The organism is Xanthobacter autotrophicus (genome assembly GCF_005871085.1).
GTDB classification, from domain to species: domain Bacteria; phylum Pseudomonadota; class Alphaproteobacteria; order Rhizobiales; family Xanthobacteraceae; genus Xanthobacter; species Xanthobacter autotrophicus.
Genome location: NZ_VAUP01000015.1, coordinates 620095 through 674643, shown reverse-complemented (window position 1 = coordinate 674643; position 54549 = coordinate 620095). Strand labels below are relative to the sequence as shown.

Sequence of the window (54549 nt, the reverse complement as noted above, 5' to 3'; positions counted from 1 at the left end):
CATCTGACGATGCCGTCTACATCCTCGAGGATCTCGACGAGGAGGAGATGGCCGCGGTGCTGGAGCACCTGCCGGCACCCGAGCGGGTGGCCCTGCGGCGCTCCCTCGACTATCCCGAGGACAGCGCCGGCCGGCGCATGCAGACCGATTTCATAGCGGTGCCGCCGTTCTGGACGGTCGGTCGCACCATCGACTACATGCGTGAGACGCCGGACCTGCCGGAAACCTTCTACGAGGTGTTCGTGGTGGATCCAGCCTACCGGCTGGTGGGCTCGGTGTCCCTCGACCGGCTGCTGCGCACCCGGCGCACCATGCTGGTAACCCAGGTGAAGACCGAACACTTGAAAGGGGTGAAGGCCACCGACGACCAGGAGGACGTGGCGCGTCTGTTCGAGCGCTACAATCTTGTCTCCGCCCCCGTGGTGGACGATGCCGGCCGGCTCGTGGGCGTCATGACCATCGACGACGTGGTGGACGTGATCCAGGAGGAGGCGGACGAGGACCTGCGCGCCCTCGCCGGCGTGGGCTCGGACGAAGAGCTTTCCGACAGCGTCGCCTACACCGCCAGGAGCCGGCTGCCCTGGCTGGTGGTCAATCTCGGCACCGCGTTCATCTCCGCTTCCATCATCGGCCTGTTCGAGGCCACCATCGAGAAGATGGTGGCGCTGGCGGTGCTGATGCCCATCGTCGCCTCCATGGGGGGCAATGCCGGCACCCAGACCATGACGGTCGCCGTGCGCGCTCTCGCCACCAAGGAATTGTCCAGCCACAACGCCCGCCGCATCGTCTCGCGCGAGGTGCTGGTGGGGCTGTTCAACGGGCTGGCGCTGGCCTGCCTGCTCGGCCTCATCGCCGGTGCGTGGTTCGCCAATGCCCAGCTTGGGGCCGTCATCGCCAGCGCGCTGGTGATGAACATGATGGCGGCGGGCCTGTTCGGCATTCTCATCCCGCTTGCCATCTCTTGGCTGAAGCTCGACCCGGCGGTGGCGTCGGGCGTGTTCGTCACCACGGTGACGGACACGGTAGGGTTCTTCGCCTTCCTCGGCCTCGCCACCTGGTGGTTCGGCGCGTGATCCTTCCAAAGGCTCCATGCCGGATCCGCCGCCAGGCTCAACCTGGGCGGGGCGATATCTGCTTTAAGTTGCATGGCTTTGGCGCTGTGCAGGGCATGGGCCGGCGATGACGTGCCCTTGCGCGACCGGGGAATCTATCGGACAAATCTGCGGTCCGCCGCGCCTCGCGCGGGCGATGTGCCATGGTCCGCGATCCGACTGATCCGCAGCCCATGAAGGAGGCTCGCCATTCCCCGCCGCCAGGGTAGCCCCGGTTATCGTTCGCTCCTCGCGGGACTGGTGGCGCTCGCGCTTCTGGTGGTGGGGCTCGTCACGGTCTTTGTGGTGGCCGGGCTGCGGCAGGACGACAAGGCGCGCACCCGTGAGCGCGCCGCGCTGCTGACCTCCCTGCGCGCCCGTGAAACGGTGATGGAGCAGGCGCTGGTCGCTACCAACGACGAGCGGGAAGCCCTGCGCCAACTGGCGCTTGGGGACATGACCTCCCTGCATCGCCGCTTCGGCGTGAAGCTCAATGACGGCTTCGGCTTCGAGTTCGTCTACATCTCCGATGCCAAGGGCCGCATCATTTATTCCTCCGAGCGGGGCGAGCAGAACCAGCTGCGAGCCTACAGCTGGATCCGCCCCGCCATAGAGCGGGCCCTGGCCGACGGGCAGAAGGCGGCGCTCTCGGGCGTCGTCGCCACCGAGGATGCGGCGGGCCTGATGGTGGCCCGACCGTTCGAGGAGAAGGTCGAGGGGCTCGACGTGGCCCAGCCGCTGGTGGCCATAACCGTGGATGTCATTGACCCCGAATTCCTGAGGATGGTGGGCGCCCCGGCCAGCCTGGAAGAGGTGGAGCTGATCCATCGGCCGCAGCATGGCGGGCGGCATGTGGGCGTCTTCATCCCGAATCTCTACGACGGCTCGGAAGCGGAGCTGGTGTGGCGGGGGGCACATCCCGGCAGCAGAATGCTGTGGGGGCTGATGCCGGCCGCGGTGGTGCTCGCCAGCCTTCTGGCCGTGCTGTTTCTGGTGCTCATGGTCCGGGCGCGGCGCTTGGCCTCCGATCTCGTCGCCAGCGAGGCCAAGGCGCGGGAACTGGCCGCGCGCGACTATCTGACAGGCCTGCTCAACCGCGGCGCTTTCATCGAGGCGCTGGACGCCGCCATTGCCCGGCGCCGCGACGGCGAGACACTGGCTCTGCTGTTCGTCGATCTCGACGACTTCAAGGCGATCAATGACGGCGCCGGCCATGTCGCCGGCGACGACCTGCTGCGGGCTTTCGCACGGCGGACCGAGGAGGCGCTGGGGGAGGGGAGCGTCGTTGCCAGGTTCGGTGGAGACGAGTTCGTGGCCGTGGTCCACTGCCGGGACGAGGGCGACCTCGATCGCACTGTCGAGCGGCTGTTCGCGGCACTCGCGCCGCCTGTCCAGCTGGAGCGGGGTGGTGAATTGAGTCTGAGCGCCTGCGTGGGTGCGGCGCGCCTGCCCCAGGACGCGGCCACCGGCGCGGAACTGATGCGCCTCGCCGATGTCGCCCTCTACCAGGCCAAAGCCGACGGCACCGGCCTCTACCGCCTGTTCGAGCCCGGGTTCGACGCGGCGCGGGTCGAGCGCCGGCGTATCGAGCTGGAACTGGCGGCCGCGCTGGACAAGGGCGAGATCACGCTGGTCTACCAGCCCCAGGTGGATGTGGAGAGTGAGCGCATCGTCGGTTTCGAGGCGCTGGCGCGCTGGGATCATCCCACCCAGGGACGGCTCCTGCCCGGCGCATTCCTGGCAGTGGCCGAGGCCTCCCGCCTCATGGGCCGGTTCGACGCCTATGTGCTGCGCATGGCCCTGCTGGAGGCGCGGGCGCTTCCCGGCGTGACGCTGTCGGTGAACATGTCGGCGCTCAACCTGCGCCAGGGCGCCATCTACAACATGGTGGCCGCCGCCCTTGCCGAAACCGGGTTTGATCCGGCGCTGTTGGAAATCGAAATCACCGAAAGCGCCATCCTCGACGCCCAGAGCGAGGGCCAGGAGGCGCTTCAGAAGCTGCGGGACATGGGGGTGAGGCTGGCCCTAGATGATTTTGGCACTGGCCATGCCTCGCTGGTGCATGTGCGGCGCTTTCCCATCACCAAGATCAAGATCGACAAGTCCTTCATCTTCAATATGGGCGTTGACCGGGATGCCTCGGCCATCGTGGAATATGTGGTCCGGCTCGGCCGCTCCCTCGGCATCACTCTCACCGCCGAGGGGGTGGAGACCCGCGAGCAGTTGCGCTTCCTGAGGGCCTTCGGCGCCCAGCAGGCGCAGGGCTATCTGTTCGCGCCGCCGCTGCCCCTCGTGGCCGCTGTCGCCATGCTGGAGCGGCAGAACGCGGCGGATGCCGGCGCCACCCCGGACGGAGCTAGCGCCTCCAGGTAGCCGGCTGCATCCCTCGGCCGGGGGATGGCCCTGAGGTGGCCGCCTCCCGTGAGGATGATAATTTTCTTTTCAAGAAAATAATTGTCTCTATAAGGGTGATGCTCCGGCTTGGGGTCCCTGCGACATGGCGCGACGGTACCGGCGCTGCGGCGATGAGGCGCCGTTCCGGCCTTGCCTTTTGCGCGACGCGGTGAACACAAGGTCGGTGAACATCAGGCCCACGAGCGCCGCCTTCCCCTTAGCGAGGCGCGTTCTGCCGAAGGGGCCGAGGCTTATGGGGGATGTGGTGATCGAGACCAAGCCCATCGACGGAAAGGCGTTCGCAGCCGGGCTCCGGGCCCGCATTGCCGAGGAGGTGGCCCGCCTCGGCGTGGCCCACGGCTTGAAGCCCGGCCTTGCCGTGGTCCTCGTGGGCGAGGATCCGGCCAGCCAGGTCTATGTGCGCAACAAGGCGGCCCAGACGCTGGAGGCCGGTATGACCTCCTTCGAGCACAAGCTCGCGGTGGACACGCCCGAGGCCGAGCTTTTGGCGCTGATCGCCCGACTCAACGCCGATCCGGCAGTGAACGGCATTCTGGTTCAGCTGCCGCTGCCGGCGCAGATCGATGCCATGAAGGTGCTCTCGACCATCGATCCCGCCAAGGACGTGGACGGTTTCCATGTGGTGAATGCCGGCCGCCTCGCGGTGGGCCTCGACGCGCTGGTGCCGTGCACACCGCTCGGCTGCGTGATGCTGCTGAAGCACCATCTGGGCAACCTGTCGGGGCTCAAGGCCGTGGTGGTGGGGCGCTCTAACATCGTCGGCAAACCGGCGGCGCAGCTGCTGCTGAAAGAAGACTGCACCGTCACCATCGCCCATTCGCGCACCCGCGACTTGCCGGGCGAGTGCCGCACCGCCGACATCCTCGTGGCCGCCGTGGGCCGGCCGGAAATGGTGCGCGGCGACTGGATCAAGCCCGGCGCGACGGTGATCGACGTGGGCATCAACCGCATTCCCAAGCCGGACGGCAAGACGCGGCTCGTGGGCGACGTGGCCTATCAGGAAGCACAGGGCATCGCCGGCCTGATTACCCCGGTTCCGGGCGGGGTCGGCCCCATGACCATCGCCTGCCTGCTCCAGAACACCCTCACCGCGGCCAAGCGGCAGGCCGGTCTGGAATAGCCGCCTGGTCGCCGCGGAAGGGGGATCTGAAACAACCAAGGGCTGGTGGGCATGGCCCACCAGCCCTTGGTTCAGACGGAACAGCCTGAAAAGGCATAGCCTGGACGACTGCTGCCTCAGAGGACCACCAGCGCGCCCACCACCAGGGCCAGCGGCGGTAGCCAGACCATGGCCAAGGCGAGGTCGCGCCGACCGCGGCGCCACATGATTAGGCCGAGAGCGGGCGCCAGTATGCTGATCGCGAGAGTGGAGCCCCAGCCGGCCACGGCCGATGCTTCGCCGTTGGCGCCTTCCGGGCCGCCGAAGACGAACCCGGAAATGGCGATGAGCAGAATCGCGAGGCCGGCATTCGCCAGCAGCCCCAAGCCAATCGCAAGCTTGAGGGCGAGCGGCGCGGCGGGAGCCGGTTGAGGCGTCGTCACGCCGCTCGAAGACTCAGCCAATGGCGCGATCGCGGATCGCGACGCCCTTTTCCTCAAGGAAGGGGACCAGCTCGCCGGCCTGGAACATCTCGCGCACGATGTCGCAGCCGCCCACGAACTCGCCCTTGATGTAGAGCTGCGGGATGGTCGGCCAGCTGGCGTAATCCTTGATGCCCTGCCGGACGGCGTCGTTTTCGAGCACGTTCACGCCCTTGAAGGGGACGCCGACGTGATCGAGGATCTGCACCACCTGCCCGGAAAAGCCGCACTGCGGAAACTGGGGCGTGCCCTTCATGAACAGGACCACGTCACCAGACTTCACGATGGCGTCGATGTCTTCACGAATACCCATGGTCTCAAATCCATTCTGATCGGCCGAATGAGGGCCAGTAAACTTAAAGATCGGCCCTTGCCGGGCAAAGCGCAAGAGGGGCTCGGCTATGGGTACGACGGGCGTTGGTCGCGGCTATCGTGCACTGCCCGCGTGAGCACAGAGGCCGGCTCGGTCGCCGGCTCTAGTCCGGGGCGGCGGTCTGGAGGGCGAGGGCGTGGAGCACGCCCCCCATGTTCCCCTTCAGCGCGGCATAGACCATCTGGTGCTGCTGCACTCGGCTCTTGCCGCGGAATGCCGCCGATACGATGCGGGCGGCATAGTGGTCGCCGTCTCCGGCCAGATCCTCGATTACCACCGTCGCGTCGGGCAGCGCATCCTTGATGAGCTGCTCGATCTCGCGGGCATTCATGGGCATGGTCGCATGGTCCTCAAAACGGCGGACAGGTTCAGGACGAGGCGCCCATATAGATGGGTAGCCACGTCTCGTGCCGGTCGCGCAGCGATTCCACGACTATCGAGCGGTCGTCGGGCAGGATCAAGCGGTCGCCGCCGGTCTTGCCGATCTTGACCATGGGCACGCCGGCCATTTCCGCCTTGTGGATCACCTCGGCCCCCTGGCCGGCAGGCACAGTCACCACGTAGCGGGCCTGGTCCTCGCCGAACCACCAGGCGTAAGGGTCCATGCCGGCCGGCGGGGCTTCCAGCGAGGCACCCACCCGCCCGGCCATGGCCATCTCGGCGATGGCGATGAGCAGGCCGCCGTCGGAGATATCATGCACGGCGGTGGCGAGGCCGTCGCGGATCAGGCCGCGCACGAAGTCGCCATTGCGCTTCTCGGCGATGAGGTCCACCGGGGGCGGTGCCCCATCCTCGCGCTCGCAGACGGTCGCGAGGAAGGCCGAAGCACCAAGCCAGCCCTGGGTCTTGCCCACCAGCAGCACCGGCTCGCCGGCGGCCTTGAAGGCGAGGGTCATGGACTTGTGCAGGTCCTCGATCAGGCCGACGCCGCCGATGGCGGGGGTGGGCAGGATGCCCTTGCCGTTGGTCTCGTTGTAGAGGCTGACGTTGCCGGACACGACCGGGAAGTCGAGCGCCTCGCAGGCGGCCCCGATGCCTTTCACGCAGGCCACGAACTGGCCCATGATCTCCGGCTTCTCGGGATTGCCGAAATTGAGATTGTCGGTGACGGCGATGGGGGTCGCCCCCACGGCGGTCAGGTTGCGCCAGGCTTCTGCTACCGCCTGCTTGCCGCCCTCGAACGGATCGGCCTCGCAATAGCGCGGCGTCACGTCGGTGGTCAGGGCCAGAGCCTTGGGGCCGTCCTCGATGCGCACCACGGCGGCATCGCCGCCGGGCCGCTGCACGGTATTGCCGCCGATGAGGTGGTCGTACTGCTCCCACACCCAGCGCTTGGAGCACAGGTCCGGCGAGGCGATGAGCCGCTCCAGAGCATCAGCCACCGAGGCATTGGTGCGCACGTCCTCCGGGGCCACCACCGGACGCGGCAGCGGCTCCTCATAGGGGCGCCGGTATTCAGGGGCCTGGTCGCCCAGTTCCTTGATGGGCAGGTCGGCTTCCACCACGCCGTTGTGCTTCACCACGAAGCGCAGGGTATCGGTGGTGCGACCGACGATGGCGAAGTCCAGCCCCCACTTGCGGAAAATGGCCTCGGCCACTTCTTCCTTGCCGTCGGCGATGACCATGAGCATGCGCTCCTGGCTCTCGGACAGCATCATCTCGTAGGCGGTCATGCCGGTTTCGCGGCAGGGCACGGCGTCGAGGTTCAGTTCCACGCCGAGGCCGCCCTTGGCGCCCATCTCCACCGCCGAGCTGGTGAGGCCGGCGGCGCCCATGTCCTGGATCGCCACCACGCAGCCCGCCTTCATGATTTCCAGGCAGGCTTCCAGCAGCAGCTTCTCGGCGAAGGGGTCGCCCACCTGCACGGTGGGGCGCTTTTCCTCGGCGTCGGCGCCGAACTCGGCCGAGGCCATGGTGGCGCCGTGGATGCCGTCGCGCCCGGTCTTGGAGCCGAGATAGACGATGGCGCGGCCCACCCCGGTGGCGGCCGCGTAGAAGATCTCGTCCGCCCGGGCGAGGCCCACCGCCATGGCGTTGACCAGGATGTTGCCGTTGTAGCGCTTGTGGAAGCCCACCGAGCCGCCCACCGTGGGCACGCCGAAGGAATTGCCATAGCCGCCGATGCCGGCCACCACGCCCGCCAGCAGCCGGCGGGTCTTCACATTGTGGCAGTCGCCGAAGCGCAGGAAGTTGAGCGCCGCGATGGGCCGCGCGCCCATGGTGAACACGTCGCGCAGGATGCCGCCCACGCCCGTTCCCGCGCCCTGGTAGGGCTCGATGAAGGAGGGGTGGTTGTGGCTTTCCATCTTGAAGACGACCGCGAGGCCGTTGCCGATGTCGACCACGCCTGCATTCTCGCCCGGCCCCTGGATCACGCGCTTGCCCTTGGTGGGCAGGGTGCGTAGCCAGACCTTGGACGACTTGTAGGAGCAGTGCTCGTTCCACATGGCCGAGACGATGCCAAGCTCCGTGATCGATGGCTCGCGGCCGATCAGCTTCACGAAGTGCTCGTACTCCTCGGGCTTCAGGCCGTGCTCGGCCACCAGCTCCGGGGTGATGCGGGACGTGTTGGGAATGGAATTCACAGCGGTTCGATCCGAATTGAGGGGCGCTGTCACGCCGCCTTCAGGGCTCCGGCGAGGCTTTCGAACAGGCCGCGGCCGTCGGTGGGGCCGATTTCCGGCTCGATGTAGTTTTCGGGATGCGGCATCATGCCGAGTACGTTGAACTTCTCGGAATAGATGCCGGCGATACCGTTGATGGCACCGTTGGGGCCGTCGGTCTCGTCGATCTGGCCATCGCGGCGGGCGTAGCGGAAGGCGATGCGCCCGTCATGCTCCAGCCGGGCGATGGTGCTCTCGTCCGCCGTGTAATTGCCCTCGCCATGGGCGACGGGAATGCGGATGAGGTCGCTCTTGCGATAGGCCTTGGTGAAGGCGGTGTCGGCCCGCTCCACCCGCAGCAGAACCTCGCGGCAGACGAAGCGCAGGCGGGCGTTGCGGACCAGCACGCCGGGCAGCAAGCCAGCCTCGCACAGGATCTGGAAGCCGTTGCAGATGCCGAGCACCAAGCCACCCTTGGCCGCATGGGCGCGCACGGCATCCATGATGTTGGCCCGGGCGGCGATGGCGCCGCACCTCAGATAATCGCCGTAGGAGAACCCGCCGGGCAGCACGACGAGGTCGGTGCCGGGGGGCAGCTCATGCTCGGCGTGCCAGACCACCTGCGGCTTCGCGCCCGCGACGAGGCGCAGCGCGCGCACGGCGTCCTGCTCACGGTTGGAGCCGGGGAAGAGGATGACGGCTGGTTTCATGATCTCTCAATGGGCGCGGGCCAGTGGCACGGGCCAATGGCAGGCAAGGTCGAGCCGGCGTTCGATAGGGCGATGCGGCATTACAAATGCTAGCACATCGCCCATGGCGCATCACTCCGCGAACTCGACCTTGTAGGTCTCGATCACGGTATTGGCGAGGAGCTTGTCGCAGGCATCCTTCAGGGCGCCCTCGGCGGAGGCCCGGTCGTTGCCGGCCAACTCCACGTCGAAGACCTTGCCCTGCCGCACGCTCTGCACGCCAGCGACGCCGAGCGAGCGCAGCGCGCCTTCGATGGCCTTGCCCTGCGGGTCCAGCACCGCCGACTTCAGGGTGACAATGACACGTGCCTTCATGACACCTTCTGCTCTTTTGGTCCGCCCCGGGTGAGCGGTGCGGCATGCTGCAACGCAAACGGGGGCCGTTGCGGCCCCCGCCTAGCATTTTTTGGCGACAAGGCTCAACGCCTCACTTCACCAGGCTCACTTGACCAGCACCGGGCCTTTGCCCTGGGTGGGGTCGTTCTCCATGAGGATTCCGAGCCGGCGCGCCACTTCGCTGTAGGCCTCCACGAGGCCGCCCATGTCGCGGCGGAAGCGGTCCTTATCCATCTTGTCGTTGGACTTCATGTCCCACAGGCGGCACGAATCGGGGCTGATCTCGTCGGCGACGACGATCCGCATCATATCGTTTTCCCACAGGCGGCCACATTCCATCTTGAAGTCCACAAGACGGATGCCAGCGCCGAGGAAAAGGCCGGACAGGAAGTCGTTGACGCGGATCGCAAGCGCGATGATATCGTCGATTTCCTGGGTCGTGGCCCAGCCGAAGGCTGTGATGTGCTCTTCCGACACCATCGGGTCGTTGAGCGCGTCGTTCTTGTAATAGAACTCGATGATGGAGCGCGGCAGCGGCGTGCCTTCCTCGATCCCGAGACGGGTCGAGATGGAGCCGGCGGCGACGTTGCGCACCACGATCTCGAGCGGAATGATCTCCACTTCGCGGATGAGCTGCTCGCGCATGTTCAGCCGGCGGATGAAGTGAGTCGGCACGCCGATGTCGTTCAGCCGCGAGAAGATGTACTCGGAGATCCGGTTGTTCAGCACACCTTTGCCGTCGATGACATCGTGCTTCTTCGCATTGAAGGCGGTGGCATCGTCTTTGAAGTGCTGGATGAGTGTGCCGGGCTCGGGTCCTTCATAGAGGACTTTCGCCTTGCCTTCGTAGATTCGGCGGCGGCGGCTCATGGGAATATACCGCTGATTGAGGAAATCCATGGGTTTGCCAAGGCTCCGTTCTGGTGACGCTCCTCGGCGGGACCGGGGGTGAATGTTGCCAGTTCACACCAAGCCCGTTCGGACACTAGCCGATCAGGCGCCGCGACACAACGCGCGTCCACGTTCACCTGTGCATGCCTGCTCTCTGATTCCTGCGCGCCGCCCGTGTTTCCGACAGCCTGAGTGCTGCCGGCAGGAGCCGTTTTTTGCCGCCTGCGGCGGGACGCGGCATGGCGGAGCGCTTCACTGCCGTTGATCTGGGGTGACGTGAGAGATATTCAAGGCGCGCGTGCGGTCGTGGGACCGCCAATCCGATCCAGGCCGGCCGTCGGTCGCCCAAGCGTCAGGAAGAGGGATGCCATGACCACGTTCGACAAGCGCGAAGAGGGATTCGAGAAGCGCTTCGCCCTCGACGAGGAAGCCCGCTTCAAGGCGGTCGCCCGCCGCAACAAGAAGCTCGGCCTGTGGGCCGCCCAGATCCTCGGCCTTAGCGGCGAGGCTGCTGAAGCCTATGCCAAGGAAGTCGTGGTCGCCGACCTCCAGGAGGCTGGTGACGAAGATGTGTTCCGCAAGCTGCGCGGTGATTTCGACGCCAAGGGCGTGGAGGTTTCCGACCACCAGATTCGCCGCAACATGGACGAGTTCCTCGCCCTGGCCGCGGCGGAGGTGAAGGCGGGCTGAAATCCCGCTCCCGGCATGGGGCCGTCCGCATCGCGGCCGACTCCGGTGCCTTGATTTGCGAAAACGATCCCGAAAGCAAAAAGGCCGCCCGAGAGGGCGGCCTTTCGTTTGGCGGGGCGCCGATCAGATCAGCGCGAATAGAACTCGACCACGAGGTTCGGTTCCATCTGAACCGGGTAGGGCACCTCGTTCAGCTCCGGAATGCGGGCGAAACGGGCGGCCAGCTTGTTGGTGTCGAGCTCGATGTAATCGGGCACGTCACGCTCGCCGAGCTGCTGGGCTTCCAGCACCAGGGTCATCTGGCGGGAGGCTTCCTTCACCTCAACCACGTCGCCGACCTTCACCAGGTAGGACGGGATGTTCACGCGCTGGCCGTTCACCTTCACGTGACCGTGGGAGACGAACTGGCGGGCGGCGAAGATGGTCGGCACGAACTTGGCGCGGTACACCACCGCGTCGAGCCGGCGCTCCAGCAGGCCGATCAGGTTGGCACCGGTGTCGCCCTTGAGGCGCGAGGCCTCGACATACACCTTGTGGAACTGCTTCTCGCCGATCGAGCCGTAATAGCCCTTCAGCTTCTGCTTGGCGCGCAGCTGCACGCCGAAGTCGGACAGCTTGCCCTTGCGGCGCTGACCGTGCTGGCCGGGACCGTACTCACGACGATTCACCGGGCTCTTGGAGCGGCCCCAGATGTTCTCGCCCATACGGCGATCGATCTTGTGCTTGGCCGCAATGCGCTTGCTCATGTAACGCGGATCCTTGATGGTCTTGGTTGAATTGGGATCGCGCCCCTCCTCTGCGGACCGGATCCAGGCGCAGTGCCGGAACCCCTTCCACCGACAGGCTCATCCAGCGCGCTGCCGAACGATGCCACGGGTGCGTGAAACGCCGAACGGGCCGCTGACGGCCCGAAAGGTGGCGGGTTCTTAATCGCGAACCGTGTCGGAGTCAATGTTTGCCGGCACGAGGTGGCCTTGAGACCCCTCACGCGCTCAGGTGCTCGATGAGGATGGCGAGGCCCAGGCCGCACAGGGCCACGCCCGCTGCTACCTCGGCGACGCGGCCGAAGCTCTGGCCCACCATGCGCCCCACCAGCATGCCGCCGGACGACATGAGGAAGGTCATGGCGCCGATGGCCAGCGCCACCACCACGATATTGACGTTCAGGAAGGCGAGCGACACCCCCACCGCCATGGCGTCGATGCTGGTGCCCAGCGCGGTGGCGAGAAGCACCCAGATGGAGCGCCCGCGCGGCGTGTCGTCTGCCTCTTCATCCCGCCGGGAGAAGGCGGCAATCAGCATGTGCAGCCCGACGCCCGCGAGCAGGCAGAAGGCGATCCAGTGGTCGATGGCCTCCATATAGCTGCTGGCGGCCATGCCGGCGGCCCAGCCGATGAGCGGAGTGGTGGTTTCCACCGCGCCGAAGACGGCGCCGGTGCGCAGGGCCTCGGAGAGGCGGGGACGGCCCATGGCAGCGCCGCGGCCGACGCTCACGGCAAAGGCATCGACGGACATGCTCATGGCGAGCACGAGAATCGTGGCAGGGGACATCTGATGTTCCGGGCGGACACAGGGAGACCGGCTTCACCCGTCCGTCCGCGCGGGACGGGTGGCGCACGGTCTCGCCGGGCCGATGATTCGGCTGGCCGTGCCATGCGCGCCTTGCGCAAGCCTGTTGGCACGGCCCCGCCCGCAGGCGGTGGCTACTCCCCGATGGGAAGGGGAGTAGCGGGCCGGGGTGGGCGGGTCAAACCCTGCATCACACTTTATAATGATACCGGTTCGCGGCAGCCGCGTCCCGGTGACGCCCTTGCCGCGCTGGCGGACGGTGCGCCAGTATGGCCGGCGCCCGCTCCGCCCGCTCCGGGAGAATCCCTTGAAAGTCCTCGTTTTCCAGCACGTGGCCGCCGAGCACCCCGGCAGCTTCCGCGACTTCATGCGTGCCGAAGGCGTGATCTGGGACGCCGTGGAACTGGACGAGGGCGAGGCCATTCCCGCCCTTGAGGGCTATGACGCCCTCATGGTGTTCGGCGGCCCCATGGATGTGTGGCAGGAGGAGGAGCACCCCTGGCTTGTGGCCGAGAAGGCCGCGATCCGGGCGTGGGTGGCCACCGGCAAGCCCTATCTCGGTGTCTGCCTCGGCCACCAGCTGCTGGCCGACGCGCTGGGCGGCAAGGTGGGCCTCATGCCGCGCCCCGAGGCGGGGGTGACCGATGTGTCGCTGACGCAGGCGGGGCAGGACTCCGTGTTCTTCACCGGCCTGCCGCCCACCTTCCCGACCCTGCAGTGGCACGGCGCCGCCGTGCTGAAGCAGCCGGAAGGAGCGAAGGTGCTGGCCCACAACGACCATTGCGCCATCCAGGCGCTGCAGGTGGGGGAGCGGGCCTTCGGCATCCAGTATCATGTGGAGCTGACCGACGACACGGTGCCCGAATGGGGCGAGATCACCGAATATCGGTGCGCGCTGGAGGCCATCACCGGCCCCGGCGGCGGCGCCCTGCTGGTGAAGGCGGTGGAAGAGAAGATGCCGGTGTTCCGTAAGGCGGCGGAGCAGCTCTATCGGAACTTCCGGGCGACGTGGTGAAGCCTTTGGCTGCGGGCAACGCTTAAGCTGCCACCCGTCCCTTTAGTTCCTCCCGCACCCGCGCGAGCCGCGCCGGATCAAGGGCGCTGGTGCGCCCGGTGGCGCACAGGGCGCCGCGGAAGCCGAGATAGTGGGGCTTGAGCGCTGCCAAAGGCGCGATGTCCTGAAGCTTCAGGGAGCCCGCAAGGCCGGTGAGCAGGCCCGCCGCCCTGGCCTCTGCAACGAAGCCGGCGAGGCGCTCCACCCCCAGATGGGCGAGGAGGCCGCCGGCCGCCTTGTCCGCCGTATCCAGCATCACCCCATGGAAGCCGGCTTCGGCGAATTGGGCGATGGTGGAGAGGTCCGGGTCCTGGTCGGCGAACAGCACGGCGATGAGCCGGGTCTCCCGCGCCAGCGACCGGAGGGCATCGAGGACCGGGGCCAGCGCCGCCCCGGCGCCTGGCAAAGGGAGGGGAAAGCCGATCTTCACCAGCGGCATGCCGGTTGCGGCGGTGCGCCGGGCAGCGGCAAGGATGGTCGCGGCGTCCAGGGGCTGGTCCCCCACGGTGGCGCTGAGGCCGGTGACGCAGCCGGCCGCGCGCCAGCGGGCGACGGCGGCCTTGAGCGGCGCCTCCGCCCAGGCGCCCAGCGCCCCCTCGGCGGGGTTCTTCAGATCCACGATGTCGGCGCCGGCGCTGAGCGCCACCTCCATCTCGGCGAGCGTGGCCACGGAGGCGAGCAGGCCCGGGCGCGCCGTAGGGGAAAGGGTCACATGCAAGGTCATGATGCCGCCCGCGCCCGGTGGTCGGCGATGGTCTCGCACAGCCAGTCCCACGCCTCGCGCTCGGCGGGGCCGGCGGTCTTCTCGATGGCGATGGAGAGATAGTTCATCTCCCGGTCCACCCGCTCGGGGTCCATCATGTGCAGGCGCGACACCAGCACGGCGCCTTCCAGCACCGCCGCCACCGCCCGGTTGAGGCCGAGGAAGGGCGCATGTTGCTCGCGATGGACGATGCGGCAGAAGAAGCGCGGGCGGGTGGGATCATCCTCCATCCGTGTCACTTCCACCTCGTCATGGGCAAGGCACAGGTCGAGCCGCACCGCGCCGTCGAGCCGTGTGGCGGGCACGGTGGGCCAGGAGCGGTGGCGGCCGGTGATGCAGCCGGCGAACACGCGGGCATCGTCGGTGAAATTCACCACCGCCACCCCGTGGGCCGCCATGTTGTCCAGCGTCCGCGACGGCCGGAACGGCTGGAGCAGATAGCCGCCCTCCACGAGGGTCGCGCCCATGGGCGCCACATGGGGCTCTCCCGCGGCCGATTGGGTGCTGACGATGGTCTCCCGGATCACGTGGCGTCGCCTTTCTTCTTTGCGGAAAGGGTTGAGCCCGCTTCCTTGAAAGTCAACCGGTGGGCGTCTTCGGCGCTGCTTCCGGTCTCGCCTGCCACGCCCCATTTCAGGGGCTCGTCCTGGGCGTAGCGCTTGCCGAGCTTCAGGGCGATCTCCGCCCGCGCCGTCTCCACGCCGAGATAGAAGGCGTGGGCGCCGTCGTCCTCCACCTTGAGGTGGGGGAAAAGGTCGAACGGGTCGCGCGCCACATGGTGGCCGTCGCGGTTGTAGGCGTGGATGCCCTTTTCCGTCACCTCGATGCGGAAGTTGCGGTCGGCCACCGTGCCGGCGAGGCGGTCCACCTCCTCGGGCGTGGTGGTGAAGGGCCGCCGGTCGCGCAGGGCCATCAGGCCGCCGCCGAAGCCCTGGGGCAGGGCGCCCGCCTCCCGCGCGGCGAAGAATTCCCGGCGCGCCCGGTCGAACTCGCGGATGGCGGTGCGGCAATGGGGGCTCACCTGCACCGCCAGCACGGCATTGAGCTTCAATTCGGAGATGATGCCCATGAGCAGGGCGTTCATGCCGGTGGTGTCTGCGTCGGTCAGCTCGGTGACATTGCCGATGCCCATGAGGATGGGAATGTCCGGCTTCAGCCGCCGCAGCTCGGCGTAGCGCACCAGCGAGGCGGTGAAGCCCAGGTGGATGGGATCGAGGATGGGATCGGCGAGGAACGGCCGGCCTTTGGCCTCGCACATCTCGATCGCCCGGACGAGGGATGAAAGGTCGCCCGCCTGCGCCGGCACGAGCACCGGAATGGCGGGGCCTTCCTCGGCGATGGTGAGGGTGTGCTCGTTGAGGCTGAGGAGATAATCGGCCCCGGCGCGGGTGCCGCGCGCCAGTTCCTGTGGGTCGAAGCTGTCCACGCTCACCCTGAAGCCGTCCGCCTTCAGCGCGGCGATGGCCTCTTCCAGGTGGGGGAAGGGATTGTCGGGCAGGGCGCCGAGGTCGATCACGTCCGCCCCCTCGCCCTTGAGGTAACGGGCGCGGGTGAGAAGCTCGTCGATGGAGAGGCGGGTGGCGTCCACGATCTCGGCGAATAGCAGCACGTCCTGCCGGTCGAGGTTCACGGCGCGGCCCCTGCCCTTGCCGAAATAGGCAGGAATGTCCGCCGCCTCCTCCGGCCCGCGCGCGAACGGCAGGCCGAAGCGAGCGGCGAGGCGGTCGAGGTCGCCACGGAAGCGGCCGGGCATGAGCACGCGGTCGATGCGTTCCGGCAGCTTCAGGCGCCGCTCCACGATATCCGCCGTCATCAGGGCGGCGACCTTCACGCCCACATTGACCACCACCGGGTCCAGCGCCTCGTCCGCGATCTCCTCCGCGATGCGGCGGATGCGCGGCTCGGCTAGCGACCCGGTGACGAGGGCGACGCGCTCGGCCATCTCAGGCGGCCGGTGGGGAGAAGAGTGCTGCAAGCTCCGCCCGGCGGCGGGCGATGGCGTCGCGCAGCTCGTCCAGCGTCTCGGCCACCACGGTGGCGTCGAATTCCTTGAGCAGGCGCGTGTTCTCCAGGTCGATGCGGCGCGGATAGACCGGCACCGGACCCTCGGGGGCCATGGTGATCATCTCCGGCTGGCTGTCGCAGGCGAACACGATGGCCGGCACCCGGCACTTTCCGGCCTGGGCGAAGCAATTGGTGACGAGGGTGTCGGAGATGCCGTGCACCGCTTTCGCCACCGTGTTGGACGAGGCGGGCGACACCACGAGGGTGTGGTACTCGCCGTGATAGAAGCGGCCGATGGAGGCGGACGAGGCGCTGTTGTCGCGGAACACCTGGGTCTGTTCCGGTAGAGGCTCCTTGTCCTGCTTGTACATGCGCAGCACTTCCTCGGCCGCGTCCGAGATGAACAGGTCCACGTCCTGAAGCGCGCGGATGATCTCGATGCTCTCCGTGAAATAGTGCCCGGAGCCGGTGAGGGCCCAGGCCCAACGGGGCGTTTTCGCGCGGGGCGCTTTGGCGGTCATGACGGACGCGAACCTTCCTTGGCTTCCTCGTTCCACTCGGTCGCGCGCGCCCTGGTGCGCAGGGCGGCATCGAGCCGGTCCCCATCGTCGGCGGGGACGGCGAGAATATCGCCTGTAAACCGGACCGCCATGGTCGCAAAGGCCGCATCCACCACTCCCGTGGCGGACCAGGCCGCCATGTCGGCGGCGCGGTCGCCGGAGGCGGGGAGGAGGGGGGCGCCCGGCGCCTTCACCAGCACCAGCCGGTCCGCCCCAAGCTCGGCCGCGAGCCACAGGGCGAGGCTGTCCGAGGTCACGTCCCAGCTTTCGGCTATGGCGGCATGGCCCAGCGTCATGGTCGCCGGGAACCACAAGGCGGCGCCCTTGGCCGCGGCTGCCGTCAGCTCAGTCGGAGTGCGGGCGGGCTTGAGGCGGGGTTCGAGATCCAGCATGGCATGGGCCATCTGTTCCATGGCAAGGAGCGCCATGCGGTGGGCGGCGGCATCGGAAAGGCCCCACTGCGGCTGAACGGCGCGGACCTGATCGGCCAGCGCCCCGCCGCCGGGCACCACCATCAGGCCCGGTTCTGCGGCGAGGCGCGCCAGGAGGCGGCGCGGCGCGGCGCCCCGTGTCAGGCTGCCGCCGATCTTCACGATGATGGTCACAACGTCTCCCGCTCGGTCTCAAGGTCGCATCGGTGGGTTTACTGGAGTCATGCTAAGGAGACGCGGCGCTGCCTCCAATGGAGGATTTTTGTGCGCTGCAGCAAGGGTTTGGGCGGCACGGGTGTTTTTCATATATTCGAATGTATGAATAGCGTTTCCGGCCGCGACTGTTTGAGAGAGGAAAGCTTCATGCGTCTCATTCTGGCTTCGGTTCTCATGCTCGCCGCCACCGGCTCGGCCCTTGCGGATCCCGATGTGGCAAAGGGCGAGACCGCCTTTAAGAAGTGCATGGCGTGCCACGCCATCGGCCCCGACGCCAAGGTGAAGGTCGGCCCGCCGCTCAACGGCATCGTCGGTGCCAAGTGGGCGCACTTCGAGGGCTATGCCTATTCGGCCGACATCAAGGACGGCGCCGCCGCCGGCAAGGTGTGGGACGAGGCCACCCTCGACAATTATCTCACCAACCCCAAGGTGCTCGCCCCCAAGGGCAAAATGGCCTTCGCCGGCATCAAGAACGAGGACGAGCGCAAGGACCTCATCGCCTTCCTCGCCCAGTTCAACGCCGACGGCAGCAAGAAATAGGACCGCTGACGCGGCCCCTTATCGCACGTGCAATGATACCTCATCCCGCATTTAGGGGATGAAGACCGGCCCCGCTTCAGCCATCAAAGGTTGTGCCGGTCAGGGCAAGCTACCTCGTCTTTCAGGCTGGGGGCGGCAGGCGGTGGTCCTATGGACCCCGCCTGTTCCCGGCGCCCCCTCGCGCCGTGAGCGCACAGGACATCACCTGTCCATGGCTTGCCGTCGAGCTTGCCAAATGCCGGCCTGTCGTGGTGTCCCTCCCGCACCGGAGGAGGACCCGCATGCCCGATCACGATTTTCGCGCCCAGCGCCTTTATGTGGATGCCGCGCTCGGGCCGGACGCGTCCGTCCTGCTCGCGCCCGAACAGGCCCATTACGTCGCCAACGTGATCCGGCTGGCCGTGGGCCAGGATTTGCTGCTGTTCAACGGCCGCGACGGTGAATGGCGCGCCACCCGAGTCGCCGGCGGCAAGCGCGACGTGCGCCTGGAGGTGAGTATTCAGGTGCGCGCCCAGCCGGAGGCGCCGACACTGGAATATGCCTTCGCGCCGCTTAAGCACGCCCGCCTCGACTATATGGTACAGAAGGCGGTGGAGATGGGCGCCGGCGTGCTCTCCCCCGTCATCACCCGCTACACCCAGGTGTCTCGCGTCAATTCCGACCGCATGGCAGCCAATGCCGTGGAGGCGGCGGAGCAATGCGGCCTCCTCAGCCTGCCGCGCGTCGCCGAGCCGCGCCCGCTCGCCCAATGGCTCGACGCGCTTCCCGCAGAACGGGTGCTCGTCTTCTGCGACGAGGCGGCGGCCGACCATGATCCCATCCACGCCCTGCGCACTGCCCCGGACGGGCCGGTGAGCGTGCTGATCGGCCCCGAAGGCGGCTTCAGCCCGGACGAACGCGCCCTCATCGCCCCGCGCGCGGTCACTTTGTCGCTTGGCCCGCGCATCCTGCGGGCGGATACGGCGGCGGTGGCCGCCCTTGCCCTCGTGGGCGCGGCGCGGGGCGGCTGAGCGGCGAAAACGCCCCAGCCGCCGTTTTGTTCCCATCTTTCTATCAAGAATTTCCAACGAATCCCGACACATTTAAATACAAATGATTCGCAATATGCTGCGTTGCGCTAAGATGTTGAAAGAGTAGGGTCGACGAAGTTCGCCATGCGTTGCCGCATTTTCGTCGAATTCGGCGTCAGTCTGTCCGGAACTTAGCCGTTGGATGGGCGTTACTGGCTCGCCTTTTTGGCATTTTCTGCGGGAGGCCTGCGTGTCGCACGATTACAGCTTCGGCATCGAAGAGGAATTCTTCGTCGTGGATGCGGAGACGAATGCCGTCCAAAGGCGCATGCCGTCAGGCTTTTTCGACGAGCTGAAGGAGATTCTGGGCGATAGCGTCTCGGTGGAGATGCTGCAATCACAGCTGGAGCTGGCGACCCGCCCTTCCACTGGCGCGGGTAGCGCCCTCGACCAGTTGAAGGGCCTCCGGCGCACCGTGGCGGACGTGGCGGCGGAGCACGGGCTGGGGCTCATCGCCGCCGGCACCCATCCCACCGCCACCTGGGACGGGGTGCGCGCCACCAAGGCCAACCGCTACGACGGCGTCATGAACGACTTGAGGATGCTGGGCGAGCGCAACATGGTGTGCGGCCTCCACGTGCATGTGGAGCTACCCGATCCCGACGAGCGGGTGGACGTGATGCGCCGCATGGTGCCCTACATTCCCCATTTCATCGCTTTGTCCACCTCCTCCCCGTTCTGGGGGGCGAAGCAGACCGGGCTCATGGGCTATCGGCTGGCCGCCTATGACGAGCTGCCACGCACCGGCCTGCCCGAGATGTTCGAGAACTCCGCCGCCTACGAGCGCTACATCGACGCCATGGTGGAGGCGCGGGCGATCACCGATTCGAGCTATGTGTGGTGGGCGATTCGCCCCTCCCGCCAACTGCCGACGCTGGAACTGCGCGCGCCCGACAGTTGCACCCGCATCGAGGACACGGTGGCGATCGCGGCGCTCTATCGCGCTTTGGTGCGTTTCCTGGTGCGCAACCGCCACCACAACAAGGACGTGGGCACGGTGGACCGCGCCATCGCCGACGAGAACAAGTGGCGCGCCCAGCGCTACGGCATCCACGGCTCGTTCGTGGATCTGGTCCAGCGCCGCGCGGTGTCGGTGCGCGATGCGGTGGACGGCCTCGTCCATCTGGTGGGGGAGGATGCGGAGGCGCTGGGCTGCCTCGACGCCCTCCTGCACGTGCGCACCATCGCCGAGGCGGGCACCAGCGCCGACGTGCAATTGGCCGTTTTCCAGGAAGCCCAGCACCGCACCGGCAAGCGCAACGAGGCCCTTGACGCCGTGAAGACCTGGCTGGCCCACGCCACGCTTCAGTGACGGGAGGGCCGGGAACCGTCGTCCCCGGCCCGAAACCTCACAGTTGGAACGGCACCACGGTCTGCTGCTGCACGCCGAGGCCGGCGATGCCCACGCGCATCACGTCGCCCGCCTTCAGGAAGCGCGGCGGCTTGAAGCCGAGACCGACGCCGGGCGGGGTGCCGGTGGTGATCACGTCGCCGGGTTCCAGCACCATGAACTGGCTGATGTAGTGCACCAGGAACGGGATCCGGAAGATCATGGTCTTGGTGGAGCCGTTCTGCACCTTCTCGCCGTTCACCTCCAGCCACATGGCAAGATCCGAGGTGTCGGGGATCTCGTCCTTGGTCACCAGCCAGGGGCCGAGCGGGCCGAAGGTCTCGCAGCCCTTGCCCTTGGCCCACTGGCCGGCGCGCTCGATCTGGAAATGGCGCTCGGACACGTCGTTGCAGATGAAATAGCCGGCGACGTGGGCGAGGGCGTCCTTCTCTTCCACATAGCGGGCGCGGGTGCCGATGACGAAGGCCAGCTCCACTTCCCAGTCGAGCTTCAGCGAGCCCTTGGGGATCATCACGTCGTCGTCGGGGCCGACGACGCAGTTCGGCGCCTTGTTGAACAGCACCGGCTCTTCGGGGATGGGGTTGTTGGTCTCGGCCGCGTGGTCCGCGAAATTGAGGCCCACGGCGACGAAATTGCCCGGCCGTGCCACGCAGGAGCCGAGCCGCGCGCCCTCGGGGGCGACCGGCAGGGAGGCCGGATCAACCGCCGCGATCTTGTTCAGGCTGGCGGGCGAGAGCGCCTCACCGGCGAGGTCGGGGATGACCGAGGACAGGTCGCGCACCTTGCCGGTTGAATCGATTAGACCCGGCTTTTCCTGCCCTTTTTCCCCGAAGCGGACCAGCTTCATCGGTGGAACTCCCTAGTGGTATCATTGGATGTCAAGCGCGTGCGGCGCGCGGTCGCTCGCCGGGCGCGCACGCTGGCGCGGACGCGGGCATTGGTCAATGGTGGGGCTCCAAGAAAATGCACGCCATGCCCCGAACCCTGCCGATGATTGACCAGATCCTGCCCCTCGTCCTGTTCTCCTTCGTGGCCGGCGTCACGCCCGGACCCAACAATCTGATTGCCGCTGCGTCCGGGTCGCGCTTCGGCTTCCGGCGCACCGTGCCGCAGATGCTGGGGGTGGCGGCGGGGTTTCCGCTGCTGGTCATGGCCATCGGCCTGGGGCTCGGCCGCCTGTTCGTGGCGGTGCCGGCCCTGCATCTGGCCCTCAAGCTCGCCGGCGCTGCCTACCTGCTCTACCTCGCCTGGAGCCTGCTCCATGCCGACGCGCCGGACGCAGGGGAGGGCGGGGCTGAGTCGGCACCCTCCTTCTTCGGGTCGGCCGCTTTCCAATGGGTCAATCCGAAGGCGTGGACGGTGGCCCTGAGCGTCATTCCGACTTTCGTCGACCCTGCGCGAGATGTCGTGCCGCAGGTTCTGATCGTGGCGCTGGTATTCTCGCTGACGGCGCTGCCGTCTCTCGCGCTTTGGGCCGTGTTCGGCGTCGCGTTGTCGCAGCTGCTTTCGGATGAAAAGCTGCGTCAGTGGGTCAATGGACTTTTAGCCGCCTCCGTAGCTGCCAGTGTATTACTGCTGTTTTTCTGACCATGCCGTAAGGATGAGCGTTTGCGCTTTCGTTTTTCGCGCAAGCGTCATAAAAAGGAAACGAGACTCCGGCTAAGTCCGGACTGCGCTTCGAAGGCGCAAGGTCAGTTGTTGAGACTTCGACGTCGAAAGGCCGTCGCAAGTCGCCTGTCTGATGGGGGAAATTCCCTAACGGCAGGTCAAGGCGGGAGGTGATTGCGTGAGCGACAGTCCCCAAGTGAGCGACAGTCCCCAAGCGCGCCGCTTCCGCGCCCTTTTTATTTCCGATGTCCATCTCGGCACCAAGGGCTGCCAGGCGGACCTCCTCATCGACTTCCTCAAATACCATGACGCCGACACCATCTATCTGGTGGGCGATATCGTGGACGGCTGGCGGCTGAAGTCCTCCTGGTACTGGCCGCAGAAGCATAACGACGTGGTGCAGAAGCTGCTGCGCAAGGGCCGCAAGGGCACGCGCATGGTCTATCTGCCTGGCAACCACGACGAATTCCTGCGCGATTATTACGGCACCCACTTCGGCGGCATCGAGGTGGTGGAAACCGCCATCCACGAGGCGGCGGACGGCAAGCGCTACCTCGTCATCCACGGCGATGTGTTCGACGTGGTGGTGCGGCACGCCAAGTGGCTCGCATTCCTGGGCGACTGGGCCTATTCCGCTGCGCTGACCACCAACACCTATGTCAACAAGGTGCGCCGCCGGCTCGGCCTCACCTATTGGTCGCTGAGCCAGTGGGCGAAGCTGAAGGTGAAGAACGCGGTCAACTACATCGGCAAGTTCGAGGAAGCGGTGGCGGACGAAGCCAAGCGCAACGGGGTGGATGGGGTCATCTGCGGCCATATCCACCACGCGGTCATTCACGACCAGTTCGGCGTCAGCTATGTGAATTGCGGCGACTGGGTGGAAAGCTGCACTGCCATCGCCGAATATGAGGACGGCCACCTGGAGATCATCTGCTGGACGCGGAACCTCCAGAAGGCCCCGGTGGAGCAGCAGGACATGGTAGAGGGGGCGCGCGCGGCGGCTTGATGCGGGTTCTTGTGGCCACCGATGCGTGGCATCCACAGATCAACGGTGTGGTGCGCTCCCTGGAGTACACCGCACATGAAGCGGCCGCCCTCGGTGCAGAACTGGAATTCCTGAGCCCGCAGGGGTTCCGGTCCATTCCGATGCCCAGCTACAACGAGATCCGCCTGGCGCTTGCGACGCCGCGCATGATCATGCGGCGGATCGAGGCCATGCAGCCGGATTTCGTGCATATCGCCACAGAAGGCCCCATCGGCATCCTGGTGCGGCGGGCCTGCATCGCCTCGCGGCGGACCTTCACCACCTCCTATCATACCAAATTTCCCGAATATCTCTCTGCCCGCGCCCCGGTGCCGGAGCGGCTGACCTATGCCTGGTTGCGCTCGTTCCACAATGCGGGCGGTGGCGTCATGGTCTCCACCGCAACCCTGGAGCGCGACCTTGAGGCGCGGGGCTTCAAGCGGCTGATGCGCTGGTCGCGCGGGGTGGATGCGGAGCTGTTCCGCCCCCGTCCCGAGGCGACGCTGAACCTGCCGCGCCCGGTCTATCTCTTCGTCGGCCGGGTGGCGGTGGAAAAGAATATCGAGGCGTTCCTGGAGCTGGACCTGCCCGGCTCCAAGGTGGTGGTGGGCGGTGGACCGGCACTCAACAGCCTGAAGGAGCGCTTCCCCGCGGCCCATTTCCTCGGGCCGAAGGAGGGCGAGGACCTGGCGCAGGTCTATGCCGCCTGCGACGTGTTCTGCTTCCCCTCGCGCACCGACACTTTCGGTATCGTGCTGTTGGAAGCACTGGCGAGCGGCCTGCCGGTGGCCGCCTATCCTGTCACCGGTCCCACCGACGTGCTTGAGGATGCCACCGAGCCGGTGGGCGTCCTCGACAACGACCTGCGCACCGCCTGCCTGAAGGCGCTGGAGCTGTCGCCGGCGGCGGCGCGGCGCTTCGCGCTGCGCTACACGTGGCGTGAGAGTGCGCGGCAGTTCATCGACAATGTGCTCATCGCCCACGACATCGGTCCCATCGCGCGCCGCTATCGCCTTCGCCGCCGGCGTCGGATAGCGTCCGGGGCATGAGCGCCCCAACCATCCCCAGTCCCGCCCCGATTCCCTCCGTCGCTGACGTGGAGGCCGCCGCCCGCCGGATCGCCGGTGTTGCCGTGCGCACGCCCCTCGTCTTCTCGCCCATTCTCAGCGAGCGCACCGGCGCGCGCGTGTTCCTGAAGCCGGAGACGCTCCAGCGCACCGGGTCGTTCAAGTTCCGTGGTGCCTATAACCGCATGGTGCAGATCCCCGAGGCGGACCGGCCCGCCGGCGTGGTCGCCTGCTCGTCGGGCAATCACGCGCAGGGGGTTGCCGCGTCCGCCAGGCTCCTGGGCATGCCGGCCGTGATCGTCATGCCCCACGACGCGCCGGCCCTGAAGCGCGACCGCACCAAGGCGCTCGGCGCCGAGGTGGTCGGCTACGACCGCCGCACCGAGGACCGCGACGCCATCGCCCGCGCCATCGCGCAGGAGCGCGGCGCCATCGTGGTTCCCCCCTATGACGACCCCAATGTCATCGCCGGGCAGGGCACCGTGGGTCTTGAGATCGTACAGGACCTCGCCGCGCTGGGGCTTGTGCCCGATCTTGTGGCGGCCAATGTCTCCGGCGGCGGCCTGGTGGCCGGCATCGCGCTGGCGGTGAAGGCGCGCTCGCCCGGCGCCCGGGTGGTGGCCTGCGAGCCCGCCGGCTTCGACGACCACGCCCGCTCGTTCCGCTCCGGCGTGCGCGAGCGCAATGCCGAGCCTTCCGGCTCGTTCTGCGATGCGCTGTTGGCGCCGACCCCCGGCGCGCTGACCTTCGAGATCACCCGCCCGCTGGTGGGCGAGGGCGCCTCCGTAACCGATGCGGAAGTCGCGCGGGCGGTGGCCTTCGCCTTCCTGGAGCTGAAGCTGGTGGTGGAGCCCGGCGGCGCGGTGGCGCTGGCTTGCCTGCTCGAAGGCCGGCTCGGCGTCTCCGGCGGCACGGCGGTTATCGTGTTGTCCGGCGGCAATGTGGAGCCCGAGACCTTCATCCGCTGCCTCGCCGCCTGAGCCGGGCGGTGGTGAAACAGGTGGGGGAGGGCGATGACCGGCCGGGGCGTGTCCCGGTTCCAGCCCTGGGGCTGCGTCTCAGCGGCGCCTATGCCGCTTTCTTCCTCGCCATGGGCATTCAGGTGCCCTACCTGCCGCTCTGGTTCCAGGATCGCGGGCTGGGGCCCGAGGCCATCGGAATCGCCCTGGCTGTGCCCATGCTGGCGCGGCTTGTGTCCACGCCACTGCTCGGCCTGCTCTCCGACCGGCTTGGCCGGCCCAAGGCTTTGCTGGCCGCGCTCGCCCTGGCGGCGGCGTGCGGCATGGCGATGCTCGCGCTTTCCGTCGATTTCGCCGCCATCCTCGTCACCCTCGCCTTCACGGCGCTGGCCTGGATGCCGAGCCTGTCCCTGCTGGATTCCTACGCCTCGCGGCAGGCGCGAGCGGGCCGGGCGGACTATGGCAAGGCCCGCCAATGGGGCTCCGCCTCCTTCCTGGTCGCCAATCTGGTGGGCGGGGCGCTGCTCGGCATGCTGGGCGCCGGCTCGGTGGTGCTGATGATGCTGGCGGGGCAACTCGCCTATGTGCTGGCCACACTCGCCTTGCCCGAACTGCCGCGACCCGAGCCCCGGCCCGCGCCGATTACAGGGCGGCGGGCGCGGCTCGGGGTTCTCGCCGGCATCGTCGCGGCGGCGCTGGTTCAGGCCAGCCATGCCACGCTTTATGCCTTCGCCTCCGTGAGCTGGAAGGCGCAGGGCTATTCGCTTGCCACCATCGGTGTGCTGTGGGCGGTGGGGGTAGCGGCGGAAATGGCCCTGTTCCGCTTTGGCACCCGTCTCGTGGTCCGCTTCGGGCCCCATGTGCTCATCGCCGTGGGCGGGATCGCGGCCGTGGTGCGCTTCGCGGCCATGGCAACCGACCCGCCGCTGGCCGTGCTGGTGCCGTTGCAGATGTTGCATGCCTTCACCTTCGCCGCCACGTTTCTGGCCATGGTGGAGTTGGTGAGTCGCAGCGTCAGCGAGCACCGCTCGGGCACCGGCCAGACCGCGGCGGCCTGGATCGGCAGCATCCTGATGTCGTCCGCGAACGTCGCATCAGGCCCGCTGTGGGCCGCCTTCGGGCCAATGGCCTTCCTGGTCTCCAGCGCCATCGGACTGGCGGGGGCGTTGGCCGCGCTCCTCGCTGCGCGGCTTCAGCCCCACAGCTCCGGCTCGGGCGGATAGACCAGGGCGCCCTCGTATCGCAGCCCAGGCGTGCGATCGCGGGCAAGCAGCAGCGGCCCGTCGAGGTCCACCACCTGCGCCCGCTGCGCCACCAGCAGGGCGGGGGCCATGGCGAGGGACGAGGCCAGCATGCAGCCGACCATCACCCGGAAGCCAAGCCCCTCCGCCGCCTCGGCCAGGGCCAGGGATTCGGTGAGCCCCCCGGCCTTGTCGAGCTTGATGTTCACGGCATCATAGCGCTCACGCAGGGCGGCAAGGCCGGCACGGTCATGGACGCTCTCGTCGGCGCAGACCGGCACCGGTCGTTCCGTGCGCGCCAGCATGCGGTCGTCCGAGGCGGGCAAGGGTTGTTCCACCAGCTCGACGCCGGCGATGGCGCAAGCATCCAGCAGCACCGGCAGATCGGCCGGGCTCCAGCCTTCGTTGGCGTCCACGATCAGGCGCGCCTCGGGCGCCGCCGCGCGGATGGCCCGGAGCCGGGCGCGGTCGCCGGGGGCGCCCAGCTTGAGCTTCAGCAGCGGGCGCCCGGCCGCCGTCGCGGCGGCGGCCGCCTGCGCCATGGCCTCGGGCGTATCGAGGCTCAGGGTAAAGGCGGTGGTCAGGGGGCGGAGCGCGCCAAGGCCCGCGTGCTCTTCCACCCGCATGCCCGTGAGCTTGGCTTCCAGGTCCCAGAAGGCGCAATCGAGGGCATTGCGGGCGGCGCCCGGCGGCAGCCGGTATTGCAGGGCTTCGCGATCAAGGCCCGCCGCGATGTCCGGGCCGAGGGCGGCGATGGCGGCGGCGACGCCCTCCACGCTCTCGCCGTAGCGCGCATACGGTACGCATTCGCCGCGCCCGGTAGCGCCGTTGTGGGAGAGGCGTGCCTCCACCACCACGGCCTCCGTCTTGGAGCCACGGGCAATGGTGAAGGTGCCGGCGATGGGGAATCGCTCGATGCTGAGAGCAAGTTGGGCCATGGATTAAGCCTAATATCCGATTCCGCGGTCCGCTTCGCGGGTGCAAGAGCGGATGGCGCCGGGGTGTGTCCTTGGTGATCTCGACGCGAAGGCGTCTTGTCTGTATGGCTTAATTCATCGTTCATGGGGTCGCAGGGACGTGCCTCCACGGGCGCAGTGTCGGCTGCGTGTCGCATCGCAGCAGGCGAAGCTGAAAGAAACGAGTGGATGATTGCGTGTTCATCCGGACACGTTTCACCCATATGCGGGGCGACAGGCGGTCGGAGGTTGGGGCATCGGCTCGGTTCGTCCGGGTCGGATCGCCCGGTGTTTCCGGCGAGAAGGACAGGCTGGCGTCGTGCCGTTTCGCGGCGCCCCCCATGGAGACCAAGCGTTGCCCCACGCCTCCCTGATTTCCGTGCATAGCCAGGACGACCGCCTCACCGTGGCCGGGCGCGGCGCATGGACATCCGAATATGCCGACGAACTGGAACAGGCGGTGGACAACACCGCCCACACCTACGCCCATCCCAAGGGCGTGGAGATTGACCTGTCCGCCGTGGAGCGCATGGACACCTTCGGCGCCCTGCTGTTCGAGCGGCTGAAGCGGTCCTGGAAGGGCACCGGCGTCGAGCCGCAGGTGAAGGGGCTGGCGCCGCGCTACAAGGTGCTCATCGAGGAAATGGGCCGGATGGGGCAGGAACAGCCCCCGCCGGCCCGGCGGCACGAGGCGATCCTGGAGCGCTTCGGCCACGAGACGGTGAATGTGGCCGCCGATGCCGCGGCGCTGCTGAATTTCGTCGGCGCGTCGGTGGCGGCCATGGGGCGGGTGCTGCTGCGCCCGCGCAGCTTCCGTTTCACCGCCATGGTGAACCAGCTGGACCGGGTCGGCCTCAGGGCGGTGCCGATCATCATCCTGATCACCTTCCTCATCGGCTGCATCCTGGCCCAGCAGGGCATCTTCAATTTCCGCCGCTTCGGTGCCGACATCTATGTGGTCGACATGGTCGGCGTGCTGGTGCTGCGTGAGCTGGGCGTGCTCATCGTCGCCATCATGATCGCCGGCCGCTCCGGCAGCGCCTACACCGCCGAGCTCGGCTCCATGCGCATGCGCGAGGAGGTCGATGCGCTGCGCGTCATGGGCTTCGACCCGGTGGAGGTGCTGGTGGTGCCGCGGCTCCTGGCGCTGATCATCGCCCTGCCGCTGCTGACCTTCATCGGCTCCATGTCGTCCCTGCTCGGGGCCGGGCTGGTGTCCTGGGGCTACGGCGGCATCACGCCCGACGTGTTCCTCGACCGCCTCAAGGGCGCCATCGACATGGACCAGTTCAACGTGGGCATGATCAAGGCCCCCTTCATGGCGGCGACCATCGGTATCGTCGCGTGCCTCGAAGGCTTGCGGGTGGGGGGGAGCGCCGAATCGCTGGGCGCCCACACCACCGCCTCGGTGGTGAAGGCCATCTTCCTCGTGATCGTGATGGACGGCGTCTTCGCCATGTTCTTCGCCGCGATCGACATGTGAGGCGGCATGGACGCGCGCACCTCCACCACCGCCGAGGCGACCAACCACAGGGAAGCGATCATCTCCGTCCACGACATCGTGGTGGGCTTTGGTGACCGCGTGATTCTGAACCATCTCGACCTCGACGTGTATCGCGGCGAGATCCTCGGCTTCGTCGGCACCTCGGGCGGCGGCAAATCGGTGCTCACGCGCACCATCCTCGGCCTCGTGCCCAAACAATCGGGTACGGTGGAGGTGTTCGGCCAGAATCTGGACGATCTCTCCGAGAGGGAGCGCTCGGCGCTGGAGCGCCGCTGGGGGGTGCTGTTCCAGCAGGGCGCGCTGTTCTCCTCGCTCACGGTGAAGCAGAACATCCAGTTCCCGCTGCGGGAGAATCTGCACCTGTCCCAGCGCCTGCTGGACGAGATCGCCTACACCAAGATCGAGATGGTCGGCCTGAAGTACGACGTTGCGGAAAAGCTGCCGTCGGAGCTGTCCGGCGGCATGATCAAGCGCGCCGCACTCGCACGCTCGCTCGCTCTCGACCCGGAAATCCTGTTTCTGGATGAGCCGACCTCCGGCCTCGATCCCATCGGCGCCGGCGAGTTCGACGAGCTTATCCGTACGTTGCAACAGACTTTGGGGCTTACGGTTTTCATGGTAACCCACGATCTCGACAGTCTGCATACCGTGTGCGATCGCATCGCCGCGCTGGCGGACGGCAAGGTGATCGCGCAGGGCACCATCGAAGACATGATGGCACAACAGCATCCCTGGCTGCGGGCCTACTTCCACGGCACGCGGGCACGGGCGGTGCAGTCGGGGCGTCGATAACTCAAGGATGAAGGGGCGGACCGGACGGCGGGGGCGAGGTCGGAACGGAGCCGGGATCAGGTATGGAAACACGGGCCAACTACACCATCATCGGAGCCTTCACGCTCGCGGTCCTCGCCGCGGCGTTCGGCTTCGTGTACTGGTTCGCCGGACCGCAGGATTCCGCCGCGCGCAAGGCTTACGAGGTCCTCTTCGACGGCTCGGTGGCGGGTCTGCGCCAGGGCAACAACGTGCTCTTCAACGGTATCCCCGTGGGACAGGTCACCGGCCTCGGCCTGGTGCCGGGCCAGCCGGGGCAGGTGCTGGCGCGGGTCGCCATCAACAATGATGTGCCGGTGCTGTCGGATGCCCAGGCCGGTCTCGAATCCCAGGGCCTGACCGGCATCGTCGTGGTCTCCATCCGCGGCGGCCATCCCGGTGCCCCGCCTCTGCCAATAGGGCCGAACGGTGTGCCGCGTATCACCGCCGACGGCGGTGCTGGCATGGCCGGGCTCCTCGCCTCGGCTCAGGGTGTGGCCAAGAAGATCGAGGTGGTGCTGGACGCCATCAATCCGCAGGACATCAAGGAAATCATCGCCAACATTGAGACGTTTTCGAAGGCCGTGGCCTCGAAGTCCGACGATGTGGCGAGCCTGATCGAGCAGTCCGCTTCGCTGGTCAAGCAGCTCAACGGCGTCGCCGAGAAGGTCGAGAAGGTGGTGGTGAACCTGCAGAAGGCCACCGAGGACAAGGACGGCTTGCTGGTGCAGGCCACCGATGCCGCCACCTCGGTGCGCAGGCTTGCCGACAATCTGGACCAGCGCACCGCCCTGCTCACCGAGCAGGTCAGCCGCTTCACAGGGCCGGGACTCAAACAGTATGAGGCGCTGGCGACCGACGGCCGGCGTACCCTCAACGAGATCGACCGCGTGCTCCGAAACATCGAGCGCAACCCGCAGCAGTTCATTTTCGGCGGCGGCAATTCCATTCCGAAATACGGGCGATGAGCCGATCATGACTTTCGTTCGCAGGAGCCGTCTCGCTCGCCGCCTCTCCCTCCACGTCCACGCCATGTCGCGGCTCTCTGCCCTCCTGTTCGGCGCGGCCCTGACCCTCGCGCTGGCGGGATGCGGCTCGACGCCGACCCCCACCTACAACCTGTCCGCCCCCAGCGGTTTCACGGCCGGTGGCAGCGGCAATGCCCAGATGGTTGTGGTGGCGCCCAACGCGCTCGCCGTACTCAACACCGACAAGGTGATGGTGGAGCCGGGTCCGGGTCAGGTGGCCTATCTCTCGGATGCCCAGTGGAGCGACACACTGCCGGCGCTGCTGCAGGCCCGCACCATCCAGGCCTTCGAGAATGCCAGCAAGCTGCGCCGCGTCGCCCGTCCCGGGGACGGGGTGAATGCGGACTACCAATTGGTTATCGACATTCGCACCTTCGCCCTGCGCATCACCGATCAGGGGCCGGTGGCGGTGGTGGAGCTGTCGGCCAAGCTCATCGGCACCCAGAGCGGGCGCATCCTCGCGGCGCAGGTGTTCAAGGCGGCGGTTCCGGCCGCCTCCACCGCCGGCCCGGTGGCGACTGCGGCGCTGGATTCGGCGCAGGAGCAGGTGTTGGTGCAGATGGTGCGCTGGGCCTCGGCGAAGTTCTGAGGCCGCCCGTCCCCCGATGCCCTGAGGCATTCGCGCCGCCGTCGAGCTGGCGCGTGTGCCCGCCTCACGCCAGCCGGTCGCCCAAGAGGAACTGCAGCGCCCGGTCGAGGCGGATGTGCGGTATGGGGCCGTCGCCGATCCCCGCCGGCGGGCGGAAGCGCAGGAAGCGGAAGTCCGCGTCCCCCTCCACCGCTGTGGCGAGCCCGCGGAATCCGGCCCCCGAGGGATCGAACAGCGCATCGGGATCCGCCGGCAGGTCGCCGGGGAAAACTGCCATGTCTTCGGTGCCGTCGAAGCGGTGGCCGCCCGCCTCCTGTCCGGCCTCCGGCGTGCCGACGATGGCGTCGAGTTCATGCCCGTCGCGCCGGACCCGCGCTTCCTGCGTGGCGCGGATGGCGGCCAGCGCCACCACGTCCAATGCCGCACCGTGGTCGTGCGCCCTTGCGCGGGCACGCTCCACGAGGCGGGCCAGGATCGCCTCCAGCCGGTCGTGGCTGGAGCGGTGGAGATGGTCCGCCTTGGTGGCGGCGAACAGCACCTTCTCGATGCGCGGCCGGAACAGGGTGCTCACCAGGCTGTTCCGACCCGTGCGGAAGGCGGCGAGGATGCCGTCGAGCGCGCGCTCCAGGTCTGCCAGCGCAGCCGGCCCGGCATTGAGCGCGGCCAACGTATCCACCAGCACGATCTGCCGGTCGAGCCGGGCAAAATGGGTGCGGAAGAAGGGTCGTACCACCGCATTTTTGTACGCCTCGAAGCGGCGCTCCATCATGGCGCCGAGGCTGCCCGCTTTCGGCGACTTGTCGCCCACATCGAGGGGGGCGAAGGTGAGGGCCGGGGAGCCTTCAAGGTCCCCAGGCATCAGGAAGCGACCAGGCGGCAGCAAGCTCATGGCCAGTTTTTCGCTGCGGCAGGCGGAGAGGTACTGGGTGAACAGCGCCGCGATTTCCCGCGCGCGGGTCTCGTCCTGGGGCCCGTCCACCGGAGCGGCCGTCACCGCCGCGAGCCAGGCCGCCGCCACATCCGCGCGGGCCGGCGCGCGCGCCAGGGTGAGGCTCTGGCGGGAAAAATCGGCATAGCTCATGTCGAGCAGCGGCAGGTCCAGCAGCCACTCGCCGGGATAGTCCACGAGATCAAGAGTGAGGGTGCGCAGGCTGCCGCGCGCCGTGGCGTAGCGGATGGAGAGCCGCAACTCGCTGACCCGCGTGGTGGAGGCGGGCCATTGGCGCGCCACGCCCAGCGTCTTCAGGTGGTCCTCATAGGCGAAGCGCGGCACCGCGTCGTCCGGTTGCGGCTGCAACTCGGCGCGGGCGATGCGGCCGGATTGGGCCGCCTCGAACACCGGGAGCCGGCCGCCACGGGTCAGCGCATGGATAAGGGCGGTGGTGAAGATGGTTTTGCCGGCCCGCGACAGGCCGGTGACGCCGAGGCGCAGGGTAGGATGGGCAATGCCTTCCACCCGGTCGGCCAGGGTCCGAAAGGCGATCCGTGCCTCGTCCATGGCGTCGGCGACGCTGAGACTGAGGGTGGGCTTGGCAAGGCCCTCCACTTGGTCGCCTAATGTTCTCAGCGCCATCCGCGCTCCGGTCATGGCGTCGGTGACGCGCGCCATGCCTAGTCGCTTCCAGACAGCTCGCGCGGGGTAATGAAGCGGTCGAGCCGCGCGGTGCCGGGCACCACCTCGCACCATTCATCCACGGGAAGATCGATGACGGCGAGGGCGCCGGTGGGGAATTTCTCGGCCATCTTCGACAGATGGGATGCCGCCCCCGTCGATACAAGCAGCGTGGCAAGGTCGCTGAGGCCCGGATTGTGGCCCACCAGCATGAGGCTGTGGGCGTCCTTCGGCTGCTCGCGCACCACGGACAGGAGCCGCGCGGCGGAGGCGTCATAGACGCGCGGCTCGCTCGCCACCACCTTAATCGGCGGCAACTGGGCGGCCACCAGATCCCAGGTCTCGCGGGTGCGGCGGGCCGGGGAGACCAGCACGCGATCCGCCACCAATTGCTCTTGGGCGATATAGGCGCCGATGCGCGGCGCCGCCGTGCGCCCCCGGGGTGCCAGCGGGCGCTCGGGGTCGACAATGCCGTCCGGCCAGTCGGACTTGGCGTGGCGCAGCAAGATCAGACGGCGCATGAGCTTCCAAACCAATCAATGAAATGCCGCTTCTTATGACTGAGGGAGTGTGTGCGGTGCAACCAGAATGCCCGCGCCGCAGCGTCACGCCCCGCCAGATACCAGCGCCGGTATCCCGCGCAAAATGTCACGAGAGCGCCGCAAATAAACGGTTTCTCAAGCGGAAGGCATCAGCATGGGCCGGTGCTCAGCGGATAGTCTTCATGATTGATAAGGCCCCGTCCCGCGCGGCGGCGCAGGATGTTACCGACCGGGAGCGGTCGGACGCGGCGCTGAAGCGCACCTATGATTGCGACGTCTGCGTCGTCGGGGACGACGTGGCGGGGCTGGCCATCGCCATTGATCTGGCGCGGCGGGGGCGGGAGGTCATCCTGCTCACCTTCACTGGGGCGCGGCCGCTGCCCCTCGACGGTATTCTGAGCCCCGGCTTCACCATGTCCACGTCCACACTGGTGGACCGTGTGGGACAGCATGATGCGCAGGAACTGCTCATCCTCTCCACCCAGGCAACCGAACGAGCCTTGGCCTTCGCCCAGAAGGCCGGCGTCGCCGTGGGGCCGCGCGGCAGGCTTTCCGTGGCCCGCCCTCATGCTGCCGATGCGCTCGTTCGCGAACATGAGCTGAGGCAGGAGCTTGCCCCAGACACCACGGTTCTGGTGGGGGCGCAGGATCTCGCCGCGCTGCTGGGCACCTCGACCTTCACCGCCGGCCTCGGCGTGGTTCCGGCCGAGCGCGTTTCCCCTCAGGCCCTGAAAGTGGCGCTGGAGGCCGAGGTCCTGGCGGCGGGCGTGCGCGCGCTGCCGGTGGAGGGGCCGCTCGCGGCCGACCTCAAGGGCTTGCGGAAATATCTGGCGGCGGGCCGATGGCGGATCCGCGCCTTCCAGGTGGTGATCACCGGGCCGGAGGCCTTCGCCCGGCTCGGCCCGAAGGTGGCGGTGCTGCCGCGCGCGCCGTGGGTCTATGGCGGCTTCCGCCTGCCTGCGGTCGAGGTGCCTTATGGCGGCATGGTCGAGGAGGCCGGGCTCACCGGCCTGCGCTATCATTTTGACGCTGGCCGCCTGACCCTTGCCGCCGCCACCGCCACGCGGGTGATGACGCGGGTGGGCGCCGCCCGGGTGCTGCGCCGCCATGCTGCCGAACTCTATCCGGTAGGGCCGAGCCTTTCGGACGCAGCTTCCGCCCGAATGCTGCCGGAACCGGCCGGCATGCCTTTGGTGCATGAGGGCGAGCGGGGCGTGTGGTATGCGCTGGCCGCCGCCGGCGATGCGCTGAGCCATGGCTTCCTTGCCGGCCGTCTCATCTCCGGCGCCATCGCCGAGAAGGACGATCGCATCGCCCTGCTCCAGCCATTCGCCTCGACGCCGCTGTCCGGCTGGGCCGGCCGGGTGGCGCGTTTCGCGGGCTATTGGCACGTGCGGCTGGCAGCACGACTGCATATGGACAAGATCGCGACTTCGACCGCAGGCGCGCCGGATACCGCTGTTCCGGCACCGGACCTGCTTCCGGACGAGGAGATAGCGGACGTGCGGGGGCTTCCGCCAATGCCGGTGCCCGCCGCACCCGCCGCGCTCCCCCGTCGGGGGATGGCGGCGGCGACCTCGGCGTCGCGGCATGCGGCGCGGGCGGCATTGCATGCGGCATCCGGCTGGGCCTCGGGCCTTGCCGCCCGTGCGGCCGCGGAACCCGCCCGCCGCCGCCGTGCGCGGCGGGAGCCGGAGGAAGAGGCTCCGCCCCGGCACCCCCGTGGCGCCTAGGGCGATTCTGGATCGCCATGGCTCACGACAGTCGCTCTAGAGCCTTGTTTCAAAGCATTTTTCTCCGAGCGAACCAGTATCCACTTCGCTCGAAGATGCTCTGAGCCCTATCCCCGGGTGTAATAGGCTTGCGGCCGCCGGCCCTCACGGAAATAGCCGAAGAAAGTGGCCGCTCCCACCGCCTGCGCCAGCAGCCCCGGCATGAGCGCCGCGAAGGCGCCAAGGTCCGCGCCGTCGGGGGAGATGGCATCGCGGATGGCGAACTGGCCATAGGCCGAGGCCACCACCACCACGACCAGCATCCAGGGCAGCAGGCTGAGGGCGATGCGCGCCTTCGCCACGGTCAGCACCACCACCGCCGCTGCCCACGCGAACAGCAGGATCTGCGGTACCAGGCCGAACCGCAGCACCTGCTGCTGAAGCCCCGGGCCGGAGAAGGAATCGAACAGCGCCGACTTCGCTCCCACGACGCCGAATTCCGCGATCAGCGTGAACAGGCCCGCCAGCGGCAGCGCGGTGATGCCGCAGCAGCACCAGAACAGCACCGCGAGCGGCCCACCCAGGCGCGCCAGCTTCGGCTCGGCGCCGGGCGCGCCATTTGGGGCGTGCGCGGGGATGTGGCGGGGGGCAGGGGCGCTCATGTCTGGTCCTTGGAAGCGAAATGATCGTGCCACGTCTTCTGGCAATCGGGGAAGGGCAGGCGGGTGGCGGCAAAGATTGCCCGCGCCACCGCCCGCGCCAGCACCACCGAGGCCAGCGCGCCGAGCCGAGCGAGGTCGGGCAGGGGTACCTCCAGCGGACGCCGTTCGGTGGAGAGCGCGAACACTACGTCGCCGTCCAAGGGCGTGTGCACCGGAAACAGAGACAGCGCCAGCCCGTTCTGCGCCATGATGGCGAGCCGGCGCGCCTGAACCGTGGTGAGGGTCGCGTCAGTGGCAACCACGGCGATGGTGGTGGAAAAGCGCGAGATGCCGCCCTTCAGATGCGGATGGGTTACCTCGTCCGCCAGCGCCTGCGACACGGTTTGGGGCAGGCCGAGGCCGCCGAACTCACCGCCCCTCTCATAGGGCGCGGCGCGGAACTGCGGGCCGTCGCCGAACAGCGGGCTGCCCGCCGCATTCACCGCCACCACGGCGCCGACCACATGGCCGGATGCTGCGATCGCGGAGGCCGAGCCGAGTCCGCCTTTCACCGTGGCGGTGGTGCAGCCGGTGCCGGCGCCCACCGAGCCGAGGGTGAAGTTGAGGTCCGCTGCCTCCAGCGCGTCGCGGCCAAGCCGGGTGTAGGGCGGATGGGCTTCCCAGCCCTTGTCGCCGCCGTTCAGCAGGTCGAACAGGATGGCGCCGGGCACGATGGGCACCTTCGCCGTGCCCACGGCAAAGCCCCGTCCGCGCGCGGCAAGGCCTGCCATGACCCCGGAGGCAGCATCGAGCCCGAAGGCCGAGCCGCCGGAAAGGGTGATGGCATCCACCCGCTCCACCGTGGCGGCGGGATCGAGCAGATCGGTTTCCCGCGTGCCGGGACCACCGCCGCGCACGTCCACTGCCGCCACCGCCGGCGTATCACAGAGCACCACCGTGACGCCGGTGCCGATGTGCGGATCGGTGGCGTTGCCGACCCGAAGGCCGGGCACGTCGGTGATGAGGTTGCGCACCCTCAGGCCTGCGGCTGGCGCCGGGGGCTCAGATGCCGACCCGGCCGAGCTGGGCATAGACCTCGTCGGACCAGGTCTTCAGGTCCATGAGGCCGGCATAGGCGGACCAGATCTCGATCCCAAACTTTTCGGCCAGCTCGTTCTCGGTGGCCGCCAGCGCCTCCTCCACGGGGGTGAAGGTGCGCTCCAGATGGGGCCACAGTTCCGAGGTGCAACGCGGGATGCTGACAAAGCTCAGGCTGCGCCCGGCCGCCGCCTTCTCGATGCGGGAGAGGTTCTGCCCCTCGAACGAGCCGCCCACCTCGTTCTTCACCACGATGATGTTGGCCACCGGCAGGGCGCCGCCCACCACCACGTCCTCGATGAGGGTGGAGACGTTCTCGATGGAGTGCGTCTCCGGCTTGGTGATGACGATGAGGTCGATCTCCGGCGAGTTGCGCTGCTGCATGATGTGGGTGACGCGTCGGTGGTGCGCCCACTGCACCAGCTGCGGCACCACGTTGGCGCCGAGGTCCAGCACCGCGCCGCCAGTCAGCAGCAGGCCGCCGAAGCGATCCCAGTAGCGCAGCGGGGCGTTGGCGTCGTTCTCCGACTTGCTGGACCCCAGGGCCGAGCCGATGCCCAGCTCCAGCACCTTGGAGGGGAAGAACTTGCCGATCTTGGAATGGCCCGTGCCATCGGTGAAGTCGGCGGCCACCAGCTTGTAGGCGAGGTCGCGCTTGCGGAGCGCGGAAAACACCATTTGCGCGAGCGTGGTCTTGCCCTGTCCGCCGGCGTAGGCGGCGCAGATATAGGTCTTCATGGCACAGGCTCCGGTCGCTGGGGCGCGATCAGTCCGGGCTGTTCAACCTGGTCTGACCCGCGCGCTCTGTAGGCGAAAAGACATTTTGGCCGATCCGGTTGCATCACAACCCGACCGAGACGGTGTCTTGAAACGGTGTCTTGCCGAAGGGATGGCCCCCGCGCGGGGAAGCCCGGCACCGATGGATAGCCGTGCAGCACGCCGGAGGGAACCCCCGGCGTGCTGCATTGCATCATTCTCAGTCGAGCCGGCCCGCGGCGTGGGCGAGCATGGTGTAGACCTTGCCCGTGTCGGACGTGAGATAGGTCTTGGCGAGGGCGCTGCCGCGGTCGTCGCCGGAAACCTGCTCAAGCAGCCGCTCGAACTCGGTCACGTAGCGATCCACGGTCTCGCGGAACTCCCCGTCCGCCCGGTAACGGCGCTTCAGGGTGTCGAACGCCTGCTGGCCCTGGGCCGTGTAGAGGCGGCGCGAGAACACGTGGTTCTCGCCCTTGTTGTGGCGATCCCACATCTCGCCGGCCGCCTGATGGTCCACCATGCGGGCGATGTCAGCCGAGAGTCCGTCGAGGGAAACCGTGTTCGCGGCCGGTGCCTGGGGCGCGCGGGCGGCGGGCCGGTCCTCGTCGTTCAGGCTGTCGGAGGCGCGGGCGAGCAGCTCGGTGAGCCAACCCTCCTGCTCCTCGCCCTGAGGCTCGCGGGACACGCTCTCGCGGACCGGGGCAGGGCGCGGGGCGGGCCGCTCCACCGGCTCGGCGCGGCGGGGCGCGGCAGGCGCAGCCGAGCGGCGCAGCTCGCTCTGCAGCAGTCCGCCTTCGGTGCGGCTGCGGGAGGTCTCGCGGGACGCCTCGCGGACGGCGGAAGCGCGGGCGGCATCCTGCGTCACGGTGCGGGCGGAGGTCTCCACCACGTCGAGGGCCTGGCCCTGGCGGGCGACGATCTCGTTCAGCTCGGCGAGTGCCTTGATCTGCTCGGCCACGGCGCGACGCATGGTGGCGGCGCTCGCCTCGGTCTCGGCGGGCAGTTCAAGGATGCCGCGCTTCATCTCCTCGCGGGCGAGGGTGATGGCCTGCTGCACGTCCTCGGCCACGCGCTTGAGGTCGCCAGCCACCTCGGTGAAGCGGTTGCCGGTCTCGCCGAACAGGGTCTGCACGTCGGCGAGGGCCGAGGCATAGGTCTCGCGCAGGGCGGCGGCGGTGCGCTCGCGTTCCTGGTCGGCGGCGGTGCGCACCAGCGAGAGCTGGTTCTCCACCGCCTGGGTAGAGCCGGAGGTGGCTTCCGAGACCACGCTGGCGATCTGGCGGGCGCGCTCCTGCGCCGTGCTGAAGGTCTGGTCCAGCATGGAATGGAAAGCGCTGACGCGGGCGTCCACGTCGGCGATGCGCTGCACCAGGGACTGGGACAGCTGGTCCATGTCGCCACGGCGGGCGGCGAGGGTGGAGTCCACCTGGTCCTGCGCCGAGCCGAGGGTGCGGGCCGCCTCGTCCATGAGCTGGCGGTTCTGTTCCAGCCGCTCCGCGAGGGAGGCCATCTGCGCCAGGGCGCCGTTGGACACCTCGCGCAGGGCGTCGACCTGGCCCTGGAAGCGGTAGGCGGTGGCATCGGCATTCTGGCTGATGCCGTCCACGGTGGCGCCGAAGCCCTCCACCTGGCGGGCGAACGAGCCGGAGAAGGCGTCGAGGTTGTTCACCGCCGTGGACATGGCGCCATGGAAGGTGGCGTTGGCCTCGGCGAGGCGCTCGATGATGGAACCCACGTCGCTCTTGAGCGAGGTGTTGGTGGCGGTGATTTCCGCCACCGCCCGCTGGCTGGTGCGCTCCAGAGCCGACAGGAAGGTGCCGTTCTTGTCGTCGATGAGATGGGCGATCTCGGTGAGACGCGTGCCGAGCGCGTCGGCCACCTTCTCCGAATGCTCGGTGAGGGTGCGGCCGACGTTCTGCGACAGGTTCGAGAGCGAGCGCTCCACCTCGGACGCTTCGGAGCGCAGGGTGCCGGAGACGGTTTCGATGCGGCCGACAAGGGTGTCGGCCAAGGCGCCGCCGCGCACCTCGAGGGACGTCGCGACGCCGTCCAGGCGGCCGAGCACCAGTTCCTCGATGCGGTGGACGCGGCCGTCCAGCACGGAGGCGATCTCGGCGGCACGGGTGCCGATGTTGCGGTTCACCACCTCGGCGCGCTCGGTGAGCACGTCGCCCAGCGCCTTGGACCGCGAGGCGAAGAAGTTCTCCAGCGTCTCCACCGACTTGTCGAGGGATTCGGTGGCGGACTTGGTGCCCTCGGCGATGGTGCGGGCGAAAGTGACGGTGCGGGTGGCCAGGGTCTCGGTGAGGCTCTGGGAGCGCTGGTCCAGCGTCTGCTCGATGCGCGAGATGCGCTGGTCCATGATGGTGGCGACATTGTCGGTGGTGGCCGACAGGCGCTCGTCCAGGGTGGAGGTGGCGTGCTTAAGGTTCTCGTTCACCGCCGCGACGCGGTGGGCGATCTGCTCCACCAGCTCGGGGGCGTGTACCTTCATGGTGGTGTCGAAGGCGCGCACGCCTTCCTGCATGGTGCGGGCGATGGCCGAGCCGTCGTGTTGCAGGCGCTCGGCGAGGTCGGCGCCGCCCACGGTAATGGTCTCTTCGATCGCCTTGAGGCGGGCGGTGAGCATCTCCTTGATGGCGTCGCCCTTGACCCCGATGGTGGCGACCAGCATGTCGGCGGTCTCGCGGAAGGCCTCGTTGACCTTGGAGCCGCGCGCGCCGATGGCCTGCGTCACCTCGCCGGCGACTCGGGACAGGCGCTCGGTCATGTCTGTGCCGGCGATATTGAGCGAGGAACTGATCTCGTTGCCCTTGTCGACGAAGGCGGCCACCACCTGGGTGCTGGACCGGTCGAGGGACGAGGTGATGCGTTCGCCGGTCTCGGCGAGGCGCTGCTGCAGGTCCTCGCCGCGTACGGCCACGGCGTCATAGATGCGGTTGCCGGTGGTCTCGATGCGGTCGGCCAGGTCGGTGCCGCGCACCGAGAGGGTCTGGGCAACGCGCTCGCCGGTCTCTTCGAACTTCTTGATCAGCTCGCCGCCACGGGTGGAGAAGTCCTGCACCGCGGTTTCACTGGTGGCGCGCAGGGCGATGTTCACCTGCGACACGCGCTGGTCGATGTCGTCGGCGAAGCGGTTCGAGTTGTCGGCCAGCGTCTCGCCGATGCCGTGCTTCAGGCGGTCGATGTTGGCGGTGATGTCCTCGCCCCACCGGTCGATGAGCTGGGCCACGTCGGAGGTCGTGGACAGGAGGTTGGTGGAGAGGTCGTCGGTGCGGGACTTCAGCGTGTGCACCAGCAGGTCGCCGGATTCCGACAGGTCCTGGCGGATGTCGGAGCCGGTGAGCTGGAGGCGGTCGATCAGCTCGCCGCCCTTGGCGGTGAGGCCGTCGATCATGCTGTCGCCCACCCGGGCGAGGGCGGCGGTGATGTGCTCGCCCTTCTGGCCGAGGATCTCGGTGACCTGCTCGCTGGCCTCCATCATGGTGCCGTGGATGCGCGAGGCCACGTCCTTCACCTCGTTGGAGAGCACCGCCTCGGCGCTCACGATGCCCTCGCGCAGGCGCTCGGTCTCGATCTGGATGTTGTGGCGCTCGTTGCGCAGCTCGTCGATGAGGGAGCGGATGCGGGCCTCGTTCTCCTCATAGGCGCGCTCGAGGATGGACACCTCCGCGCGCACCATGGCTTCCAGCTCGCCGGCACGGGAGATGGCGCGATCGACGCCGTCGCCCATGGCCGCCACCTCGCGGCGCACCGCCTGGCCCACGGTGACCACCGTCTCGGTGGCGATGGATTCGGGCTGGGCGAGGCGCAGGGCCACCTCGGTCATGGAGCGGGCGATGCCCTGGAGTTCCAAAGACCGGCGCAGCACGCTCGCGAGGCCGAAGAAGGCCAGCGGCGGCAAAAGGATACTGGCGAAGATGCCGAGCAGGGCCGGAGAGCCGAACAGGGATTCCACGCCGCTGGAACTGGCCATCAGGCCGCGGTGGTAGGCGAAGGCGAAGGCGATGCCGGCGATGACCCACAGCACCGAGGCGCCGGCCGCCCAATAATAGGGCGTGGCCGCCGAGCGCTTCTGCAACTGGCCCAGCAACTGGCCGATGGTCTGACGGTCGTCGTTGGCGGCGCGACGCTCGGCGTCGATGCGCGCACGCTGCGGGCCGTCGCGCCGGGGCGCGTCGGGCCTCATGGCATCGCCTTCCGGCGGCCGGGGCCTGCGATTGATGGGCCGTCCGTCACGGGACGGCGCAGAGGGTAGGAGCCGTTCGCCTGCGGGGCGATCCCCACCGGAGCGATCCTGGGGGTAAGCGGCCTCCGGGCCCCTGTCAGGTCCCCGGTCCGGCGCCTTGGCCAGGGGACCGGCTTCGGCATTGTCGAGCTCCAGCGTCAGAGCTTCCTGGATAGCCGACAGAGCCGCCTCGGTCGGGTCCTGGATCTTCTTTGGTTGCTTCATGTCGCTGTCGCCTCTGCCTTCGACAGCGCCCGCGGGGTGTCCCCGCCGGGGCGCCGTGTCCAGTACACACACCCTCCCGATCCGGCGGGGCCGGACGGAAATGGTTTACCGTTCCTTATCCTAGCCATGGTGCGCTGCGGATTGAACCGGCCTTGCCGCAATAATGAAGATATCGTTAACGTCGGTGGCGGCCAGCTGTCGAGCTTTGGCAAAGCTGGTGTGGCCCCGCGCTTGCAGCTATAGGCTTCGCGTCACCACGCGACGTCCTCAACCCGCCAAGGCCGGTTTCGGCAGGCGAGCAGCAAGCGGCTCATTTATGGTTGCCATCACCTTCATCGAATACAACGGCACGGCCCATCAGGTCGAGGGGCCCGAGGGCGCGACCGCCATGGAGACGGCGGTGCGCAACGGCGTGCCGGGCATCGTTGCCGAATGCGGCGGTGCCTGCGCCTGCGCCACCTGCCATGTCTATGTGGACGAGGCGTGGGCGGACAAGGTGGGCGAGCCCTCCGAGATGGAAGAGGGCATGCTGGATTTCGCCACCGACGTGCGTCCCACCTCCCGCCTGTCCTGCCAGATCAAGCTGACGGCGGCGCTGGACGGGATCATTCTCCACACGCCCGAAACCCAGGGCTGAGATCGCCGTCGCCGGTCTCCGACCGGTGCCGAGGCCGAGAGTGCGTGGCTCAGGCGCCGCGCGGCGTGCGGGCTTGATACCCGACGCGGGCCGGCGCAGCCGGGCCGCCGTGGTGTCATTCCACCTTTTCGTTGGGATAGATTCCGAACAGCTGCGACTGCTGCACATAGCCGTCGAAGCCGTCGCCGATGAGCCGGCAGAACTTGCCGTCGCAGGTCTTCACCACGCCGAGCACGCTGGGCTCCAGGCGCGCCACCACCTTGGCGTCGGGGTTGGCGGCATCGCGCATGGGCACGGTGTCACCCTTCAGCCAGGGCGCCACGAGGGCAGTGCGGCGCAGCGACAGCATGGAATGGTAGACCCAGCCTTCCGCGCCGTCGGCATCCCGGATGCGGCGCCAGGTCTCGAACTCGGCGGTCACCTCCACCGGCAGGCCGGCGCGGTTGAATACCCACGACACGTCGTGGTCCTTGTTGGGACCGTTGCGCACGTTCACCTTGTCCGCCTTGAGCGAGACGAAGCGTGGCACCGGCAGGCCGGAGGTGCCATCCTCGGCCGCCAGGGCGGGCCGAGCGGTGATGGGCTGGAGCCCCGCGCCCCCCGTGACCACCAGCGCCAATGCAAGGGCCTTGAGGCTTCGCACCAGATGAGGTCGCATCGTGGGCATGATGGGCTCGTCCTTTCGTATTGCTCTCGAAACGGCGGAGTGCGCCGCTCCACCGGGCGCGTCAAGGGCACGCGGTGCAGGGCGCCTTGTGTTTCCCCGTCTGTCTGATAGACGGGACCAGAAGCGTTAAGAAATGGGGAATGGGGAGTAACGATGGTGCGTCGCAAACCCCTCGTCGTCGTCACGCGCAAGCTGCCGGACTCAGTTGAAACCCGGATGCGCGAGTTGTTCGACGCGCAATTGAACCTCGACGACGTGCCCATGGATCAGGCCGCGCTCGTGGAGGCCGTCCGGACCGCCGACGTGCTGGTTCCGACCCTGACCGACCGCATCGATTCTGCGGTCCTGTCGCAGGCTGGGGAAAACCTGCGGCTGATTGCCTCCTTCTCCAACGGCGTCGATCACATCGACGTGGCGAGCGCGCTCAATCGCGGCATCACCGTGACCAACACGCCGGGCGTCCTCACCGAGGACACTGCGGACATGACCATGGCGCTGATCCTCGCCGTGCCGCGCCGGTTGGCCGAGGGCGCGCAGGCGGTGATCGCCGACAAGGACGAGTGGCTCGGCTGGTCGCCCACATGGATGCTGGGCCGGCGCATCTGGGGCAAGCGCCTCGGCATCATCGGCATGGGCCGCATCGGCCAGGCGGTGGCGCGGCGCGCCAAGGCCTTCGGCCTGCAGATCCACTACCACAACCGCCGCCGCCTCCCCACCGCCGTGGAGGAGATGCTGGATGCCACCTATTGGGACAGCCTCGACCAGATGCTGGCCCGCATGGACATCGTGTCCATCAATTGCCCGCACACGCCGGCCACCTATCATCTGCTCTCGGCGCGGCGGCTGAAGCTGCTCAAGCCCGAGGCCTATGTGGTGAACACCGCCCGCGGCGAGGTGATCGACGAGAACGCGCTGACCCGCCAGCTGGAGGCGGGCGAACTGGCCGGTGCCGGCCTCGACGTGTTCGAGCACGAACCGGCGGTGAACCCGAAGCTGATCCGCCTCGCCAAGCAGGGCAAGGTGGTACTGCTGCCGCATCTGGGCTCCGCAACGCTGGAAGGCCGCGTGGACATGGGCGAGAAGGTCATCGTCAACATCAAGACTTTCATGGATGGTCACCGTCCGCCAGACCGCGTACTGCCCGCCATGCTGTGAGGCTGGGGGCGGGCACGGCGTCGGTCCGCGCTCGCGCGGATCGGCCGGAAGGGACAATTGGGACTCGTGACCGTGGATTGCCATCTCACGTTCAGGGAGGGTCTTTCATCCCATGTCTCCCGAAGTTTCAGTCGCGCTTGCTCGCGCGGCCGACCTGCACAGGATTGGGCATTTCGAACAGGCGCTGGCGATCTATCGCCGTCTTGCAAAAGCGCATGCCACGTCGTTGGACATCCAGCGCCTGTTGATTTTTGAACTGCTGCAAGTGGGACGGCCCAAGGAGGCCGTTATAGCGGCGCGCCGCCTTCGGGACGCTCATCCGCGCAATCCCCATGCCGCAATTCTTCTTGGCGCCAGCCACCAGGGCACGGGCAACTGGGAGAAGGCGCTCGCCGCCTTCCAGGCTGCTCTGAGCCTTGAGGGGGCTCCCTTGGAAGCCCGCTTCCTCGCTGGCAACGCGTTTTGCGCCCTCGGCCGATATGCGGAGGGCGTGGCTTGCTACGACATCGTCCTGGCGGCGGATCCCCGGTCGATCGAAGCCCTCACCAACCGCGCCGGCGCCCTTGCGCGTCTAGGCCGTTTGCAGGAGGCCCTGTGCGACAGCGAGGCGCTTGTCGCCCTCCAGCCCTGGCAGCCGCTGCATCTCGTCAATCTGGCCGGTACGCTGCTGGAACTCGAGCGGCCCAAGGATGTCATTGCCGCGGCCGACGCGGCACTTCGTCTTTCCCCCCGGCTTGCGGACGCCGAATATGTGCGCGGGCAGGCTCTGCTGGGGCTGGGCAAGTGGGCCGAGGCACGTGTCAGCCTGGAGAAGGCTGTCGATATCGCGCCTCAAAACATCACATTCCATGTGCGCCTGATTTCGGTGCTGCATCTTCTTGAGGATATGCCCGCAGCACATAGTGCGTGCGAGCGCGCCCTTCTTCTCGAACCGAAATCAGCCTTACTCTTGCAGCTTCGCGCGGATACTCGCCGGGCGCTGGGCGATGCCGCCGGTGCCATGGCCGATATCGAAGCGGCGCTCGCTCTTGATCCACGGCTTGCATCCGCGCACGTGTCGCGTGCCCGGCTGCTGGCGGATATCGGCCGCCGGGAAGACATGCGCATGGCCCTCGGGCGCGCCTCGGAAACCGATCCGGGGCAACCCCATGTCTTGTATGCGAATGCGACGGAAAAACTCGCCCAGGGACAGTGGCTCGATGGCTGGGCGGGATACGAGCATCGCGAAGGGACACTTCCGCCGCCCTTCAACCCGCTTCCGTTCACGCGCTGGGATGGACGGGAAACGCCGGAAATGCTGGTCGTGCAGGGCGAGCAGGGGATCGGGGACGTCGTCTTCTTCGGCCGCCTTCTGCGCATTCTGGCCGATCGCGGGATCAGCACGATCCTGCTCACGCGGCCTGGTCTCGTCCCGTTGCTTCGAGACCTCGACGGCCGGGTGCCGGTGGTCTCCGATCTATCGGGAATAGACCAGTCAATGCTGGGTCTGCGTTGGGCACCCATCGGCAGCCTGCCCCATCTGGTGTCCCCGGACCCGGCCCAGTGGCCCGCAGCGCCCTATCTCAGCCCGCCACAGGACCGGGTTTCCAGATGGCGCCATCTGCGCAAGGACGGCGCGTTCAACATCGGCCTCAACTGGCAGGGCAATCCGTCGCGCAATGTGGATGTCGGGCGGTCGATCCCACTGGCGCTTTTCGCCCCGCTGGCGGCGATCCCGGGGGTGAGCCTGGTGTCTCTTCAACACGGGGCGGGCACCGAGCAACTGGACGAAGTCCCTTTTGCCGGAGCCATCGTGCGGCCTGGCGCGGGATTTAACGCGGACGGCATTTTCGTCGATACGGTCGGCCTGATGCAGTCTCTCGACCTCGTGCTCACCACCGACACTGCGCTCGCGAACGTGGCGGGCGCCTGCGGCTTTCTGACCTTCGTAGCCCTGCGGGCCGTACCCGATTGGCGCTGGGGATGTGAAGGTGAGGAAACCGTCTTCTTTCCGAGCTTGCGTCTCTTCCGGCAGCAGATGGCGGGGGATTGGTCGAGCTTAGTTCAGCGTATCGCCCACAACATACGAGAGCTGATGTAGATTTCTAATGGCCTGAGAAGCGTCCCTTATGGGATTCTCACATGCGCGGAGAGGTCGGTGATGCGGTCGCCGGTGCCGGTCAGCGGGTTGTCCGGGTCCCAGCCGTAGCTCAGGGTCTCGAAGCGCATGGCACGGGCGTCGATCATCAGCAGGCGCCCCACCAGCCCCTCGCCGAAGCCCACCACGGCGCGGATCGCCTCCAGCGCGGCGAGCGATCCGGCGATCCCCGCCAGCGCTCCCAGTACGCCGGCTTCCGCGCAGGCCGGCACGGTTCCAGCCGGCGGCGGCTCGGGGAACAGGCAGCGATAGGTGGGGTTGGGAGTGCCGTCCGGCGCCGTCTCGTGGGCGCGCAGGGTGGTAACCGTGGCGTCGAAGGCGCCGAGCGCCGCCGTCACCAACGGCTTTTTCGCCAGCACGCAGGCGTCCGACACCAGATAGCGCGTGGCGAAATTGTCCGAGCCGTCCACCACCACATCGGCATCGGCGATCAGATCCAGCGCATTGCCGGCGTCCAGTCGCATCGCGTGGGTGACCAGTTCCACATGGGGGTTGAGGGCACCGATGGCATCGCCGGCGCTGTCGGTCTTGGGCCGGCCCACGTCCTGCGTGCGGTGGATCACCTGCCGCTGGAGGTTGGAGAGGGAGACCACGTCATCCTCGACAAGAATCAGCCGGCCCACGCCCGCCGCGGCGAGATAGAGCAGCACCGGCGCGCCGAGCCCGCCGGCACCGACCACCAGCACGGTCGCCGCCTTCAGCTTCTGCTGTCCGGGGCCGCCCACGTCGTGGAGCACGATGTGGCGGGCGTAGCGTTCGATCTCGTCAGGGGAAAAGGCCATGGCGGAATCCATAATCCCAGTTTCCGCCGGCGTCACCCTAGTGGCGGCCGCTCAGTTTCCCGACAGGCGGGCGATCAACGGCAGAAGCTTGGTGTTGACCGCCTCGGGCGTGAGCGGCCCCACGAACTTGTGGACGATGGTGCCGTCCTTGGCGACCACGAAGGTCTCCGGCACCCCATAGACGCCCCAGTCGATGGCTGCGCGGCCCTTGGGGTCCACGCCTACGGCCTGATAGGGCAGGCCATATTGGCCGAGGAAGCGGCGGGCATTCTCCGGTGCGTCCTTGTAATTTATGCCCACGAGGTTGAAGCGGCCGTCCTTGGCAAGCTGCATGAGCACGGGATGCTCGTCCCGGCAGGGGCCGCACCAGGAGGCCCAGACGTTCACCAGCGTCGGCTTGCCGGAAAGCGCCACCAGATCGATGCCGGGCAGGGGCGTGCCGCCCGGACCCTTCAGGCCCTCCAGCGGCGGCAGCGCAATCCGGGGCGCTGCCTTCCCTACCAAGGCGGAAGGGATGCGCGAGGGGTCGCCACCGGTTTCGAGCCGGGAAAAGAACAGGCCGGCGAGTGCCAGGAACAGCACCAGCGGCAGGGCCACCAGCCACAGCCGGCGGCGGTGCCGGGTTATGCCGGGTGTCTCGTCGGGCGTGCTCATGCTGCATCCCCCGGTCCGCGGCGGGACCTCTTGCGGAGGCCGCGGGCTTCAAGCTCCGCCAACGCCCTGCGCTGCTGGCCGTAATCGACCAGCAGCCAGGCGGCGAGCAGCCCGAGGCCGAGCGTGGCGACGCCATAAGAGGCGGCGATGAAGACGAAGTGGCTCATGTCAGATCGCTCACCCCGCCGCTCAGGCCATCGCTTCGGCAGCGGCGCGGGCTTCCAGCGCCTGTACGCGGCGGCGGAGGATTTCCGTGCGCATGCCCAGCATGTGCAGCGCCAGAAACAGCAGCGTGAAGCCGATGGCGCACACCAGCAGCGGCCACAACAGGCTCGATTCGATGGTGGAGCCGCCCATGCGGAACACCGAGGCGGGCTGGTGCAGCGTGTTCCACCAGTCCACCGAGAATTTCACGATGGGCACGTTGATGAAGCCCACCAGCGTGAGCACCGCAGCGGCACGCCCGGCGCGGTTGGGCTCGTCGATGGCGGCGCGCAGGGCCATCAGGCCGAGATAGAGCAAAAGCAGCACCAGCATGGAGGTGAGCCGGGCGTCCCACACCCAATAGGTGCCCCACATGGGCCGCCCCCACAGGGCGCCGGTGACCAGGCACAAAGCGGTGAAGGTGGCGCCCACGGGTGCGGCGGCCTTGTGGGCCACGTCCGCCAGGGGATGGCGCCATACCAGGATGCCGATGGAGGAGGCCGCCATCATGGAATAGCCGAACAGGCCGAGCCACGCGAACGGCACGTGGATGTACATGATGCGCACCGTCTCGCCCTGCTGGTAATCGGGCGGGGCGCGGAAGGCGAGGAAGAAGCCGACGGCGAGCGTCACCACCGCCGCCCCCGCGATCCATGGCAGGATGCGGGCGGACAGGCTCATGAAGCGGACCGGGTTGGCAAGGTCGAGGATCGCCATGGCGCGGTTCTAAAGCCCCCGCGCCTCGGAGGGAAGCGCTCTCGGCGTTCAGGATTTCGTGTCGCAGGGGGCCGCGGGGCTCGCCCTCAGGCTAGGCGCACCTGCCGGCGGATGAGCCACAGGGTGAAGCCCGCGCCCACCGCGCCATAGGCGAGCAGGACAGCGAGGGCCAAGGCAAGGTCGCCGATGCCTTCCCCGCGCCACAGAGCGCCCTGGAAGGCCTCGATGCCCCAGGCGGTGGGTGTCAGTACGCCCAGCTTCTGGAGCCAGTCCGGCATCAGGAAGCGAGGCACCATGCTGCCGCCAACGGCCGAGAGCAGCAGCACCGCGAAGGTGGAGAGGGTCTGCGCCTGATGGCGGGTGCGCGCCATCGCGGCAAGGGGCAGGGCAATGCCGGCCGCCGCCGCCGAGGCCGCCGCCGCCACCAGGGTGACGGTGCCCAGGTGCTGGATGACGTGGACGCCATAGACCACCTGCGCAACCGCGAACAGCACGGCGGCGAGCGCCAGCCCTTGCAGGATCAGGAAGCAGAGCTTGCCGCCCACCAGCGCCAGCACGCCGCCCCGGCTCATGACGATGCGGTCGAACACGCCCGAGCGGCGTTCATCCACCAGGCTCGCCGCGCCCTGCACCGCCGCGAACAGCAGGAACAGCATGGCGATGGCGCCGGCATAATAGCTCACCCCCGGCTCGGCCCGGCGGCTGGCGAGGGGCTGGCGCTCCATCAAATCAGCCCCGCCCTGGGCCACCAGCTCCGGCGCACGGGCCACCGAATCGTCGAGCCGCGCTTTCTGCTCGGCGGAGAACGGCCCCACCAGCACCTCGATCTGCCCCGCCACCCGCCGCATGGCAAGGCCGGGCAAATCCTCGGTGAACAGGCGCTGGATGCGGGCGGCGAGCAAGGCTGCCGCCACGTTGCGGCCGGCGTCGGTGATGATCACCAGCGGCGGCTTGTCGGTGGCGGCGGCCACATCGGCGCGCACGATGAGGCCCACGTCGGCGCTCCCGTCCGCCACGCGCTTGGCCACCTCCTCAGGCGCCACCGGCGTCAGATGGACATCCGGGGCGCGGGCGAGGGCGTCGAGCAGCATGCGGGCGGCGGGGGCGTCCGTGGCCTGAGCCGCCGCGACCTTGATGCTGGAGGCTTCCCCGCCGGTGCCGGCGAACACCGCCGCGAACAGCACGAACAGCACCGGCGGCAGCACGAAGGTCATCAGCAGCGCTCCGCGGTCGCGCATCAGGGTGAGGGCCATGGCCCGGACGATGGCGATCATCATGGGGACGGCTTCCGGGTGACGGAGGCGTAGAGCGCATCGAGCCCGGCGGCCTGGAGCGAGAGGGTGCGGGGCACCAGCCCCGCCGCCTTCAGGGCCGCGATGAGATCGCCCGCCGCCGCCGGCGTGTCCGCCACCACGCCGCTGAAGGCGGTTTCGTCCGGCCCGGCGTGCAGGCCTTGGGCGGCGAGCACCTGCCGGCCCTTGAGCGTGGGCGGGGTGGCGAATGTCGTTTCCACCCGGCGCTGGTTGGGAAAGTGAGCGGCGACCAGCGCGCCCAGTTCGCCTTCAAGGGCTACCCGCCCGTCCTTGAGAATGGCGACGCGGTCGGCCACGTCCTCGGCGAAGGCGAAATCGTGAGTGACGAGAAGGATGCCGAGCCCTTCCCCCGCAAGGCTGCGCACCAGCGCCGCCAGCTCGGCGCGGGCTGGGGCGTCCACCCCCACGGTGGGCTCGTCGAGCACCAGCAGGCGCGGATCGCCCACCAAAGCGGCGGCCACGTTGGCCCGGCGCTGCCAGCCGCCGGACAGGCGGTCGATGCGCTCGTTGCGGCGATCGGCGACGCCGGTGCGCACCATCACGTTGGCGACGCAGGCGGGCACGGCGCCCCCCGGCACGCCGGCAAGGCTGGCGAACACCTCGAGATTCTCGGAAATGGTCAGGCTACGATAGAGCGCGATATCCTGTGGCGCGAGGCCGATGCGGGTGCGGGCGGCGCCTTCCGCCGCCGGAACGCCGCACACCATGACCGCCCCAGCCCGGGGGGCGATACGGCCGCAGATGGCGCGCACGAGGGTGGTCTTGCCTGCACCGTTCGGGCCGGTCAGTGCCGTGACCGTGCTTTCGGGCACGACGAGATCGACGCCCGCCAGCACCGTACGTTCGCCATAGCCCACGTGAAGGCCCGAGATGGCCAGGGGTGGGGCCGAGGATGGCGCCGGATTCTGGTCTTCCGCGGGACGATCGTATCGGGACGCGGCGCTCACGGCGCCAGCGGCCCCATCAGTTCGCCGAAGGCAGCGGTCATGAAATCTCGCAGGGGCTCCTGGCCGTCCGTGTTGGGTCCTAGCTCTTTAGAGGCGGTAAGCGCGCCCGCCAAGTGCTCGGACAGAAGCTTGCGCGCGCGTGGCGCGCCGAGGGAGGCGATGACGGTGGCCTTGTGGGCGTCCTTGCCCACATCCTTGCCAAGGCTGGCAGAGGAACCCGAAGCATCGAGAATGTCGTCGAGGATCTGGTAGGCACGGCCCACATGGCCGGCCAGTGCCTTGAGATGGCCGAGCTGGGTCTCGTCCGCCGCCGCCACATGGCCGGCGATCTCCACCGCGGCCGAAAACAGAACGCCGGTCTTACGGCGGTTCACGTCCTCGGTGGCGGCGAGGCTGCGGCCGGGGCTCGGACGCAGGTCGTCATATTGGCCACCGCACAGGCCCAGCGAGCCCACCGCCATGGACAGGATGGCCACCGCGTCCAGGCGCGCGTGTTCGCTCACCCCCGGCGCCGCCGCGGCTACCCCGAAGGCGCGCGACAAAAGGCCGATGGAGGCAAGAACTGCCACGTCCTCGCCATACTGCACATGGGTGGTGGGCTGAGCGCGCCGCATGGCGGCGTCGTCCATGCAGGGCAGGTCGTCCACGATCAGGGAAGAGGCGTGGATCATCTCCAGCGCGCAGCCGAAATCCAGCACTGCGTGCTCGGAGGCATTGAGCTGGATCGCGGCGGCAAGGGTGAGCAGCGGGCGCAGCCGTTTGCCGGGCGACAGCAGGATGTGGCGCATGGCGGCATGCAACACGGCCGGGTGGGAGGCCGCCGGTGGCACCAGCAGCCCGAGTCGGCGATCGATCACCGCCCGCAGGAAGGAGAGGTCGCGCGAGCGCGGCGGGAAGGCTGCGGCCGGTGGCTCCTCCAGATCATGCATCCGCACGTCCGGTGCCCGGCTGGTCTCCGGCTCCGCGACGGCCAGCGCCAGGGTGGAACCACCTTGCGACGCGCCTTGGGACGAGCTTGGCCGCAGCGCGTCGTGCGAACCTTCCGAGGTCCGCCGGTCCCGTCCGCCCTTCCCCATCCACGCCCCTCATCGTCTGCTGTGCTGCCGGGGGCGCACCCCTGCTGGCAGATACGTTGCCAAAATACGTTGCCTTGAACGACTTTAGATCACCCCTTAAGGAAGGATGCCAGTGCGCGGGGCGCGCCGGGCGACAGAATCTGGCGTCATGTGGCGTCCTCGCCGCGGCTTCAGGCAAAACGCGTTCTCTTTTGCAGGCGGGCGCCGGCGAGGGTCGATGGACGAAAGCGGCGCGGGTCGGCGCAAGGAAGACCACATCGACATTGTGCTCGCGGGCGGGCGTGTCGCTTCGCATGTGGATGCGGGGTTCGATCAGGTGCGCTTCATCCATTGCGCATTACCGGAACTCGATCTCGACGCAGTCGACCTCACGACGCACTTCCTCGGGCGCGCCCTGAAGGCGCCGTTCCTGATCTCCGCCATGACCGGCGGCCCTGCGCGGGCGGAAGCCATCAATGCCCATCTCGCCGAAGCCGCGCAGGCCCTGGGCATCGCGCTCGGCGTCGGCTCCCAGCGCATCGCCATCGAGAACGGTTCGGCCAGCGGCCTCGGCGCCGACCTGCGGCGGCGGGCGCCGGATATCGCGCTCCTCGCCAATCTCGGTGCGGCTCAACTACTGGCAAAGGACGGGCAGGATGCGGCTCGCCGCGCGGTGGAGATGATCGGGGCGGATGCCCTCGTCATCCATCTCAATCCGTTGCAGGAAGCCATCCAGCAGGGCGGCGACCGGGATTGGCGCTGCGTGCTTGACCACATCGGCTCGCTCTGCGCCGGCCTGTCCGTGCCGGTGGTGGTGAAGGAGGTGGGCTTCGGCCTGTCCGGCGCCGTGGCCCGGCGGTTGGCCGACTGCGGGGTGGCGGCGCTGGACGTGGCCGGGGCAGGGGGCACCAACTGGGCGCTGGTGGAAGGAGAACGCGGCACCGGCCGCAGCCGCGCCGTGGCCGCCGCCTTCGCCGACTGGGGCATTCCCACCGCCCAGGCGGTGGTGGAGGCGCGAGCGGCCTGCCCGGACATTCCGCTCATCGCCTCCGGTGGGGTGCGACATGGCGTGGACGCGGCCAAGGCCATCCGGCTCGGTGCCGATCTCGCGGGTCAGGCGGCGGGCACACTGAAGGCCGCGGTCACCTCCACCGAGGCGGTGGTGGAGCACTTTTCGCAGATGACGGACCAGTTGCGCATCGTCTGCTTTGCCACTGGCGCGGCGGACCTTGCGGCGCTGCGCCGCGCGCCGCTCGTCACGAGCGATTGAACATCCTCAATTGGCCCAGTGATCCATCCAGATCTTCTCGCCGATGGTGCAGGAGACGCGCGGCTCGGTGGCCGCCGCGCGCTGGATCAGGCCGGGAGCCGGCGGCGGCACCATGCCCGCTACCTCCATCACCAGCTTGGTCTTGATGGCGCGGGCAAACTCTTCCATCTGCTGCACTGGAATGACGAAAGCGCCCGGGCCGCCGATGACGCAATCCTCATAATAAGCGTCCAGCTCCGGCACATCGAGGGCGGAGGAGGCAGCGCGCTTCAGCAGCAAAGGCAGGCCGTTCACGGTGATTCCCCGCTGCACCACGGCATCGCGCGCCAGGGCCACCGGCGGGCCCTGGTTGTTCACGCCGTCGCCGGAGACGTCGATGACGCGCCGCACGCCCTTGTAGCCATTGAGGTCGAACTGGTCGGCGCTGAACAGCAGGGCGCTCGATATGGAGGTGCGGTACACCCGCCGCAGCGGCGCGCCCATCACCGCGTCGGCGAAAGCCTTGGCGGTCTGCGGACTGTCGATGATGCGCCAGTCCACCACCACCTTCTGCTCGCCGTCGCCTGCCCATTCCACATACTCCACCGCGATGCGCCCCGAGGGGCCAAGGCGCAGGGCATCGAGGAATTCGCGGGAGACCACGGCCGACGCATAGCCCTCGCGCTGGAGGGCCTGCTCTTCTGTGTCCATGGAATAGGAGACGTCCACGGCGAGGACGAGTTCGAGATCCACGTCCATTCCGCTACTGCCGGCGCGGGCCGGTGCCGTGCCGGCGAGGACGAGGAAGGCGAGGCCTAGAACGAGGCGGTGTGAAACCAGGGACCGGGACCAGAAGCGGCGCGAAAACATGGTTTTCTCTCCCGATGGGAAAGCGCGGCATCACGTCACACGGATGCTGACACCTTCCATCGGGGTCGAAAAGAGTTTAGCCGCCTGTTTTTAGCTCACGATTTCCGGCGAAGCGTTGCAATCGCTGGCTTCGCCACGCGGGGCAGGTCTGTCGTCGTTCTGTCACAACGGCTTAGCCTGCCCTGCGGTGCACAAAATTCGCTCAGGGGCGAGGGGCGTCAGCCTCAGGCGTCGAGGGACTCGGTGTCCACGATCTCGATGCCGAAGCCGGCGAG

The 54549-nt window shown here is 68.1% G+C and carries 54 protein-coding genes (2 of these 54 cut by a window edge); 22 read left to right on the top strand and 32 right to left on the bottom strand.

What is annotated here, in order from left to right:
* From mgtE to folD, 3 genes are all read left to right on the top strand, one after another.
* Nucleotides 1–1073, top strand: partial view of a magnesium transporter gene (mgtE, locus tag FBQ73_RS07910; protein ID WP_138398909.1) — the 3' portion only. The gene continues 340 nt to the left of window position 1, outside the view; only the last 1073 of its 1413 coding nucleotides appear in the window; its start codon lies beyond the left edge, outside the window; its stop codon occupies nt 1071–1073.
* 279 nt (nt 1074–1352) lie between these two features.
* On the top strand, nt 1353–3464 hold the full coding sequence (locus tag FBQ73_RS07905) for a putative bifunctional diguanylate cyclase/phosphodiesterase (protein ID WP_138398908.1): 2112 nt from the start codon (nt 1353–1355) through the stop codon (nt 3462–3464).
* Nucleotides 3465–3738: 274 nt separating this feature from the next.
* A complete protein-coding gene (gene folD, locus FBQ73_RS07900; protein ID WP_210236697.1) occupies nt 3739–4626 on the top strand; it encodes a bifunctional methylenetetrahydrofolate dehydrogenase/methenyltetrahydrofolate cyclohydrolase FolD in 888 nt (295 codons plus the stop codon).
* A gap of 116 nt (nt 4627–4742) precedes the next feature.
* Here the strand turns inward: folD and FBQ73_RS07895 are convergent, their stop codons facing one another.
* From FBQ73_RS07895 to purC, 7 genes are all read right to left on the bottom strand, one after another.
* A complete protein-coding gene (locus tag FBQ73_RS07895) occupies nt 4743–5069 on the bottom strand; it encodes a hypothetical protein (RefSeq protein WP_170218784.1) in 327 nt (108 codons plus the stop codon).
* The gene (grxD, locus tag FBQ73_RS07890) at nt 5062–5400 is read right to left on the bottom strand and encodes a Grx4 family monothiol glutaredoxin (protein WP_138398906.1); all 339 of its coding nucleotides are present in this window, start codon (nt 5398–5400) and stop codon (nt 5062–5064) included. The genes FBQ73_RS07895 and grxD overlap by 8 nt, the downstream gene beginning before the upstream one ends.
* A 163-nt stretch (nt 5401–5563) precedes the next feature.
* Nucleotides 5564–5797 (bottom strand): BolA family protein, encoded by a 234-nt coding sequence (locus tag FBQ73_RS07885; protein ID WP_012116057.1) that lies wholly within the window; start codon nt 5795–5797, stop codon nt 5564–5566.
* Between the two features lie 31 nt (nt 5798–5828).
* Entirely contained in the window at nt 5829–8078 is a 2250-nt protein-coding gene (purL, locus tag FBQ73_RS07880) for a phosphoribosylformylglycinamidine synthase subunit PurL (protein WP_210236696.1), read from the bottom strand.
* Nucleotides 8075–8773: a phosphoribosylformylglycinamidine synthase subunit PurQ gene (gene purQ / locus FBQ73_RS07875; protein ID WP_138398905.1), complete on the bottom strand. Its 699-nt coding sequence runs from the start codon at nt 8771–8773 to the stop codon at nt 8075–8077. The genes purL and purQ overlap by 4 nt, the downstream gene beginning before the upstream one ends.
* 111 nt (nt 8774–8884) lie before the next feature.
* Nucleotides 8885–9127: a phosphoribosylformylglycinamidine synthase subunit PurS gene (gene purS / locus FBQ73_RS07870; protein ID WP_012116060.1), complete on the bottom strand. Its 243-nt coding sequence runs from the start codon at nt 9125–9127 to the stop codon at nt 8885–8887.
* Nucleotides 9128–9253: 126 nt separating this feature from the next.
* On the bottom strand, nt 9254–10048 hold the full coding sequence (purC, locus tag FBQ73_RS07865) for a phosphoribosylaminoimidazolesuccinocarboxamide synthase (RefSeq protein WP_138398904.1): 795 nt from the start codon (nt 10046–10048) through the stop codon (nt 9254–9256).
* Nucleotides 10049–10408: 360 nt separating this feature from the next.
* On the opposite strand from purC, the gene FBQ73_RS07860 reads away from it, so the two are divergent.
* Entirely contained in the window at nt 10409–10729 is a 321-nt protein-coding gene (locus FBQ73_RS07860; protein WP_138398903.1) for a DUF1476 domain-containing protein, read from the top strand.
* A 128-nt stretch (nt 10730–10857) separates the two neighbouring features.
* Here FBQ73_RS07860 and rpsD read toward each other — a convergent pair whose 3' ends face one another.
* Nucleotides 10858–11475 (bottom strand): 30S ribosomal protein S4, encoded by a 618-nt coding sequence (rpsD, locus tag FBQ73_RS07855; RefSeq protein ID WP_138398902.1) that lies wholly within the window; start codon nt 11473–11475, stop codon nt 10858–10860.
* Between the two features lie 238 nt (nt 11476–11713).
* Nucleotides 11714–12280, bottom strand: a complete 567-nt coding sequence (locus tag FBQ73_RS07850) for a manganese efflux pump MntP (RefSeq protein WP_138398901.1) — start codon at nt 12278–12280, stop codon at nt 11714–11716.
* A 325-nt stretch (nt 12281–12605) separates the two neighbouring features.
* Between FBQ73_RS07850 and FBQ73_RS07845 the strand changes: the two genes are divergently transcribed.
* Entirely contained in the window at nt 12606–13313 is a 708-nt protein-coding gene (locus tag FBQ73_RS07845) for a type 1 glutamine amidotransferase (protein ID WP_170218783.1), read from the top strand.
* Nucleotides 13314–13335: 22 nt separating this feature from the next.
* Here FBQ73_RS07845 and FBQ73_RS07840 read toward each other — a convergent pair whose 3' ends face one another.
* Genes FBQ73_RS07840 through FBQ73_RS07820 form a run of 5 tightly spaced genes read right to left on the bottom strand, consistent with a single transcriptional unit; the run spans nt 13336 to nt 17284 of the window.
* Nucleotides 13336–14076, bottom strand: a complete 741-nt coding sequence (locus tag FBQ73_RS07840) for a (5-formylfuran-3-yl)methyl phosphate synthase (RefSeq protein WP_138398899.1) — start codon at nt 14074–14076, stop codon at nt 13336–13338.
* Nucleotides 14073–14642 (bottom strand): DUF447 domain-containing protein, encoded by a 570-nt coding sequence (locus FBQ73_RS07835; protein ID WP_138398898.1) that lies wholly within the window; start codon nt 14640–14642, stop codon nt 14073–14075. Before FBQ73_RS07835 ends, FBQ73_RS07840 begins: the two co-directional genes overlap by 4 nt.
* Entirely contained in the window at nt 14639–16057 is a 1419-nt protein-coding gene (locus tag FBQ73_RS07830) for a DUF6513 domain-containing protein (protein WP_138398897.1), read from the bottom strand. Before FBQ73_RS07830 ends, FBQ73_RS07835 begins: the two co-directional genes overlap by 4 nt.
* Nucleotide 16058: 1 nt before the next feature.
* The gene (locus tag FBQ73_RS07825) at nt 16059–16640 is read right to left on the bottom strand and encodes a flavoprotein (RefSeq protein ID WP_138398896.1); all 582 of its coding nucleotides are present in this window, start codon (nt 16638–16640) and stop codon (nt 16059–16061) included.
* Complete coding sequence (locus FBQ73_RS07820; RefSeq protein WP_210236695.1) at nt 16637–17284, bottom strand: amino acid kinase family protein; 648 nt, start codon at nt 17282–17284, stop codon at nt 16637–16639. The genes FBQ73_RS07825 and FBQ73_RS07820 overlap by 4 nt, the downstream gene beginning before the upstream one ends.
* A 189-nt stretch (nt 17285–17473) precedes the next feature.
* Between FBQ73_RS07820 and FBQ73_RS07815 the strand changes: the two genes are divergently transcribed.
* From FBQ73_RS07815 to FBQ73_RS07805, 3 genes are all read left to right on the top strand, one after another.
* Nucleotides 17474–17866 carry a c-type cytochrome gene (locus FBQ73_RS07815; RefSeq protein WP_138398895.1) on the top strand — a complete coding sequence of 131 codons (393 nt, stop codon included), beginning with the start codon at nt 17474–17476 and terminating at the stop codon, nt 17864–17866.
* A 281-nt stretch (nt 17867–18147) separates the two neighbouring features.
* A complete protein-coding gene (locus FBQ73_RS07810; RefSeq protein WP_138398894.1) occupies nt 18148–18876 on the top strand; it encodes a 16S rRNA (uracil(1498)-N(3))-methyltransferase in 729 nt (242 codons plus the stop codon).
* 250 nt (nt 18877–19126) lie between these two features.
* Nucleotides 19127–20248, top strand: a complete 1122-nt coding sequence (locus FBQ73_RS07805; RefSeq protein ID WP_342780530.1) for a carboxylate-amine ligase — start codon at nt 19127–19129, stop codon at nt 20246–20248.
* A gap of 37 nt (nt 20249–20285) precedes the next feature.
* On the opposite strand, the gene FBQ73_RS07800 is transcribed toward FBQ73_RS07805, so the two are convergent.
* Nucleotides 20286–21134, bottom strand: coding sequence for a fumarylacetoacetate hydrolase family protein (locus FBQ73_RS07800; protein WP_138398892.1), 849 nt, complete (start codon nt 21132–21134; stop codon nt 20286–20288).
* Between the two features lie 125 nt (nt 21135–21259).
* Here FBQ73_RS07800 and FBQ73_RS07795 point away from each other — a divergent pair, with 125 nt between their 5' ends.
* The 5 genes from FBQ73_RS07795 (at nt 21260) to FBQ73_RS07775 (ending at nt 26168) form a co-directional block, all read left to right on the top strand.
* The gene (locus FBQ73_RS07795) at nt 21260–21874 is read left to right on the top strand and encodes a LysE family translocator (RefSeq protein ID WP_246089615.1); all 615 of its coding nucleotides are present in this window, start codon (nt 21260–21262) and stop codon (nt 21872–21874) included.
* Between the two features lie 217 nt (nt 21875–22091).
* Nucleotides 22092–22901, top strand: coding sequence for a UDP-2,3-diacylglucosamine diphosphatase (locus FBQ73_RS07790; protein ID WP_210236715.1), 810 nt, complete (start codon nt 22092–22094; stop codon nt 22899–22901).
* Nucleotides 22901–23968, top strand: coding sequence for a glycosyltransferase family 4 protein (locus FBQ73_RS07785; protein WP_138398889.1), 1068 nt, complete (start codon nt 22901–22903; stop codon nt 23966–23968). Before FBQ73_RS07790 ends, FBQ73_RS07785 begins: the two co-directional genes overlap by 1 nt.
* The gene (locus FBQ73_RS07780) at nt 23965–24966 is read left to right on the top strand and encodes a threonine ammonia-lyase (protein WP_138398888.1); all 1002 of its coding nucleotides are present in this window, start codon (nt 23965–23967) and stop codon (nt 24964–24966) included. Before FBQ73_RS07785 ends, FBQ73_RS07780 begins: the two co-directional genes overlap by 4 nt.
* An 8-nt stretch (nt 24967–24974) precedes the next feature.
* Nucleotides 24975–26168 (top strand): MFS transporter, encoded by a 1194-nt coding sequence (locus FBQ73_RS07775; protein WP_246089614.1) that lies wholly within the window; start codon nt 24975–24977, stop codon nt 26166–26168.
* Here FBQ73_RS07775 and dgcA read toward each other — a convergent pair.
* Complete coding sequence (gene dgcA / locus FBQ73_RS07770; protein WP_138398887.1) at nt 26138–27124, bottom strand: N-acetyl-D-Glu racemase DgcA; 987 nt, start codon at nt 27122–27124, stop codon at nt 26138–26140. The genes FBQ73_RS07775 and dgcA overlap by 31 nt on opposite strands.
* Before the next feature lie 373 nt (nt 27125–27497).
* Between dgcA and FBQ73_RS07765 the strand changes: the two genes are divergently transcribed.
* The 4 genes from FBQ73_RS07765 (at nt 27498) to FBQ73_RS07750 (ending at nt 31073) form a co-directional block, all read left to right on the top strand.
* Nucleotides 27498–28625: an MlaE family lipid ABC transporter permease subunit gene (locus tag FBQ73_RS07765; RefSeq protein ID WP_138398886.1), complete on the top strand. Its 1128-nt coding sequence runs from the start codon at nt 27498–27500 to the stop codon at nt 28623–28625.
* 6 nt (nt 28626–28631) lie between these two features.
* The gene (locus FBQ73_RS07760) at nt 28632–29438 is read left to right on the top strand and encodes an ABC transporter ATP-binding protein (RefSeq protein WP_138398885.1); all 807 of its coding nucleotides are present in this window, start codon (nt 28632–28634) and stop codon (nt 29436–29438) included.
* 62 nt (nt 29439–29500) lie between these two features.
* Entirely contained in the window at nt 29501–30424 is a 924-nt protein-coding gene (locus FBQ73_RS07755) for an MlaD family protein (RefSeq protein ID WP_138398884.1), read from the top strand.
* Between the two features lie 7 nt (nt 30425–30431).
* The gene (locus FBQ73_RS07750; protein ID WP_138398883.1) at nt 30432–31073 is read left to right on the top strand and encodes an ABC-type transport auxiliary lipoprotein family protein; all 642 of its coding nucleotides are present in this window, start codon (nt 30432–30434) and stop codon (nt 31071–31073) included.
* A 64-nt stretch (nt 31074–31137) separates the two neighbouring features.
* Here FBQ73_RS07750 and FBQ73_RS07745 read toward each other — a convergent pair whose 3' ends face one another.
* Nucleotides 31138–32571 (bottom strand): YcjX family GTP-binding protein, encoded by a 1434-nt coding sequence (locus FBQ73_RS07745; protein WP_138399037.1) that lies wholly within the window; start codon nt 32569–32571, stop codon nt 31138–31140.
* 113 nt (nt 32572–32684) lie between these two features.
* Entirely contained in the window at nt 32685–33206 is a 522-nt protein-coding gene (locus FBQ73_RS07740) for a SixA phosphatase family protein (protein WP_138398882.1), read from the bottom strand.
* Nucleotides 33207–33409: 203 nt separating this feature from the next.
* Here FBQ73_RS07740 and FBQ73_RS07735 point away from each other — a divergent pair, with 203 nt between their 5' ends.
* Nucleotides 33410–34960 carry an FAD-dependent oxidoreductase gene (locus tag FBQ73_RS07735; protein ID WP_170218782.1) on the top strand — a complete coding sequence of 517 codons (1551 nt, stop codon included), beginning with the start codon at nt 33410–33412 and terminating at the stop codon, nt 34958–34960.
* 107 nt (nt 34961–35067) lie between these two features.
* Here FBQ73_RS07735 and FBQ73_RS07730 read toward each other — a convergent pair whose 3' ends face one another.
* From FBQ73_RS07730 to FBQ73_RS07715, 4 genes are all read right to left on the bottom strand, one after another.
* Nucleotides 35068–35601 (bottom strand): hypothetical protein, encoded by a 534-nt coding sequence (locus FBQ73_RS07730; RefSeq protein ID WP_138398880.1) that lies wholly within the window; start codon nt 35599–35601, stop codon nt 35068–35070.
* Nucleotides 35598–36614 (bottom strand): P1 family peptidase, encoded by a 1017-nt coding sequence (locus FBQ73_RS07725; protein ID WP_138398879.1) that lies wholly within the window; start codon nt 36612–36614, stop codon nt 35598–35600. The genes FBQ73_RS07730 and FBQ73_RS07725 overlap by 4 nt, the downstream gene beginning before the upstream one ends.
* 28 nt (nt 36615–36642) lie before the next feature.
* Nucleotides 36643–37416, bottom strand: a complete 774-nt coding sequence (locus FBQ73_RS07720) for a hypothetical protein (protein WP_138398878.1) — start codon at nt 37414–37416, stop codon at nt 36643–36645.
* Between the two features lie 238 nt (nt 37417–37654).
* A complete protein-coding gene (locus tag FBQ73_RS07715; protein WP_170218781.1) occupies nt 37655–41623 on the bottom strand; it encodes an apolipoprotein A-IV repeat region-like domain-containing protein in 3969 nt (1322 codons plus the stop codon).
* Nucleotides 41624–42203: 580 nt separating this feature from the next.
* On the opposite strand from FBQ73_RS07715, the gene FBQ73_RS07710 reads away from it, so the two are divergent.
* Entirely contained in the window at nt 42204–42524 is a 321-nt protein-coding gene (locus tag FBQ73_RS07710) for a 2Fe-2S iron-sulfur cluster-binding protein (protein ID WP_138398876.1), read from the top strand.
* Nucleotides 42525–42639: 115 nt separating this feature from the next.
* On the opposite strand, the gene FBQ73_RS07705 is transcribed toward FBQ73_RS07710, so the two are convergent.
* A complete protein-coding gene (locus FBQ73_RS07705) occupies nt 42640–43191 on the bottom strand; it encodes an SH3 domain-containing protein (protein WP_210236693.1) in 552 nt (183 codons plus the stop codon).
* Between the two features lie 153 nt (nt 43192–43344).
* Here FBQ73_RS07705 and FBQ73_RS07700 point away from each other — a divergent pair, with 153 nt between their 5' ends.
* Complete coding sequence (locus FBQ73_RS07700; protein WP_138398875.1) at nt 43345–44346, top strand: 2-hydroxyacid dehydrogenase; 1002 nt, start codon at nt 43345–43347, stop codon at nt 44344–44346.
* Between the two features lie 112 nt (nt 44347–44458).
* Complete coding sequence (locus FBQ73_RS07695) at nt 44459–46426, top strand: tetratricopeptide repeat protein (protein WP_138398874.1); 1968 nt, start codon at nt 44459–44461, stop codon at nt 46424–46426.
* Between the two features lie 26 nt (nt 46427–46452).
* Here the strand turns inward: FBQ73_RS07695 and FBQ73_RS07690 are convergent, their stop codons facing one another.
* The 7 genes from FBQ73_RS07690 to FBQ73_RS07660 all read right to left on the bottom strand — a co-directional run bounded on the left by FBQ73_RS07690 (nt 46453) and on the right by FBQ73_RS07660 (nt 52029).
* Nucleotides 46453–47265 (bottom strand): HesA/MoeB/ThiF family protein, encoded by an 813-nt coding sequence (locus FBQ73_RS07690; protein ID WP_138398873.1) that lies wholly within the window; start codon nt 47263–47265, stop codon nt 46453–46455.
* Between the two features lie 51 nt (nt 47266–47316).
* Nucleotides 47317–47919, bottom strand: coding sequence for a DsbE family thiol:disulfide interchange protein (locus FBQ73_RS07685; protein ID WP_138398872.1), 603 nt, complete (start codon nt 47917–47919; stop codon nt 47317–47319).
* Nucleotides 47916–48086 carry a heme exporter protein CcmD gene (gene ccmD, locus FBQ73_RS07680; RefSeq protein WP_138398871.1) on the bottom strand — a complete coding sequence of 57 codons (171 nt, stop codon included), beginning with the start codon at nt 48084–48086 and terminating at the stop codon, nt 47916–47918. Before ccmD ends, FBQ73_RS07685 begins: the two co-directional genes overlap by 4 nt.
* A 22-nt stretch (nt 48087–48108) precedes the next feature.
* Nucleotides 48109–48840, bottom strand: a complete 732-nt coding sequence (locus FBQ73_RS07675; RefSeq protein ID WP_138398870.1) for a heme ABC transporter permease — start codon at nt 48838–48840, stop codon at nt 48109–48111.
* Nucleotides 48841–48926: 86 nt separating this feature from the next.
* Nucleotides 48927–50117, bottom strand: coding sequence for an ABC transporter permease (locus tag FBQ73_RS07670; RefSeq protein ID WP_138398869.1), 1191 nt, complete (start codon nt 50115–50117; stop codon nt 48927–48929).
* A complete protein-coding gene (locus FBQ73_RS07665; protein WP_138398868.1) occupies nt 50114–51100 on the bottom strand; it encodes an ABC transporter ATP-binding protein in 987 nt (328 codons plus the stop codon). Before FBQ73_RS07665 ends, FBQ73_RS07670 begins: the two co-directional genes overlap by 4 nt.
* The gene (locus FBQ73_RS07660; protein ID WP_170218780.1) at nt 51097–52029 is read right to left on the bottom strand and encodes a polyprenyl synthetase family protein; all 933 of its coding nucleotides are present in this window, start codon (nt 52027–52029) and stop codon (nt 51097–51099) included. The genes FBQ73_RS07665 and FBQ73_RS07660 overlap by 4 nt, the downstream gene beginning before the upstream one ends.
* Nucleotides 52030–52393: 364 nt before the next feature.
* Between FBQ73_RS07660 and fni the strand changes: the two genes are divergently transcribed.
* On the top strand, nt 52394–53425 hold the full coding sequence (gene fni, locus FBQ73_RS07655; RefSeq protein ID WP_138398866.1) for a type 2 isopentenyl-diphosphate Delta-isomerase: 1032 nt from the start codon (nt 52394–52396) through the stop codon (nt 53423–53425).
* Between the two features lie 6 nt (nt 53426–53431).
* Here fni and FBQ73_RS07650 read toward each other — a convergent pair whose 3' ends face one another.
* Together FBQ73_RS07650 and ribB are read right to left on the bottom strand one after the other, a co-directional pair.
* A complete protein-coding gene (locus FBQ73_RS07650; RefSeq protein WP_138398865.1) occupies nt 53432–54274 on the bottom strand; it encodes a DUF1194 domain-containing protein in 843 nt (280 codons plus the stop codon).
* A gap of 224 nt (nt 54275–54498) precedes the next feature.
* Nucleotides 54499–54549, bottom strand: the 3' portion of a protein-coding gene (gene ribB / locus FBQ73_RS07645) for a 3,4-dihydroxy-2-butanone-4-phosphate synthase (protein WP_138398864.1). Its footprint extends 1263 nt past the window's final position; the window shows 51 of its 1314 coding nt (coding positions 1264–1314); its start codon lies off the right edge, out of view; it ends in the stop codon at nt 54499–54501.

Excerpts from the sequence above, each read along its gene's own strand:
- folD (WP_210236697.1), top strand. The coding sequence starts at position 3,739 with ATGGGGGATGTGGTGATCGAGACCAAGCCCATCGACGGAAAGGCGTTC.
- grxD (WP_138398906.1), bottom strand. The coding sequence starts at position 5,400 with ATGGGTATTCGTGAAGACATCGACGCCATCGTGAAGTCTGGTGACGTG.
- FBQ73_RS07885 (WP_012116057.1), bottom strand. The coding sequence starts at position 5,797 with ATGCCCATGAATGCCCGCGAGATCGAGCAGCTCATCAAGGATGCGCTG.
- purQ (WP_138398905.1), bottom strand. The coding sequence starts at position 8,773 with ATGAAACCAGCCGTCATCCTCTTCCCCGGCTCCAACCGTGAGCAGGAC.
- purS (WP_012116060.1), bottom strand. The coding sequence starts at position 9,127 with ATGAAGGCACGTGTCATTGTCACCCTGAAGTCGGCGGTGCTGGACCCG.
- purC (WP_138398904.1), bottom strand. The coding sequence starts at position 10,048 with ATGGATTTCCTCAATCAGCGGTATATTCCCATGAGCCGCCGCCGCCGA.
- FBQ73_RS07860 (WP_138398903.1), top strand. The coding sequence starts at position 10,409 with ATGACCACGTTCGACAAGCGCGAAGAGGGATTCGAGAAGCGCTTCGCC.
- rpsD (WP_138398902.1), bottom strand. The coding sequence starts at position 11,475 with ATGAGCAAGCGCATTGCGGCCAAGCACAAGATCGATCGCCGTATGGGC.
- FBQ73_RS07850 (WP_138398901.1), bottom strand. The coding sequence starts at position 12,280 with ATGTCCCCTGCCACGATTCTCGTGCTCGCCATGAGCATGTCCGTCGAT.
- FBQ73_RS07840 (WP_138398899.1), bottom strand. The coding sequence starts at position 14,076 with ATGACCTTGCATGTGACCCTTTCCCCTACGGCGCGCCCGGGCCTGCTC.
- FBQ73_RS07830 (WP_138398897.1), bottom strand. The coding sequence starts at position 16,057 with ATGGCCGAGCGCGTCGCCCTCGTCACCGGGTCGCTAGCCGAGCCGCGC.
- FBQ73_RS07825 (WP_138398896.1), bottom strand. The coding sequence starts at position 16,640 with ATGACCGCCAAAGCGCCCCGCGCGAAAACGCCCCGTTGGGCCTGGGCC.
- FBQ73_RS07815 (WP_138398895.1), top strand. The coding sequence starts at position 17,474 with ATGCGTCTCATTCTGGCTTCGGTTCTCATGCTCGCCGCCACCGGCTCG.
- FBQ73_RS07810 (WP_138398894.1), top strand. The coding sequence starts at position 18,148 with ATGCCCGATCACGATTTTCGCGCCCAGCGCCTTTATGTGGATGCCGCG.
- FBQ73_RS07800 (WP_138398892.1), bottom strand. The coding sequence starts at position 21,134 with ATGAAGCTGGTCCGCTTCGGGGAAAAAGGGCAGGAAAAGCCGGGTCTA.
- FBQ73_RS07795 (WP_246089615.1), top strand. The coding sequence starts at position 21,260 with ATGCCCCGAACCCTGCCGATGATTGACCAGATCCTGCCCCTCGTCCTG.
- FBQ73_RS07785 (WP_138398889.1), top strand. The coding sequence starts at position 22,901 with ATGCGGGTTCTTGTGGCCACCGATGCGTGGCATCCACAGATCAACGGT.
- FBQ73_RS07780 (WP_138398888.1), top strand. The coding sequence starts at position 23,965 with ATGAGCGCCCCAACCATCCCCAGTCCCGCCCCGATTCCCTCCGTCGCT.
- dgcA (WP_138398887.1), bottom strand. The coding sequence starts at position 27,124 with ATGGCCCAACTTGCTCTCAGCATCGAGCGATTCCCCATCGCCGGCACC.
- FBQ73_RS07760 (WP_138398885.1), top strand. The coding sequence starts at position 28,632 with ATGGACGCGCGCACCTCCACCACCGCCGAGGCGACCAACCACAGGGAA.
- FBQ73_RS07755 (WP_138398884.1), top strand. The coding sequence starts at position 29,501 with ATGGAAACACGGGCCAACTACACCATCATCGGAGCCTTCACGCTCGCG.
- FBQ73_RS07750 (WP_138398883.1), top strand. The coding sequence starts at position 30,432 with ATGACTTTCGTTCGCAGGAGCCGTCTCGCTCGCCGCCTCTCCCTCCAC.
- FBQ73_RS07745 (WP_138399037.1), bottom strand. The coding sequence starts at position 32,571 with ATGGACGAGGCACGGATCGCCTTTCGGACCCTGGCCGACCGGGTGGAA.
- FBQ73_RS07740 (WP_138398882.1), bottom strand. The coding sequence starts at position 33,206 with ATGCGCCGTCTGATCTTGCTGCGCCACGCCAAGTCCGACTGGCCGGAC.
- FBQ73_RS07735 (WP_170218782.1), top strand. The coding sequence starts at position 33,410 with ATGATTGATAAGGCCCCGTCCCGCGCGGCGGCGCAGGATGTTACCGAC.
- FBQ73_RS07730 (WP_138398880.1), bottom strand. The coding sequence starts at position 35,601 with ATGAGCGCCCCTGCCCCCCGCCACATCCCCGCGCACGCCCCAAATGGC.
- FBQ73_RS07720 (WP_138398878.1), bottom strand. The coding sequence starts at position 37,416 with ATGAAGACCTATATCTGCGCCGCCTACGCCGGCGGACAGGGCAAGACC.
- FBQ73_RS07715 (WP_170218781.1), bottom strand. The coding sequence starts at position 41,623 with ATGAGGCCCGACGCGCCCCGGCGCGACGGCCCGCAGCGTGCGCGCATC.
- FBQ73_RS07710 (WP_138398876.1), top strand. The coding sequence starts at position 42,204 with ATGGTTGCCATCACCTTCATCGAATACAACGGCACGGCCCATCAGGTC.
- FBQ73_RS07705 (WP_210236693.1), bottom strand. The coding sequence starts at position 43,191 with ATGCCCACGATGCGACCTCATCTGGTGCGAAGCCTCAAGGCCCTTGCA.
- FBQ73_RS07700 (WP_138398875.1), top strand. The coding sequence starts at position 43,345 with ATGGTGCGTCGCAAACCCCTCGTCGTCGTCACGCGCAAGCTGCCGGAC.
- FBQ73_RS07695 (WP_138398874.1), top strand. The coding sequence starts at position 44,459 with ATGTCTCCCGAAGTTTCAGTCGCGCTTGCTCGCGCGGCCGACCTGCAC.
- FBQ73_RS07690 (WP_138398873.1), bottom strand. The coding sequence starts at position 47,265 with ATGGCCTTTTCCCCTGACGAGATCGAACGCTACGCCCGCCACATCGTG.
- FBQ73_RS07685 (WP_138398872.1), bottom strand. The coding sequence starts at position 47,919 with ATGAGCACGCCCGACGAGACACCCGGCATAACCCGGCACCGCCGCCGG.
- ccmD (WP_138398871.1), bottom strand. The coding sequence starts at position 48,086 with ATGAGCCACTTCGTCTTCATCGCCGCCTCTTATGGCGTCGCCACGCTC.
- FBQ73_RS07675 (WP_138398870.1), bottom strand. The coding sequence starts at position 48,840 with ATGGCGATCCTCGACCTTGCCAACCCGGTCCGCTTCATGAGCCTGTCC.
- FBQ73_RS07670 (WP_138398869.1), bottom strand. The coding sequence starts at position 50,117 with ATGATGATCGCCATCGTCCGGGCCATGGCCCTCACCCTGATGCGCGAC.
- FBQ73_RS07660 (WP_170218780.1), bottom strand. The coding sequence starts at position 52,029 with ATGCATGATCTGGAGGAGCCACCGGCCGCAGCCTTCCCGCCGCGCTCG.
- fni (WP_138398866.1), top strand. The coding sequence starts at position 52,394 with ATGGACGAAAGCGGCGCGGGTCGGCGCAAGGAAGACCACATCGACATT.
- FBQ73_RS07650 (WP_138398865.1), bottom strand. The coding sequence starts at position 54,274 with ATGTTTTCGCGCCGCTTCTGGTCCCGGTCCCTGGTTTCACACCGCCTC.